General features: G+C 40.4%; 48 protein-coding genes (1 of these 48 running past the window's edge). 14 read left to right on the forward strand and 34 right to left on the reverse strand.

All coding sequences use genetic code 11. The annotated features are described in order from the left end of the window. From BM291_RS19885 to BM291_RS19895, 3 genes are all read right to left on the reverse strand, one after another. Positions 1-232, reverse strand: a 232-nt coding sequence (locus tag BM291_RS19885; protein WP_139229152.1) for a hypothetical protein, incomplete at its 3' end; no start/stop codon positions are given. Positions 233-336: 104 nt separating this feature from the next. Next, positions 337-783, reverse strand: coding sequence for an IS200/IS605 family transposase (gene tnpA, locus BM291_RS19890; RefSeq protein ID WP_092901071.1), 447 nt, complete (start codon positions 781-783; stop codon positions 337-339). 573 nt (positions 784-1,356) lie between these two features. Continuing rightward, positions 1,357-1,662: a DUF4286 family protein gene (locus tag BM291_RS19895; RefSeq protein ID WP_092901074.1), complete on the reverse strand. Its 306-nt coding sequence runs from the start codon at positions 1,660-1,662 to the stop codon at positions 1,357-1,359. 117 nt (positions 1,663-1,779) lie between these two features. Here BM291_RS19895 and BM291_RS19900 point away from each other — a divergent pair, with 117 nt between their 5' ends. From BM291_RS19900 to BM291_RS19950, 11 genes are all read left to right on the forward strand, one after another. After that, positions 1,780-2,442, forward strand: coding sequence for a carotenoid biosynthesis protein (locus BM291_RS19900; RefSeq protein WP_245786926.1), 663 nt, complete (start codon positions 1,780-1,782; stop codon positions 2,440-2,442). Positions 2,443-2,691: 249 nt separating this feature from the next. Further along, positions 2,692-3,138 (forward strand): sterol desaturase family protein, encoded by a 447-nt coding sequence (locus BM291_RS19905; RefSeq protein ID WP_092901080.1) that lies wholly within the window; start codon positions 2,692-2,694, stop codon positions 3,136-3,138. After that, positions 3,135-4,025 (forward strand): MerR family transcriptional regulator, encoded by an 891-nt coding sequence (locus BM291_RS19910; protein WP_092901083.1) that lies wholly within the window; start codon positions 3,135-3,137, stop codon positions 4,023-4,025. The genes BM291_RS19905 and BM291_RS19910 overlap by 4 nt, the downstream gene beginning before the upstream one ends. Before the next feature lie 199 nt (positions 4,026-4,224). Beyond that, a complete protein-coding gene (locus tag BM291_RS19915; protein WP_092901086.1) occupies positions 4,225-4,737 on the forward strand; it encodes an RNA polymerase sigma factor in 513 nt (170 codons plus the stop codon). Between the two features lie 4 nt (positions 4,738-4,741). Beyond that, on the forward strand, positions 4,742-6,223 hold the full coding sequence (locus BM291_RS19920) for a phytoene desaturase family protein (protein WP_092901090.1): 1,482 nt from the start codon (positions 4,742-4,744) through the stop codon (positions 6,221-6,223). An 18-nt stretch (positions 6,224-6,241) separates the two neighbouring features. Beyond that, entirely contained in the window at positions 6,242-7,084 is an 843-nt protein-coding gene (locus BM291_RS19925) for a phytoene/squalene synthase family protein (RefSeq protein WP_092901093.1), read from the forward strand. A gap of 2 nt (positions 7,085-7,086) precedes the next feature. Next, positions 7,087-7,797, forward strand: coding sequence for a lycopene cyclase domain-containing protein (locus BM291_RS19930; RefSeq protein WP_092901096.1), 711 nt, complete (start codon positions 7,087-7,089; stop codon positions 7,795-7,797). Positions 7,798-7,800: 3 nt separating this feature from the next. Then, positions 7,801-8,646, forward strand: a complete 846-nt coding sequence (locus BM291_RS19935) for a 4-hydroxy-3-methylbut-2-enyl diphosphate reductase (RefSeq protein ID WP_092901099.1) — start codon at positions 7,801-7,803, stop codon at positions 8,644-8,646. Between the two features lie 23 nt (positions 8,647-8,669). Beyond that, entirely contained in the window at positions 8,670-9,377 is a 708-nt protein-coding gene (locus BM291_RS19940; protein ID WP_092901102.1) for a fatty acid desaturase, read from the forward strand. A 177-nt stretch (positions 9,378-9,554) separates the two neighbouring features. Continuing rightward, positions 9,555-10,382, forward strand: coding sequence for a KilA-N domain-containing protein (locus BM291_RS19945; RefSeq protein WP_092901105.1), 828 nt, complete (start codon positions 9,555-9,557; stop codon positions 10,380-10,382). A gap of 110 nt (positions 10,383-10,492) precedes the next feature. Beyond that, the gene (locus BM291_RS19950; RefSeq protein WP_092901108.1) at positions 10,493-12,895 is read left to right on the forward strand and encodes a TonB-dependent receptor; all 2,403 of its coding nucleotides are present in this window, start codon (positions 10,493-10,495) and stop codon (positions 12,893-12,895) included. A gap of 2 nt (positions 12,896-12,897) precedes the next feature. Here BM291_RS19950 and BM291_RS19955 read toward each other — a convergent pair whose 3' ends face one another. Next, complete coding sequence (locus tag BM291_RS19955; protein ID WP_092901111.1) at positions 12,898-13,350, reverse strand: DUF1905 domain-containing protein; 453 nt, start codon at positions 13,348-13,350, stop codon at positions 12,898-12,900. Between the two features lie 34 nt (positions 13,351-13,384). Then, the gene (locus BM291_RS19960; RefSeq protein ID WP_092901113.1) at positions 13,385-13,840 is read right to left on the reverse strand and encodes an outer membrane insertion C- signal; all 456 of its coding nucleotides are present in this window, start codon (positions 13,838-13,840) and stop codon (positions 13,385-13,387) included. Between the two features lie 461 nt (positions 13,841-14,301). Between BM291_RS19960 and BM291_RS19965 the strand changes: the two genes are divergently transcribed. Beyond that, positions 14,302-15,339 (forward strand): zinc-binding metallopeptidase family protein, encoded by a 1,038-nt coding sequence (locus tag BM291_RS19965; RefSeq protein ID WP_092901116.1) that lies wholly within the window; start codon positions 14,302-14,304, stop codon positions 15,337-15,339. On the opposite strand, the gene BM291_RS22105 is transcribed toward BM291_RS19965, so the two are convergent. Together BM291_RS22105 and BM291_RS19975 are read right to left on the reverse strand one after the other, a co-directional pair. Continuing rightward, on the reverse strand, positions 15,324-15,545 hold the full coding sequence (locus BM291_RS22105; protein ID WP_092901119.1) for a hypothetical protein: 222 nt from the start codon (positions 15,543-15,545) through the stop codon (positions 15,324-15,326). The genes BM291_RS19965 and BM291_RS22105 overlap by 16 nt on opposite strands. Before the next feature lie 215 nt (positions 15,546-15,760). Then, on the reverse strand, positions 15,761-16,063 hold the full coding sequence (locus BM291_RS19975; RefSeq protein WP_092901122.1) for a DUF1330 domain-containing protein: 303 nt from the start codon (positions 16,061-16,063) through the stop codon (positions 15,761-15,763). A gap of 173 nt (positions 16,064-16,236) precedes the next feature. Here BM291_RS19975 and BM291_RS19980 point away from each other — a divergent pair, with 173 nt between their 5' ends. Next, complete coding sequence (locus tag BM291_RS19980; protein WP_092901125.1) at positions 16,237-16,530, forward strand: Dabb family protein; 294 nt, start codon at positions 16,237-16,239, stop codon at positions 16,528-16,530. Positions 16,531-16,551: 21 nt separating this feature from the next. Here BM291_RS19980 and BM291_RS19985 read toward each other — a convergent pair whose 3' ends face one another. Genes BM291_RS19985 through BM291_RS19995 form a run of 3 tightly spaced genes read right to left on the reverse strand, consistent with a single transcriptional unit; the run spans position 16,552 to position 20,161 of the window. Continuing rightward, positions 16,552-16,971: a DoxX family protein gene (locus BM291_RS19985; protein WP_092901128.1), complete on the reverse strand. Its 420-nt coding sequence runs from the start codon at positions 16,969-16,971 to the stop codon at positions 16,552-16,554. A 49-nt stretch (positions 16,972-17,020) separates the two neighbouring features. Beyond that, positions 17,021-18,172 carry a YncE family protein gene (locus BM291_RS19990; protein WP_092901131.1) on the reverse strand — a complete coding sequence of 384 codons (1,152 nt, stop codon included), beginning with the start codon at positions 18,170-18,172 and terminating at the stop codon, positions 17,021-17,023. A 6-nt stretch (positions 18,173-18,178) separates the two neighbouring features. Beyond that, positions 18,179-20,161: an LVIVD repeat-containing protein gene (locus BM291_RS19995; protein ID WP_092901134.1), complete on the reverse strand. Its 1,983-nt coding sequence runs from the start codon at positions 20,159-20,161 to the stop codon at positions 18,179-18,181. 183 nt (positions 20,162-20,344) lie between these two features. On the opposite strand from BM291_RS19995, the gene rlmF reads away from it, so the two are divergent. After that, a complete protein-coding gene (rlmF, locus tag BM291_RS20000) occupies positions 20,345-21,295 on the forward strand; it encodes a 23S rRNA (adenine(1618)-N(6))-methyltransferase RlmF (RefSeq protein ID WP_092901137.1) in 951 nt (316 codons plus the stop codon). A gap of 81 nt (positions 21,296-21,376) precedes the next feature. Here the strand turns inward: rlmF and creD are convergent, their stop codons facing one another. The 24 genes from creD to BM291_RS20120 all read right to left on the reverse strand — a co-directional run. After that, a complete protein-coding gene (creD, locus tag BM291_RS20005; RefSeq protein ID WP_092901140.1) occupies positions 21,377-22,726 on the reverse strand; it encodes a cell envelope integrity protein CreD in 1,350 nt (449 codons plus the stop codon). Between the two features lie 59 nt (positions 22,727-22,785). After that, positions 22,786-23,082 carry a winged helix-turn-helix domain-containing protein gene (locus BM291_RS20010; protein ID WP_092901143.1) on the reverse strand — a complete coding sequence of 99 codons (297 nt, stop codon included), beginning with the start codon at positions 23,080-23,082 and terminating at the stop codon, positions 22,786-22,788. Further along, positions 23,079-23,696 carry a hypothetical protein gene (locus tag BM291_RS20015; protein ID WP_092901146.1) on the reverse strand — a complete coding sequence of 206 codons (618 nt, stop codon included), beginning with the start codon at positions 23,694-23,696 and terminating at the stop codon, positions 23,079-23,081. The genes BM291_RS20010 and BM291_RS20015 overlap by 4 nt, the downstream gene beginning before the upstream one ends. 111 nt (positions 23,697-23,807) lie before the next feature. Then, complete coding sequence (locus BM291_RS20020) at positions 23,808-24,221, reverse strand: OsmC family protein (RefSeq protein WP_092901149.1); 414 nt, start codon at positions 24,219-24,221, stop codon at positions 23,808-23,810. Positions 24,222-24,366: 145 nt separating this feature from the next. Beyond that, positions 24,367-25,473: a DUF1972 domain-containing protein gene (locus BM291_RS20025; RefSeq protein ID WP_245786927.1), complete on the reverse strand. Its 1,107-nt coding sequence runs from the start codon at positions 25,471-25,473 to the stop codon at positions 24,367-24,369. Further along, positions 25,470-26,618 (reverse strand): glycosyltransferase family 4 protein, encoded by a 1,149-nt coding sequence (locus BM291_RS20030; RefSeq protein WP_245786928.1) that lies wholly within the window; start codon positions 26,616-26,618, stop codon positions 25,470-25,472. The genes BM291_RS20025 and BM291_RS20030 overlap by 4 nt, the downstream gene beginning before the upstream one ends. A 15-nt stretch (positions 26,619-26,633) precedes the next feature. After that, positions 26,634-27,752, reverse strand: coding sequence for a glycosyltransferase family 4 protein (locus BM291_RS20035; RefSeq protein WP_092901155.1), 1,119 nt, complete (start codon positions 27,750-27,752; stop codon positions 26,634-26,636). Positions 27,753-27,771: 19 nt separating this feature from the next. Next, the gene (locus tag BM291_RS20040; protein ID WP_092901158.1) at positions 27,772-29,172 is read right to left on the reverse strand and encodes a hypothetical protein; all 1,401 of its coding nucleotides are present in this window, start codon (positions 29,170-29,172) and stop codon (positions 27,772-27,774) included. A 125-nt stretch (positions 29,173-29,297) separates the two neighbouring features. Then, positions 29,298-30,077, reverse strand: a complete 780-nt coding sequence (locus BM291_RS20045) for a 2OG-Fe(II) oxygenase (protein WP_092901161.1) — start codon at positions 30,075-30,077, stop codon at positions 29,298-29,300. Further along, positions 30,070-31,002, reverse strand: coding sequence for a glycosyltransferase family 2 protein (locus BM291_RS20050; RefSeq protein ID WP_092901164.1), 933 nt, complete (start codon positions 31,000-31,002; stop codon positions 30,070-30,072). The genes BM291_RS20045 and BM291_RS20050 overlap by 8 nt, the downstream gene beginning before the upstream one ends. Before the next feature lie 101 nt (positions 31,003-31,103). Further along, positions 31,104-32,399 (reverse strand): oligosaccharide flippase family protein, encoded by a 1,296-nt coding sequence (locus tag BM291_RS20055; RefSeq protein ID WP_092901167.1) that lies wholly within the window; start codon positions 32,397-32,399, stop codon positions 31,104-31,106. A 13-nt stretch (positions 32,400-32,412) separates the two neighbouring features. Further along, a complete protein-coding gene (locus BM291_RS20060) occupies positions 32,413-33,480 on the reverse strand; it encodes a GumC domain-containing protein (RefSeq protein WP_092901170.1) in 1,068 nt (355 codons plus the stop codon). Next, complete coding sequence (locus tag BM291_RS20065; protein ID WP_092901173.1) at positions 33,480-36,059, reverse strand: SLBB domain-containing protein; 2,580 nt, start codon at positions 36,057-36,059, stop codon at positions 33,480-33,482. The genes BM291_RS20060 and BM291_RS20065 overlap by 1 nt, the downstream gene beginning before the upstream one ends. Before the next feature lie 119 nt (positions 36,060-36,178). Further along, positions 36,179-37,183 carry a radical SAM/SPASM domain-containing protein gene (locus tag BM291_RS20070; RefSeq protein ID WP_092901176.1) on the reverse strand — a complete coding sequence of 335 codons (1,005 nt, stop codon included), beginning with the start codon at positions 37,181-37,183 and terminating at the stop codon, positions 36,179-36,181. Between the two features lie 45 nt (positions 37,184-37,228). Further along, positions 37,229-38,269, reverse strand: a complete 1,041-nt coding sequence (locus tag BM291_RS20075) for an adenylate/guanylate cyclase domain-containing protein (RefSeq protein WP_092901179.1) — start codon at positions 38,267-38,269, stop codon at positions 37,229-37,231. Between the two features lie 14 nt (positions 38,270-38,283). Then, positions 38,284-38,664, reverse strand: coding sequence for a response regulator (locus tag BM291_RS20080; RefSeq protein ID WP_092901184.1), 381 nt, complete (start codon positions 38,662-38,664; stop codon positions 38,284-38,286). Further along, entirely contained in the window at positions 38,661-39,578 is a 918-nt protein-coding gene (locus BM291_RS20085) for a sensor histidine kinase (protein ID WP_092901187.1), read from the reverse strand. Before BM291_RS20085 ends, BM291_RS20080 begins: the two co-directional genes overlap by 4 nt. 1 nt (position 39,579) lies before the next feature. After that, entirely contained in the window at positions 39,580-43,278 is a 3,699-nt protein-coding gene (locus tag BM291_RS20090; protein ID WP_092901190.1) for a sensor histidine kinase, read from the reverse strand. Between the two features lie 2 nt (positions 43,279-43,280). Next, a complete protein-coding gene (locus BM291_RS20095; protein WP_092901193.1) occupies positions 43,281-47,051 on the reverse strand; it encodes a two-component regulator propeller domain-containing protein in 3,771 nt (1,256 codons plus the stop codon). A 340-nt stretch (positions 47,052-47,391) separates the two neighbouring features. Next, positions 47,392-48,777 (reverse strand): sensor histidine kinase, encoded by a 1,386-nt coding sequence (locus BM291_RS20100; RefSeq protein WP_092901195.1) that lies wholly within the window; start codon positions 48,775-48,777, stop codon positions 47,392-47,394. Positions 48,778-48,899: 122 nt separating this feature from the next. Beyond that, positions 48,900-49,970: a DUF3500 domain-containing protein gene (locus tag BM291_RS20105; RefSeq protein WP_092901198.1), complete on the reverse strand. Its 1,071-nt coding sequence runs from the start codon at positions 49,968-49,970 to the stop codon at positions 48,900-48,902. Between the two features lie 138 nt (positions 49,971-50,108). Further along, complete coding sequence (locus tag BM291_RS20110) at positions 50,109-50,411, reverse strand: EthD family reductase (protein WP_092901201.1); 303 nt, start codon at positions 50,409-50,411, stop codon at positions 50,109-50,111. A 34-nt stretch (positions 50,412-50,445) separates the two neighbouring features. Beyond that, positions 50,446-52,605 (reverse strand): tetratricopeptide repeat-containing sensor histidine kinase, encoded by a 2,160-nt coding sequence (locus tag BM291_RS20115; protein WP_092901204.1) that lies wholly within the window; start codon positions 52,603-52,605, stop codon positions 50,446-50,448. A 197-nt stretch (positions 52,606-52,802) separates the two neighbouring features. Further along, a protein-coding gene (locus tag BM291_RS20120; protein WP_245786929.1) for a S8 family serine peptidase crosses the window boundary here: on the reverse strand, positions 52,803-57,671 show its 3' portion. 1,311 nt of this gene lie beyond the right edge of the window; only the last 4,869 of its 6,180 coding nucleotides appear in the window; the start codon falls outside the window, past its right edge — the gene reads right to left on this strand; it ends in the stop codon at positions 52,803-52,805.

Raw genomic sequence — 57,671 nt, forward strand, 5'->3', positions numbered from 1 at the left:
GTAAAGAAGTTGGATAAAAAGATTTAACAGGACCTAGTTCCCTGTCATCGGAAATATAGCCAAGTTTTCTCATCCAGTCCAAAAGCTGACCATGCTCCTTATCTTGACCAGTATATTTTTCCCACAACTCATTTTTAAGATACTTACCAGTCAAAAATTCTTTGATCATGGCTTCCCGTTCTTCCCAACTCAAAGAACCACCTGTTCTTATCTTCTTTTGCTGTCTTTTCATAGTTTACGTTTTGTGTAAACCTATTCTAGGACAAGTCACTCGGCGAAGCCGGGGGTACGCGATAGTGAGTGGTATGGCAGCCCCGAATGGGGCGAAACTGATGCTTATTTCAAAAAGTACCTTTCATCTATCTCAATCCCATTCTCTATCAACAGCCTTCGGTACTCTTCTTCAAAGGTTTCTGTTGTGTGGTGCTCCTTCTGTATTTTGATGTAGTTTATTAACCTGTCTTTGTCATGAACTGAACTGGTGAAACATCCGTACCCATCTGCCCAACCAGTAAACTTTGAGTGATTCTTTGATTGTTTAATCCACGCACTTGAATAGGCTTTTAAATCCTGCATAAAATCTGCAACTGCAATCGTAGGATGAATGTCAACCAGTAAATGGATATGATTTTCTATTCCATTAATTTGATAGAGTTTTGACTTTTTGTTTTTAACTATTCCCCATAAATAATTGTAAACATCCTTTGCGTCTGCATCCAAAGTTGGCTTGCTACTTTTTGTGTGAAAAATGACGTGGTAAAACATCTGTCGGTATGAAGTCATGATCTAAAAAGTTTGTGTTAAGGAAGTTAGAGATTTCCTGTAATAGTTTCGCCCTATTTGGGGCTTAAAAAATCAACATGCCTGTTACCCCGCACTGCGTACGGGGTTATGAATCGTAACGCTCCTGCGGAGCTATACTTAGTAGTAGAAAGATTGTTTTGCAACCAATTGACTCTGATGGTGAAGTGCTTTTTATTCCGAGTTCCTATCAGCGTTTTTGCCTTGTATATTCTCACCTAAAAATATACTTCTATAAGCGCTCGCAGTCTAATTGCTATTTTCAGTTTAAGAGATCCGAAGGATTGAAACCATTCATAACCCTCGGCGAAGCCGGGGGTACGCGATAGTGAGAGGTATGGCAGCCCCGAATGGGGCGAAACTAAAACTAAATAGTATAGCTCCTTGGAGCTACCAAAGTTTTATAATTTCTCTTATCCTGTACTTCGTACAGGGTTATGAATGATCACACTCCTTTGGAGCTTCCTAAAAAAATTTGGAATTAAGCAATCAAGTCTGCCCAATCAGATGGCTTCTATCCTCTTCCGTCTCCGGTCTTCTATCTTCCCGATTTCCCTAATCCACCGACTCCATCAATGTTCGGAAAGGAATTGCCTTCTCTCCATAACGAGCTTGGGTTTCATAGCGAAGCGCAGTTGCGAATCGGCTTTCATACTCGATTAGCTTCTTCGTGTTTTCTGCAAAGAACTGCACGGAGTAATTCGTCACGTTGTCATCCGGGCTATTGAGAAGCCTGAAAAATTTATGCTCCACAAATAATCCCGTAGCGAAAATATCAGGAATGTGAGTGCTCTTCATCCATTGGACAAAATCCTCTTCGATCTCATTGGAAACGGTGAAAGTGATGTTGTAAAGAATCATATCGGGGGATTTTGGCTGGAATTTCGTTTTTTTGCAAACAGATTTGCAATTTCAAAGTTAGGAATCCCAACGCTAATAATAGAATTTACTCAAACCAAAGCTTCCCAAATTATGCATATGATAGCCCAAGCTCCCCCAGAGGCGCAGAATAAGCGATTAATTATTGCGAAAATCGCAGTGGTTGTATTGTATGCAGTGGGTGTCGTTGGATTGAGTTTGCCTGAGTATAGAGAGTTATTTCTGAAGCTTACTCCTGCACAACTCTTGCTCACATTGGTAATTCTATTAGGATACCATAAAGGTTGGTCCGATGCTTTTCCGATTTTTGCCACCGCGGCATTTTGGATAGGATTTGGCGCTGAGATCATAGGAATTCACACAGGATATCTGTTTGGTGACTATGTATATGGTACCACCTTGGGACCAAAGCTCTGGGACGTTCCGATTGTGATTGGAGTGAACTGGTTTATTCTGGTTTATCTGACCGGGACAGTTTTCCATAAGGCAACGGACAATGATTATTACGCTGCATTACTCGGAGCTACTGCAATGACTGTCATAGACTACATCATGGAGCCTGTGGCCGTAGCCTTGGACTTTTGGTATTGGAAGTTTGAAATTATCCCTGCTGGAAATTATTTCGCATGGTTTGGAGTGGCCTTTTTGATTCACTTGATTTACAGAAAGGCTAATTTCGATAGGGAAAATCCACTTGCAGCTTGGATGCTTGTGGCTATGATACTCTTCTTTACAATTCTGAATTTCACACTTGAGCTTTGAACAATTTTGAGTATTTCGCTCTTTCAGAGGTTTACTAATTGAATTTCGATTTAAGCCAGTTCTTCAGGCTGGGCTTTGGTATCTTAGGCTTTCAGCCCTTTGATTCTAAATGAAATGATTTTAAAAACAAACTTGCAGTTTCTTAAGGATTAATTAAAATACAAATTTGTGGCCCCCGCGTTCACTGTGGTACTCAACAGAATTGCATATTACTAAAACAAAAAAAGACCCTCTGAGGTTGTTACACTGATGATTGAAGCGATTGCCTTTAGCATAGTAGGATTTGTCTTGATGGAATTGTCCGGTTGGGCGATTCACAAGTATTTGATGCATGGGCCTTTGTGGAATATTCATAAAACACATCATGAGCATTCTGAATCCTTTTTCGAGCTGAATGACCTGTTTTCTTTACTATTTGGAAGTATTGCTATACTTCTAATATTCCTGGGAATTGGGGAATTGGACTATAGATTTTGGATGGGAATAGGGATTAGCGCCTATGGTATGTTGTATTTCTTTCTTCATGACGTACTTATTCATCGCAGAGTGAAATGGCTGGATAAACCCAGAACTGGTTTTCTGAAAGGAATCTTCAAAGCACATCAAGCGCATCATCATAGTAGAGAAAAGGACGGAGCAGTTTCATTTGGACTGTTTTGGGTTCCAAAAAAATATTTTAAGGACACAGAAAAGTGAGCAACTACTCAATAAAAGATCTGGAGCAACTGTCTGGGATCAAAGCGCATACGCTGAGGATCTGGGAGCAGCGGTATAATCTACTCAATCCTAAGAGGACGGATACAAACATCCGCTATTACGATGATGTAGACCTGAAATTGATCTTAAATGTGGCTATGCTGAATACCAATGGTATTAAAATCAGCAAAATCGCAGCAATGAGCAGCAATGATATTTCTCAGGAAATCATCCGACTCACAGACCAGTCTATGGATCATACCGATCAGATCCAGGCGCTTACCATCTGTATGATTGAGATGGATGAAGACAGATTTGAGAAGGTGCTATCTACCAATATATTGAAGTTGGGTTTCGAAGAAACTGTACTTGACGTGATATATCCATTCCTTTCCAAGATCGGTGTGCTCTGGCAAACAGGAGCTATCAATCCTGCTCAGGAACATTTTATCTCGAACCTGATCCGTCAAAAATTGATTGTCGCCATCGATGGGCAAATGGGAAAGAGCCAAGGGAAAACATTCATGCTTTTCCTCCCTGAGGGTGAGCTACACGAACTTTCCTTACTTTTCAGCTCCTACCTGATTAAAAAGCATGGACATAAGGTTATCTACTTAGGACAAAGCACACCGCAAATAGACTTGATTTCTGTCTATAAAATTCAGCAACCCGATTATTTGCTCACGATAATCACCTCTTCTCCCACAGGAGATAAAGTTCAAGATTATGTGAATATGCTGGGGAAGGAATTTTCAAAGTCCGAGATTTTCATTTCGGGTCTTCAAGCTTTGGAGCAATCTCTTACTATCCCGTCTAACATCCGATTGCTTACTTATGCGAAGGAGATAAAGCAGGTTCTGCTTCAAATGGATCACGAGACTGTTTAGGCAAAACATAATTTTATTAAACAAAAGTATTCTTCAGGAATACTTTTTTTATGTCCTAAAATGGCTAAAAAACCATCTTTAAGCCATTTTTGATAAAGTGGAAGATTATTTTGTTTAAACATATTGGAAAATAATTAAACACTTTCTTGTTATTTTGTTTAACGCATTGTAAGTTTGTTTAAACAAAAACCACAAGGCCATGACTTCAATCGAATTCAGTTACTCTTTAAATCAGCTTTCAGGCGTATTAAAGCCGTTTGCGTTGAAATTGACCAGAGATCTCGATGATGCAAATGATTTGCTTCAGGATACTATGGTAAAAGCATTTACTAATCAGGACAAATTTGCCGAAGGCACTAATCTAAAAGCCTGGCTGTATACGATCATGAAGAATACCTTCATCACCAACTATCAGAAAATGGTGAGACGTGCGACTTTTGTAGATACCACAGAGAACCTTCACTTCATCAACTCCAGCGCTAGCCTAATAGAAAACTCAGCTTATGGGGATTTTGCAATTGATGATATTTACCGAGCAATTGACAAGTTGGACGATATCTTCAGCACTCCATTCTTACTATATTATAGAGGGTTCAAATATCATGAAATCGCTGACAGACTGAGCATACCGATTGGAACTGTGAAAAATAGAATTCATATTGCTCGTAAGCACCTAAAAGAGGACTTGATGGTGTATAAACACGTAAATTAAGGAGATGAAGCAAAAACATGCGGTGGTCATAGGTTCTGGATTTGCTGGCCTTTCTGCCGCTACACATCTTGCTGCCAACAACTTTTCGGTAACACTTCTGGAGAAAAATGATTCTCCTGGAGGGAGAGCCAGAAAATTTGAAAGTCAGGGATTCACTTTCGATATGGGTCCTAGCTGGTATTGGATGCCAGATGTATTTGAGGATTACTTTTCGCATTTTGACAAAAAACCCTCAGATTATTACGATCTAATTAGACTTGATCCATCCTATTCGGTGATTTATGGTCAAGATGATATATTAGAGATCCCAGCAAATCTCGATGAGTTTAAAGCCATGCTGGAGCAAATTGAACCTGGAGCTGCTGCGCAATTGGATATATTTTTGGCGCAAGCCAAGTATAAATATCAGGTAGGAATTCATGATCTGGTCAAAAGACCAAGTCGATCCCTTATGGAGTTTGCCTCCTTGGCCCTTATGAAGGATGTGATGCGAATGGATATTTTCCAGTCCATGGCGACTCACGTAAGGAAGTTCTTCAAATCTGAAAAAATCATTCGCTTAATGGAATTCCCGGTGCTTTTCCTAGGGGAAACGGCAGAGAACATTCCGGCACTTTATAGCCTGATGAACTATGCAGACATCGCATTGGGTACCTGGTATCCAAAGGGAGGAATGCATGAGATAATCAAAGGAATGGTGCAGCTGGCAGAGGAAACCGGCGTAAAAATCCGCTACAATGCTGAGGTAGAAGAAATTGAAATTGAGCAAGGAGAAGCTAAAAGAGTAAGACTCACGACTGGAGAAAAAATCGAAGCTGATGTAGTCATCGCTGGTGCAGATTATCATCACGTGGACAGGCATTTGGTCAATCCTAAATACAGTAACTACAGCGAGAAATACTGGGACAAGAGAGTTCTAGCACCTTCCAGTTTGCTATTTTACTTAGGAGTCGATAAAAAATTAGAAAATCTTCGCCATCACAATTTATACTTCGATGAGCCATTAGGTCCGCACGCAGATGCAATCTATACCAATCCAAGATGGCCAGAAGCTCCGTTATTCTATGCATGTGTTCCTTCGGTAACTGATACAACAGTTGCGCCTGAAGGAATGGAAAATCTGTTTTTACTGATTCCCTTGGCACCTGACTTGGAAGATTCGGAAGAAGTAAGAGAGAAATTTTATGGAATGATCATGGATAGATTGGAGAAAATCACGGGACAGGAAATACGTTCACATGTTACTTTCAAGCGGTCCTATGCCCATTCAGACTTCAAAGCTGATTACCATGCCTACAAAGGCAATGCATATGGATTGGCGAATACATTAAAGCAAACAGCGTTACTAAAACCTTCGCTGAAAAACAAAAAGGTCAGTAATCTGTTCTACACAGGTCAGCTTACTGTCCCTGGACCGGGCGTACCACCCTCTCTAATCTCCGGCTATGTGGTTGCTAAAGAGGTGATTCGGGAAAATACCTATTAATTAAGTATATTGAATATCATGGATGCAAAGGAGTTATTTAATCAAACGAGTCTGGAATGTGGCAAACTGATTACACAGCGCTACAGTACTAGCTTTACCCTAGGGATTCAAACGCTGGACAAAAAATTCCATGCTCCGATTTATGCTATTTATGGTTTTGTACGCTATGCCGATGAGATTGTTGACACTTTCCATGAACATGACAAAGCCAAGTTGCTGGCAGAATTCAGAGAGGCTTCATACACGTCTATTGAAACTGGACTTTCTTTAAATCCAGTGTTACATGGTTTTCAATTGATCGTAAATAAATACCAAATTGATCTGGACCTGATCGAGTCATTCTTCAAAAGCATGGCGATGGACCTGGATTTCAGTACATACAACGACGACAGATACCTAGAATACATTTATGGTTCGGCAGAAGTAGTAGGCTTGATGTGTCTCAAAGTTTTTGTTGAAGGCGATGAGGCCATGTATCTACGGCTGAAGCGGCCTGCACAAATGCTAGGATCCGCCTTCCAAAAAGTGAATTTCTTGCGTGATATTAAAAGTGACTTTGAAGAGCGAGGAAGAGTTTATTTCCCAGGAGTTTCTTTTGAGATGTTTGACAAAATAGCAAAAGGCATCATCGAAGAGGATATACAGAAAGATTTTGATGAGGCTTTGATTGGTATCGGTCAACTACCCGATGGAGCAAAATTAGGAGTGAAAGTAGCCTACTTGTATTACCAAAAGCTATTTGATAAGATCAAGAAATTATCTGCCGAGACCATCACCCAGGAGAGAATAAGAATTCCTAATTCACAAAAATTTACCTTACTCGTTGGAACATATTTTGGCAGTAAACTGGGACTGAGCTGACAATGGAAAAATACCTGTACCTGACCGTCAATCTATTTGCAATTTCCTTTCCACTCATCCGATCCTTTGAGCCAAAAATCAGGTTTGCCAGCAAATGGACCGCCCTGTTTCCTGCTCTGATCATAACGGCCATCTTCTTCTTGGTATGGGATCATTGGTTCACCGTGATAGGTATATGGGAATTCAATCCAAGATATCTACTCGGAATATTCATTTTCCAACTTCCAATAGAGGAATGGCTGTTCTTCTTTACCGTTCCATTTGCCTGTATTTTCATTTATGAAGTATTGATCTACTTTTTCCCGCGGGACATTTTTAAGCCCTTGGGAAAGCCTTTTGTAATTTTGATGATTCCCATTTTGTTGGTTTTGGCCATTCTGAACCTCGACAAAATGTACACTTCAGTCAATTTCTTCGTAGGTGCCATTGCACTGGGACTTCACTGGTTGATTTTCAAAGACAAATACATGGGGAGGTTTCTCTTTGCCTACTTAGTTCATCTGATTCCCTTTATCATTTGCAATGGTATCTTGACAGGAGGAATCACTCCTGAGCCGGTGGTGATCTATAATAATGCTGAAAATCTTGGCATCCGAATATGGACAGTTCCTATAGAAGACACGATATATTCCATGACCTTACTTCTGATGAATGTGTCATTATTTGAATTCTTCAGATCTCGAAAAACAATTCAATCTTCTAAAAGTTATTAGGCTATGAAGAACCTCCAAGTACATATCGACTCGCATTCTGGCTTCTGCTTTGGAGTAGTGTATGCTATAGAAATGGCAGAAGATATATTAAATGAAGAAGGTGTTTTATACTGTCTTGGCGATATTGTTCATAACGATGAAGAAGTAAAGCGACTGAAAAACAAGGGATTGATAATCATTGATCATGAGAAGCTGAAGACACTTAAAAATGAAAAAGTGCTGATTCGCGCACATGGAGAACCGCCTACGACCTACCGACTGGCTATTGAAAACAATCTAGTACTAATAGACGCCAGCTGTCCTGTAGTGCTAAAACTCCAACACAGAATCAAGAACTCCTTCGACAAAGGAGATTCTATTTATATCTATGGCAAGCATGCCCATGCAGAGGTGATTGGCCTGCTAGGTCAAACAAATAATGAGGCAGTAGTATTTCAGGATATTTCTGAATTGGACTTGGATACAATGCCTAAAAACATCACCCTCTATAGCCAAACGACAAAAAGCACCGACAAATTCTACGAGATCAACTCCCTTCTTAAAGAAAATGGAATCTCAGTAAATACCAACGACACGATATGCAGACAGGTGTCTAATCGTGACAGAGAACTAAGAGATTTCGCTACCAAGTTTGATAAAATCATCTTTGTCAGTGGTACCAAATCTTCTAATGGAAAGGTGCTATTCAATGTCTGCAAAGACACTAATCCAAATACTTTTTTCGTGTCAAATACTGAGGAAATTGAAGCTGATTGGTTTACAGAAAATGATCGTATTGGAATCTGCGGAGCTACTTCCACGCCTATGTGGCTGATGGAAGAAGTGAAGGAAAGGATTCTGACTTTTTGATAAAACATTCCCAAATTGCTGGTATGAAGTCTGAGTTCACACGTGCGTCTATTGATCCAAAAGGGGTAGTAATCGCCATAACCATTGTAGGTCTGTGGTTTGTGAGCCTAGTTCTACTATTAAATTATCAGATTTCATGGTCCAATCCGCTGGTATATTTGGGTATTTTGATCCAAATGCATTTATACACTGGCCTATTTATCACAGCTCACGATGCCATGCACGGCTTAGTTTCTTCGAACAAAAAACTAAATAACATTATTGGCTGGATGACGGCACTGCTTTTCTCATACAATTTCTACAACAGACTCTTTCCAAAGCACCACGAGCATCATCGTTTTGTGGCGACATCTCAAGATCCGGATTACCATGATTCGGACAATTTCTTCGTGTGGTACTTCAGCTTTATCAAGCAATATGTTACCATTTGGCAAATTATCCTCATGGCTGTCACATTCAATATTTTAAAGCTCTTTCTACCTGTGGATAACTTAATTCTGTTTTGGATGTTACCCGCTGTTTTATCCACATTTCAGCTTTTTTTCTTTGGCACTTATCTGCCTCATAAAGGAGTGAATAAAAACAAGCATCACTCTACAACTCAGGCTAAAAATCACTTATGGGCATTTATCACCTGTTATTTCTTTGGCTATCATTACGAGCATCATGATTCTCCAGGGACACCTTGGTGGAGACTTTGGCGAGTGAAAGAAACTCAAACATTCAAATAGCGTCAATTTCTTTAGCAATTACCAGCTCTTTAGCTGTAGCTGAGAAAGATTCTCTTTACAACTATAATACAGAATACCATAAAAAAATAATTGAACCATTTCGTATAGCTCTAAACCAACTATATCAATTAAATTTTAGCAACTAAATTTTTTGAAATTATATTTTACAGGAATAAAATGGCAAAATCAAACCCAAAAATAGTAGTTCAAGAAACTGAAATATCCTTTATCAACAAGGAAATCGGAGAGTATATCTCGCTAACCGACATCGCAAAATATAGAAATCCACTTGAGCCTTTTTCGATTATAAACAATTGGATGCGAAGCCGAAGCACGATTGAGTTTTTGGGTCTTTGGGAAAAATTGAACAACACCACTTTTAAACCTATCGAATTCGAGAGGTTTAGAAGTGAAGCAGGAAGCAACTACTTTGTTTTATCTCCTCAAAGATGGATTCAAAGCACTAATGCAACAGGAATTACATCCAAATCTGGAAGATACGGAGGAACTTTTGCACATACTGACATTGCTTTTGAGTTTGCTTCTTGGATTTCTTCTGAATTCAAATTGTACTTGATTACCGAATTTAAACGTCTGAAACAAGATGAAAATTATAGATTAAACCTTGAATGGAATTTGCAACGTACTATCTCCAAAATCAATTATAGAATTCATACTGATTCGATTAAGGAAAATCTAATACCGCAAGAAATCACGAAATATCAAGCAAGTTTTGTTTACGCAAATGAAGCAGACTTACTAAATGTGGCACTTTTTGGAATTACAGCAAAAGGATGGAGGGAAACTAATCCCGACCAAAAAGGAAATATCAGAGACTTTGCAACCTTAGAACAATTAGTTGTATTGAGTAATATGGAAGGCATTAATGCTTTACTTATCCAACAAGGATTATCGCAAAGTGATAGATTAATCCAACTCAACACAGTTGCTATAACTCAAATGAAATCACTTATAGAAAGTAAAGCCATAAAAAAACTAAAATAAAACTAGATATTCTAACGAACCGCCAACAAGGTATTACCAAAAGCTGCGCAGTTCGAAGATTGAATATTTGCACTAAAATCTCCTCCTTCAGTAATATCAATAACGCATCAATGAGGTCAATTATACTTCTTTTCGGTTTTCTGTTTATTTCAAGCTTGGCTTTTTCACAAGGCGTAATCCGCGGGAAAATCACTAATCCAGTGAATAATCAGCCCGTAGCTTTCGCCAATGTGCTTATACTAAACACAGAGTTGGGCGCCATTTCGGACGAAAATGGTCTGTATGAAATCACTGAAGTTCCCACAGGATTATACAATGTTCGCGCAAGTTTTGTAGGTTTCAAGAACAAGACTGCCTTTGAAGTTCAGGTGACTTTAGCTAGACCTGTTCAGTTGGATTTTGAATTGGTAGAGGATGCTTCAGAGCTTTCTGAGGTGGTGGTCAGTGATGAGTTTTCTCGCTCTGAAGAAACTCCACTTTCTGTCCGAAAACTGAATTCCAATGAAATAGAGCGGTATCCTGGCGGAAACCGAGATATCTCACGTGTCATCCAAGCTCTGCCCGGAGTGGCGAGTACCCCAAGTTTTCGAAATGATATTTTGATCCGGGGAGGAGCCCCAAATGAAAACAAGTTCTTCATCGATGAAATAGAAGTGCCTGTCATCAATCACTTTGCTACCCAAGGTTCCTCGGGTGGTCCAGTGGGACTTTTGAATGTAAACTTGATCAAAAACGTGGACCTGATTGCTGGCGGATTTCCTGCCAATCGCATGGATGCTCTTAGCTCCTTTTTTGAATTTCAACTGAAAGAAGGTCGACGAGATAAAATGGCAACTCAAGTGACCGTAGGAGCTTCGGAATTGACTTTGTCTAATGAAGGTCCTATCGGAGAGAAAACCACTTATCTGCTTTCTGCACGGCGCTCGTACTTACAGGGTCTTTTCAAGTTAATTGGTTTGCCTTTTCTCCCAACCTTTAATGACTTTCAGCTGAAAACTACCACCAAGCTCAATGATAAAACTGAGCTAACTTTTATAGGAGTTGGGGCGATCGATAAATTCGTACTTAATCAAGATGTACCTGATGACGAGACAGAGGAAGATCGCGAAAACCGGCTTTATCTTCTGGATGTGCTTCCTGTGCAAAATCAGTGGAATTATGCCACTGGCGTGAAGTTGAAGCGATTTCGGGAGAATGGTTTTTGGACATTTGTGCTGAGCAGAAATATGCTGAATAATCACTCCGTGAAGTATGCTGGCAACGATGAGAGCTCACAGAACAACTTGCTTTTTGACTATTTATCCCAGGAATCTGAGAATAAATTCCGTGCTGAAAACAGCATTTTCAAAGGCGGGTTTACCGTGAAATATGGCGTCAATTATGAGTATTCCAGGTATTACATCAAGAATTTTGATAGATCTACCCTAGCGAATTCTGGTCAGATAATCGATGTGGAATCTACTTCAAATTTCAACCTATACGGAGGATTTGTGTCGGCAAGTAAATACTTCAATGACGAGCGTTTATTGATCACAGGAGGAATAAGGATGGATGGAGCCGACTTTGGTGCGACTGCCAAGAACCCATTGAATCAACTCAGTCCACGCATTTCCTTCTCCTATCAATTGAAGCCAAATCTCTTTGCGACAGCAAATGCTGGGGTTTATTATCAGAAACCATCATACACTGTTTTAGGATATAAAGACAGCGAAGGCCAGCTTATCAATCAGCTAAACGATGTACGATTTATCAGAAATTCTCAACTTATCGCAGGCATAGAATGGTTAGTTCCAGAGAAAAACCGTCGATTCACCGCAGAGGCTTTTTACAAAAAATACAGCAATTACCCCTCTTCTCTGCGCAACGGAATTTCCTTGGCAAATCTAGGTGCCGATTTTGGAGTAATAGGAAATGAACCTGTGGAATCCAACTCAGAGGGAAGAGCATATGGCCTGGAAATGTTGGCTCAACAACGCCTTTTCAATGACTTCTATGGCATCGCTGCCCTGACCTTAGTTCGTAGCGAATTCACTAATCCTAACACAGATGGATACATCGCCTCCTCTTGGGACAATCGATTTATCGTGAGTTTGACGGCAGGAAAGCGATTTGGAAATAACTGGGAAATCGGTGCTAGATGGAGATTTTTGGGCGGAACGCCTTACACTCCTTACGATTATGAAAAGTCAAGTCTGATCAACAATTGGGATTTGAGAAGTCAGCCGGCCTTAGATTACTCGCAAATAAATGCCGTCAGATTAAGCGGATTCCATCAGTTGGATTTGAGGTTGGATAAGAAATATTACTTCCAGAAATGGAATTTGAATTGGTACGTGGACATACAAAATGCCTATAATTTCAAAGCTGAACAGCCACCGCTATTGGTTCCAGTACGAGACGGGCAAGGAAATATACTGGTAGACTCCAGCGACCCAAGTCGATATCAGCTGAAGTATATCAGCAACCCAGCAGGATCCCTTTTACCAACTGTAGGTTTGATTGTGGAATTCTAAGCCTAATGCAAGGAATCAAGCAACTTGATAATCCGATCAGATATAACGTCGATTTTATCGCTGCTATAAATATATTCTATCCAGTGCTTCTGCTCTGATTGGTCTAGCTTATCAAAAAGCTCAAACTTCCCAGGATCATCTTTGAGGCAAGCTATAAGTTCCTGAGGAAGTTGATCTGGAACATCTACTCTATAAAGACGCATAACGACTAGTTCACCCTCTTCCTTTCCGATTTTTGTACGGATTGGTTTGGCTATGGGGAGAAAAATATAGCCATTTCCCATAGGCATAAGATGTTTTCCTTCGAAAAGAAAATCGTCTATAGAACCAGATATTTTCATCATCCCAAAAGCTTTGGACGTTGATATAATTTCCTTCGGAAACTTGACGAAAGTCCATCCACCTTTTCCTGGAAACCGCTCTAATAGAAATTTTCCTTCGATTAAAAGTTGCATAAAAAAAAGCAGGCTTTATGCCTGCTTAAGCTATTTAATTTACTTGGTGAAAGCGCCAACGGATATTCAAACCAAATTGATCAGCAAAGAAATTCGTATTTTCAATTAGACGAAAATTAGGTCGCCAATCAGCTCCAATTACAATAGGCACCTCATCGAATGCGTATTCAATACCAGCCTCTCCGGCCACACCCAAACCAAATGGATTTCCAATAAACAAAGATGGTCCAAAGCCTAGGTAATAGTTGAATTCACTGGTTCCTACTGGTCGATAGATCGGATTCCAAAGTGCGTCTATACCCACTCCGTTTCCTCCAAAACTAACATCTGCATGGACTCTGCTGAATTCGCCAAGCGCGAAAACTCCATCTACGGCAACGTTATTACCATTGAAGTTACCAAAACGAAGACCCAATTCTTGAGCATTGGCCTGATAGAAACTTGCTGTCACTAAAAAGAGAACTAGTCCTAAGAGTTTAATCTTTTTCATAAAAAGGTGGTTTAGAAATTATATATAAGCTACTTAATAATTTGCCTGTCGCAAAAAGTCATGTGAACAGTTTCCGCAAGGATTAAGCCAACAGCAGAAAATATTCAATAGAATCAGAGCTGCTTAAAGCAAGTTACACTTACAAATATAGCTTGGTTAATGATCCTAGCACAAGCAAAAAAGTCATATTAAAATCTGTAACTCGTTTTTCCCTCTCCTTTCTTACAAACAATGTATAAGATTCATATTCGGGAAACTGTGTCTCAGGCTGTGACAAATACTACTCCTTAGCCTCCAAATTATCTTTTTCCTGTTTTCATTAGACAGATATCAGGCACGAACAAGGATGCGATTTAGGCAGGTATTTTCTTCCCCCACCACAAGAGCTAACACAAAAGCAGTGACTGGCCTGAAATATGAGTTAAACTTCTAGCTATCTTTAATCAACTAGCCGACATAACATGAAAATTTTTGAATGTGGAAATTGCTCCCACCCATTGTATTTCGAAAACGAAAGCTGCGAAAAGTGTGGGCATCTCTCTGGCTACTTTGGTGACAATTTCATGATGCTGACTTTTGATCCAACAACGTCAAATTTAATAGCCGATCGGGATGGGAATACATTCAAATACTGTGAAAATAAGGGATTTGGGGTATGTAATTGGCTTATTCCGGCAGCCAATGAAAATCATTTTTGTAACGCCTGTGAATTGAATAGGACTATACCAGACCTATCTGACAATGAAAACTTCCCCAAATGGCAGAAGCTTGAAGTGGCAAAACACCGGTTAGTTTATCAGTTGGAAAGACTAAAACTGCCTATCCCAAGTAAGGAAACGAATGATTCTGAAGGTCTGTGTTTTGATTTTATTTCAAAAGGAAGAAGAGATAAAATCATGACTGGACATGCGAATGGCGTGATCACGATATTACTTTCAGAAGCTGACTCTGTTCATCGTGAGCAGATGAGAAAGCAACTTTCCGAACCATATCGCACGCTGATTGGTCATTTCAGACATGAAGTAGGTCACTATTTTTGGGATAGACTGGTTGCTACTAATCAGTCCGTGCTGAATGATTTTCGAAATCTATTTGGAGATGAAAGAGCGGATTACGGCGACTCATTGAAAAGTTATTACCAAACTGGAGCTCCACAAAACTGGCAGGACAACTTTATCAGCCAATATGCGACTTCACATCCTTGGGAAGACTGGGCGGAAACTTGGGCGCATTACCTTCATATTATGGATATGTCCGAAACCTCCTATTTTTTCGGGATGTCTGTAAATCCTCTACTTAATGATAAAAGTTTAAGCGGATCCATTGCATTTGATCCCTATGAAATCAAGGAGTTTGGTAGCATTTTCAACGATTGGATGCCTTTATCGTTTGCAATCAATAGTCTAAATCGCTCCATGGGCATCCCAGATGCTTATCCATTTGTAGTTAGTCCTTCAGTAGTGAGGAAGATGACTTTTATCCATCAACTGCTTTTCTGAGTTTGAAGTAGCGAACTGTCATTCTTCACTCCAAAGCCTGTCAGGGCATATTGCTCGCCCAAGTCTTCTAATTTGACCTTGGAATAATCATGAAACCAGTCAGAAATTGGCGTACCATCTGGCCACAGATCCTGGGTTGTTTCTTGGGAAAAAGCAGGATGAATTATTAAAATAGCGAATAGAAGTGCCGTTAATAAGTTTTTCATGTGTTAATAAGTGATTTCCGAAGTACAGTCTTTCAGGCAAACAGACATGATTTTATCAGAGTATATGGAGCATTGTTTGACTTTGTACTAAAGCTCTAAACAGAGTTACCTTTCCATCAAGCTAGCATACAAGATATAAAAAAGTCAAGGAAAAGAGCATCGGGTGCTATCCTGTCTTGGAGTGAAAAACCTTAGTCCCAGAAACTTAGAAAAGCTTATAACTTGCTTCCTTGGATCAAGATTGCAGTTTTGATGGATTGCTCTTTCAGATGCAGGAATTTCTTTCGCTCCTCATCAAGTTTGAAGTTTTCAAAATCATCCTGAGTAGCAAACTCAACCAAATGAACCTCATAAGGTTGCTCAATGCTAATTTCTATAAAACATTCTGCACTAGGCCGGATTCTCAAAAGCAGTCTACCATTGTACTTGGCGATAGTGGGGATCGCGATGTCTTCAAACTCGTGAAAGACACTTTCTTGACCTTTGATGACGTATATTAATTGAGTGATATATAACATTTGACTTTTAGACTAGTGCGGTTTGATAGGCTTGAGAAATTTTACGGTTTTATTAATAACAGATTAGCTCCAATTTTAAATAATTTTCGCCAAATAACAGAACCTATTTTACTTGGAAGAAATCAAGAAACTAATAGCAATCCTCGATCTCAACACTACAAAAAACTACCACCATGATCACACACAGCGTATTCTTCAGACTGAAATTCCCTAAAGGTTCCTCAGAGGAAGCCACTTTTTTATCTGCCGCAGCGAAATTATCTACTCTACCTGCAGTGAAAAATTTTGCAAGCTTGAAGCAAACCAGTTCAAAAAATGACTTTGACTATGGGCTAACGATGGAGTTCGAAAATCAGCAAGAATATAATGGATACAATATTCACCCAGACCACGTCAGTTTTGTAAACACTTACTGGGAAGCTTATGTGGAGAAATTTTTGGAGATCGATTATGAAGTGATTGGATGAAGGAAAAGAGACGAAAGTATTTTATCCTTTTTTAGAGAAAAGCACTTTTAATGCCCCTGTGGACCACAAAGCCCAAATGATTAAAACTGGCTGAAAAAACAAACGGATTAGACGCTTTTGATCTGTGTCCAGACCAAAAGCATCCGTACCATTAATGTACTGAGCGATATTTCCAGGGAAAATCAAAACATAAAAAATAGCAAGAGCTATCCCAAACTTCACCTTATGTCTTGCCAAGAAAACCATCCCGAAACCCAGCACAAATTCTACTATTCCAGACAGTATGACTACTAGGTCTTTGCCCAAAGGAATCCAATCTGGCACCTGCGCTTGAAATTCCTGTCGCTGCAAAGTCAAATGACCTATGGCCGCCCAGATCATAAAAGCTCCCAGGATAATTCTAAAAACAGTTTGAACAGTGGATGTTTTGGGATTGAGCATAGAGCATTCAATAAAAGCTTATTTTTAGTTTCCTTTTAGCAATTTACGCTTACTCCATCTTCCAGAAGATAATTCCCCCAGCTTGTTTGCCCATATCTACGGAGGCTACCTTCTTTGCCTTTTGTATGTCAATCACGTCCAAAGTGCCCGGTTCTCCGCCTATTCCTTCTACTGAAATAAAGGCATATTTGCTATCAGAAGAGATCGAAACTCCGTGAGTCACCTTGCGTGTATTCTTCACTCGTGGCAGTTCCTCCCCTTTTTCAAGATCCCAAATGCCCGTTTCACCACTTCCTTTGTAAGTAGCAACGAGGTATTTTCCATCAGGAGAAACATCACAATTGTAAGGGGCTTTACCGGTCTTAAATCGGTTGGTGATTTCCCACTTCTCCAAATCCACTTCTAAAATCTCATCAGACCCATTTCCAGCTACATACACTTTCCCATTGGTAGGATGTGGAATAGCCCAGGTAGGTTTGACTGCACTATGATACATAGGCGCAGCTTCAGTCGTCATCGCATGCCCCATTTTAGAATGATCCATTTTGCTATGGTCCATTCCGCCCATGGCTGGCTCTTCTTCCATTTTCCCATCCAAATTCAACTTTCGAGTCACTTTCATTTTGGTGGTAGAAATCTCGAAAAGTTCTCCTGACATCATACCTACAGAATAGTGATACATGCCATCTGCGGATATTCTAGAACCGTGAGGCATTACCCCTGTTTCGATACGGTCTATTTCTATCATTTCCTCTGGATCGACCACTGATACCGTACTTGGAACCATGTCTCCATGCAAGTCAAAGTTTACACAATACAAAAGCCCGGTGGCTTTAGACACTTGAAGAGAAGCTGGGAAAAGCCCCAATTTAACCGTCCCCACCACTTCATTTGTTTCTGTAGAATACTTGTACAAAGTGCCATAAGGATTGCCATGCGCTAGCGACAAGTACCAATACTTACCATCAGGGCTGATATTGATCCCATGCGGTCCTTCGATTTCCGCTGGCCAAATTCCTACTTGAATTGTCTTTTCTATGGTGGCATTTTCCCCATCGAATTTGATCAGGGCTACTTCGTCCTCCGACTCTGCAGTGACATACACGTAGTAATCCTGCGCATTAGCAGCAAAACTAAACGTAATGCACAGGAGCAAAAGGAGCGATTTATAAAGGTTCTTCTTGAAAATAGTTTGAGTCATACACTTTTACTTAGCCTCTTCCAGTTTAGTATTATTCGGTACCACGGGTGCCAATTTGGCCGACCAAAGTCCACTATTCCAATCTGAATAAAAGATATGGCCTTTGTGCGGCTGAGCTCCCCAAGTGAATGGAGCATTAGCTACGAAACCATCTGGATCCTCAGGAACAATCCAGGCAATTTCACGCCCCTGACGGTTCAGATCGCCCAACAATTCTCCACTTATATCCACTACTCGAACTCCTCCATTGTAGAAGGCTGCATATAGAATATCATCCTCAATCCAGAAATTATGTGAACCCGCAAAAGGAACTTGGAACCAAGCAACTTCTTTTGGGTTTTTGAGATCAGTGAAATCAATCACGTGTAAAAATCCAGCAGCTCTACCTGGCTTACGTCCATCTGGATCTAGTCCATAAGGAAACTCTTCGTCGCCTAGAATCACATAGAATTTGCCGCTTTTTTCATCCTTGTATGGAAAAGCAGCATGGTTTGATCCACTAGGGTAAGCATAACTAGCAAACTGCACAGGATTGGCAGGTGTGCCTCCAGCAATGCCATTTCCTACATCAACTAACTGTACGCCGTCCGACCAGTTCGAAGAATAGGCAATTCCGTCATGGATCCACACATCGTGAATAGCATGTCCTGGAGTATCTAATTCAAACTCTCCAACAATTCTTGGATTAGCAGGATCTTCAATATTTATGGAATAATATTTTCTGCCTGCACTTAGTGCATAGACATGATTTTTATAGATAAACACGTTATGGACTCCCCCGGTAAGATTTTCGGAGAATTCAGAGATCACTTTCGCATCTCTAGGGTTGCTGACATCAATGATAACTAAGCCATTTTTTCGATTAGAAGCTCCTTCTCTGGAAATCACGGCTACTCTGCCATCCTCAGACACTTTCACGTCATTGACAGTTCGGGCATCTACTTTCACCGAATCTATCAATTCTATGCCTGCAGGATCAGTCACATCCCAGAAATAAGCTGTGCCATCTGCTCCCCAAGTTCCGGTCACCGCGTAGTCTTTTCCATCCACTCCTTCCCATACCCACAGATCAGAAGTGTGTTTGTTATTCACCGAACCTTGGCCTACCAAGTCAATTTTTCTGGCAATATTTCTACTGTTTGCCTGAACAGTAACTGATGCCGCTGCTGGGCCACAAGTAGCATTCAAAACATACAGGCCTGGTGCATCTGCTGCGAATTTCCCCTCCTTGGTAATTATGCCTGAAGGTGCTGCCGAGACATCAAAAGATTCGCCAGTAAATGAATAGTTGATAGGGGCATCCTTTATTTCGTTACCGTTTTTATCCAAAGCAACAGCAGTCAAGGTAAATACATCACCGGATCGACCTTCCACCATATCAGACTTAAGCAAGATCTTAGCGATTGGATTCTCGATCACATTTATATCTAGGGTCTCTGTGACTCCCTCTATTTTAGCAGTTATTTTGGCTTTCCCTTTTTCCTTGATGATCAATTTGTCAAATGGAGCTATTGCCACTACATCTTCATTCGAAGAAGTCAATTCAACAATCCTTTCCGGTCTTTCGAAACCAGCTTTGTCTGTCACAGTCAGCTTCAGAGGTAAATTGACCCCTGCATAAATATTTTTAGGAATTACTCCAAAATCAACCTTAGCAATTGCCGCAGCTTCAACCGTCACAGTAATATTCGATCTTAATTGTGGAGCGCCAGGGCTGATCACAATTACCTCGTATTCTCCATGACGAATAGCCGTAGCTACTCCAGTGCTATCCACTACTGATAATGCACTGCCATTTGTAGAATAGAAAATATAATCACGGTCTGCAATCTTTTTTCCTGAGGCATCAACTACGGAAGCATCAAGCTGAACAGTTTGACCGATTTTCATGGAAACTTTCTCAGATTTGACCTTTAGAGATATGTCTTGTGCTTGTAGAAAACCTACAGATAGCGATAAGACGAAAACGAAGATTAAAAACTTTTTCATAGGTTGGATATTATATGGATTCTGAATTTAAGGAATCCTGACTGCCAAACCATATATTATTGGGCAAATTGTGTCATTTAAATATGCTCGGAGAGATAGCATTCAATTGAAAATTTTGCGGGTAGTTTTATAACCTACTAACCTGCCCACCCATTTACGTTTTGATTTCATTAAGTTTGTACGATGAGCAACAAGGCCATAAAAAGTGAACTCCATCCCCGTAATGCTCATCGAGAGCGCTATGATTTCCCAAGTCTGATCAGCACTCAGCCTGAGTTAGGGAAGTTTGTGTCGGAAAATAAGTACGGTGATCTCAGCATTGATTTCGCAGATCCAAAAGCCGTCAAGGAACTCAATAGAGCATTGCTCAAGCATTTTTATCAGGTAGCCGATTGGGATATTCCTAAGGGATATCTTTGCCCGCCTATCCCGGGGAGAGCTGATTTGCTTCACCACTTGGCTGATTTACTTTCGCAAAGCAATTCAGGCAGGCTTCCACAAGGAAACAAAATCAAGGTTCTAGATATAGGCACGGGAGCCAATTGTATTTATCCGCTTTTGGGTAATTCCATATATGACTGGGAGTTTATTGGATCCGAGATCGATGAAAAAGCTTTGGATTCTGCTCAGAAAAACCTCTATGAGAACCCTAAATTTAGAGGAAAAATAAGCCTACGACTTCAGGAAAACCCGAAAGAAATACTACCGGGAATCATCAAATCAAGTGATGTATTTGATCTAGTGATTTGCAACCCTCCATTTCACGAATCCCAAGCTGCCGCAGAAGCTGCAAGTACTAGAAAGGTCAAAAATCTTAAAGGTAAAGTAGGTAAGAAAGTCACTTTGAACTTTGGTGGACAAAGTAATGAGCTCTGGTGTGAAGGGGGAGAACTAGCATTTATCCAGAAAATGATCCGTGAAAGCGTCACTTTCAAATTCAATTGTTTTTGGTTTTCCACAATTGTCTCAAAGGAAGAGCATCTAAAGGAAATTATTTTAGCCTTGAAAAAAGTAAGGGTAGCTGATCGCCAAATCATACAAATGACCCATGGCAACAAAAAAAGCAGATTCGTTGCGTGGACTTTTCTCAATCCCGAACAGCAGGAAAACTGGAAACAAATGAAATGGAAATAAAAAAATAGCCCTCACTGAGGGCTATTTTCTTGATCCAAAATTCACTTTTCATTCAATCATCCATCCTTTTTACCCAAATTATCAAGTACTAGGAACCGGCTCTTTTGAATCAAAACTGATCGCATACCAATTCACTTTTCGCGTAAAATACATGGTCAAAGCCAAAATCACTGTCAAACCTAAACTGCCAATCAAAAGAGCATAATCGGAAGCTTGAAGGACGATATATAAGAAGCCATACAATCCAGCCATCACCAGCGTAAGGATAAGCGAATACTTTCTAGCGGAGAAAATAGCAAGTGAGTAAAAACCAATGATGCTCAATGTCACGCAGACCGAGATCAAATAGGCCAGATCAAAGGATAGATGCTCAGTAATGGAAATCAGCAAGACATAAAACATGCATACCGCAAGACCTACCAAGATATACTGGAATGGGTGAATCTTATGTTTGGTCATGATTTCTACTAAGAAGAAAATCAAAAATGTCAATGAAATTATCAACGCAGCATATTTTGCAGATCGCATAGATTGCTGATAGTTATCTATAGATGACTTAAGCTCCACTCCAAAAGCTGACTGGGTCAGGTTCTCTGAAAACTGATTTTCCCAAAATACCTGTGGGTAGTTTCTATTCAATTCCAATATCTTCCAATCCGCTGTAAACCCAGCTTCTGAAACATCGCGGTTCTCAGGCAGCACATTTCCTCCAAAACTTGGATGATTCCAGCTCGAGTTTAATGCAACCTCGGTGAGCTTCCCTACAGGCACAAAATGCAAGGACTCACTTCCCAGCGCATTGATATGAAGCTTAAAGGTGGAACGTTCCGACAGTTTCTCCTGCAAATCTGGAAGTGATACCGATACCCCCGAAGCAATAAGCTGAGGCACATTTGTTCCAGAAGTAGCCATAAGCGACTGACCATTCCAGTTAATTTTTATTTCATCCTTGATACCTTTCAGATCACTGACACCTATGCTTAGGAAAGCTCTATCAAGTTTTGGCTTCTCATTTTCGTCCAGAGCCGAAAGCGCAGAGAGATCAAAATTACCTTCCAAATCTAACTTAGTCTGGTAAACTGTCACTTGGTAAATCCCCCGATGGAGTTTCTCTGGATCGACGGTACCGTTTATTTTCAATTGCTCAGGTAGTATATGAATCAGTCGAGTGGAAAGCTGGATTCCATCCTTGGTAGTGGTAGACTTTTCCACAGGAATAGACAACACAGGCCCCCTAATCTCCTGTCTATTTGCCCACTTAGAACTTACTTCGTCTATAGTGGCACTGCTTTGTTGTTCCCGCTCAGAGATAAGATCCTGCACCATAAAACTGGGGATCATCAAAACAAGGATCAGGGCGAGAATGACCATTAACTTGATCGTAATTGAGTTGGCAATGGAATTTGAAATTCCTTCGAGTTGATTTTTCATATTTTAGTGGTTAAAAGTACTTTGTATTTCAAAGTTGATTTAGAAATTTTTTTAGCTATCTATTTTTGTTTCAATAATTCCTCGATGGCTGATATATGATCAGAGAAAGCCTTCTGTCCTGCAGTGGTAGCGCTATACAGCGTATGCGGTTTTCTATCCTGAAATTCCTTTCTCACAGAAATATATTCCACCTTTTCCAATGCCTTCAAATGGGACGCAAGATTACCATCCGTCACCGATAGAAGTTCCTTAAGTGAATTAAAATCGACTTCGTCATTGACTAGAAGAACAGACATGACACCCAGCCGTACTTTATTCTCGAAAGCCTTATCAAACTTGTCCAGAAAATACTTCACGACTTCGCATTTAATTCCATTTTCACTCCATATATGATATGAGCTACACCAAATCCTATAGCCCAAAACACCAAACCATACCCCACCATCACGGCTGCTAACAATCCCAGTACAATCTCAGTAATGGCAAGTTGCTTCACTTCCTTCCGCGTATAATGACTCACATTTAGTAACGCCATACCATAAAATACCAAAGTCAAGGGAGCAATAATCCCCAAATATCCACGCAAAAGTAAGATAACTGATAGAATGCCACCAGTGATCAGCGGAATAGACAAATCTGTCACCACCCTCTTTGTTTGCTTATCCCACACAGGCTTCTGTTGCTTTTTGGATTTTTGCATGGTGAAATAAATACCACCTACAATCGCCACAAATAGCGTAATCAGACCCAAACACAATAATTTCAACTCGAAGCTTCTCTCACCTATCTCCGTGTAATTGGAAATAGTGACACCGGAACTTCCCAATAAATAGTATGCACAAGAAGCAGAAATCAAGGCTACTAACCCTGCGAATACCCCAGCCCACCCGCTTAACGAAATGAATTTTGTCGATCGATCCATCAGGGTTCTAATTTCCTGGAGGTCTTCTATGTATTTTTCCTTGTTCATAAAAAGTACTTTGTATTTCAAAGTAAAAGTAAGATCAAAAATCGTAAATGCAATAGGGCACAAAAAAAACAGGCAAAAAATGCCTGTTTTTTTCTTCTATATAGCTGAATGTTAAGAATTCAATGTGCTCTCAACGCTTATTTCCATATTCAAAGCTCTTGAGATCGGACAATTCTTCTCCGCGTCTTTCACTAACTCGTCGAATTTTTCTTGTGAAATACCGTCAACTTTTGCCTTCAAAACCAGGTGGGACTTCTTTAGTGTTCCTTCTTCAAAGGTGATATTCGCAGTCACATCAAGTTCAGTGGCAGTATATTCCGCTTCCTGCAAGTTGAAACTCAACTTCATCGCGAAACAACCCGCGTGAGCAGCAGCGACTAATTCCTCAGGATTAGTACCTACACCGCTTTCAAAACGAGAACTGAAAGAGTATTGAGTCTTATCTAATACAGTGCTTGGCGTGGTCAAATGTCCTTTGCCATCTTTACCTGTTCCTTGCCATACGGCGGTTGCTTTTCTGATCATATTTAAAAGATTTTAGGGTTAAAAGTTATATGTAAAGAAAGGAGATAAATACTAAAAAAGTTCTCCCGTAGATCATATTCTCTCCCTGATATTGCTTCGCAAAGCAGGATTTCATACGCAGGCCAAACTATGAAGCGAGCAAAACCTAGCTCCTTTTAGCTAATCCCTTAAAGACCTCTAAATACTGATCCGTCACATGATCCCAGTTATACTTTTGGGTTAGACCGGATCTGGCAGAGTCTCTAAGCGCAAGCATTGCATTCTCATCAGCTTCTGAACTCTCCACTATACACTTAACTGAATCTAGACCTTTCATGAAATACCATCCATGCTTTCCATTTTGAAGCATTTCCTGATTAAACGGCGTATCCAAAGCTAAAATAGCACAACCATATCCCAAAGCTTTCAACATGGCAGGATTAGTACCTCCAAACTCATGTCCGTGAAAATATGCGTAGCAATGGGAATATAGTGCAGCCAACTCATTTGGATCTCTTACATAACCCGTGAAAAGCAAACGCTCATCGGATATGTTCTTCAAGCGATTTGCCCATTCATCCTGATAAGGCACATCACCGACGATGACCAAGGTTCTTTTAGAATTTGATTTCAAAAAACCTTCCACTATCAAGTCTGCATTGTTGTCGGGAATCAAACGACCAACAATCAGGAAATATTCCTTTGACTTCAAATTCCACTTGGCGATAGGTTCTTCTTCAACTGATTCACGAGGATTTGCTCCATAGGCAATGACTTTAGAGTCTGCATTAAACAGTTCTAAGTAAACTCTGCGCATTTCTTCCGAATCATTGATCAGCTGATCATAGAATTTTGTCGCCAACTTAGATGCCCAAAAGAAATACTTCCCCCCTAGACCTTTCCACTTAGGACGAAGCCACTCCAACCCATCCACATTGATCGCTGTAGGCTTTCGGAAAATGGTTGAGATCAGTCCAAATGGACCATTCCCACTGTTCACTACCAAGATCACATCCACATCTGAAAAACATGCATGAACCATAGAGAAAAAAGTATGTGAAAGCTGCGTGAAGCTCTTGGACTCAATCGCCGGCATATAGATGCATTCTATTCCATTGACAAATCTCGGACGCTCAGCAAATAGTGCTCGGTGATTGTAGACTCTTACCTCAACGCCTTTCTTAACAAGTCGCTCACCGAGTTCTTTAATCATCGTATCATAGCCGCCGTATACGTACGGATAGCCCTTGGCTCCCATGATGGCAACTTTCATTTTCTTTTCAGTTGGCTCCATAGATGGTTCTTGAGTTTACTTTTGAAAGCTTCCAAACTGTATGATTCCAGTACTCTCACACGTCCAGCCTCCCCCATTTTCAGACGCAACTGTTCATTAAGAATAAGTTTCCCTATGGCCTCAACTCCGCTCTTCACATCGGCTATAGGAATTAGATAGCCCGTTTCGCCTTCAATCACCATTTCCTCAACTCCACCCGATTTTGTGGCCAAAATAGGCTTTCCTGCTGCCATTGCCTCCAATACAACTGTTGGGAATGAATCAGGCAAAATAGATGGCAAAACAAAAATATCTGTGGCTGATAAAATTGTAGGGATATCAGTTCGTAACCCCAGGTTTGTGACGTTACACTTCAGTTTATTAACACTTATTTCTGATTCTATCTCCGCCAGAATTTCTTCATACCCTGGATATGGATCTCCTACCAGAACAAAGTGGCATTGTGGATAAGTCTTAAGAATTTCCTGAGCAATCTCTAGAAAAAATAGCTGCCCTTTACCCGGATTGATACGACCAATCATAGTAATAATAAGCTTATCTGCAGGCAAATTAAGCTTAGATTTAGCATTAGGATACTCCAAAAGGAAATCACCATATGGAATCCCGTTGTGGATAACTTCAGGCTTAGCAACCTTCAATCTATGACTCCAGTGATTCTTCACAGCATTGGATACCACTATAGGAGAAGCTGTTGATCCATCGAGTAACTTGCCAAGCAATTTGATAAGAGGGGCTGGACCTAGTAAGATCTCATGAATATGCCATATATGAGGAAGTTGATTATTCTTAGCCCAATATGCCCCGATGATTACGGCCAGTGTATTAGAATAAATCAAATCAAACTTAAACTCAGCATGAAGTTTATCCAGAAACCGATAGGCTTTGCGGCTTTTGCTCAACCTATTAACCAATCCCAATGGAGACACATACTTTCTTCTAAGAATTCCCAAATTCTGAATTCTAACTTCTATCCCTTCTTTCAAAAAATAATCATGCAACGGTCCGGGGCCAGATAAAACGACCACTGGAGTAATGCCTTCGTTTTGGTACACTCTTACCACTTCAATCAGAATCCTGGATGAGCCATATAAGTCTGACGAACTATTGAGAAAGAGTACGTTCAATGTAATTCTGGGTGATTATTTTGAAAGGATTAATTTTTGAAAATCAGCAATGAATTTCTTCGCTGAAAAGTCTTTTGCTCGTTCTAAGCCTCTTTCAATAAGCGACATTCTTAAGCTATCTTCAGATGCCAAAAGTATCATTTTTTCTGCCAAATCCTGCGTATCGCCAGTTTTAGAGACCAATCCAGCACCGGCAGAAACTTCGACCAACGCAGGCTGATCGGAATGAATCACAGGAATTCCAAAACCCATAGCTTCAACGATCGGAATTCCGAAGCCCTCATTTTCTGAAGGAAAAACATAGGCAAAAGCACCTTCATACAAGGCTCTAACCTGTGCATCACTAACATATCCCGGCAACAGTACTTTACCTTCTAACTTAAGCTCAGTTATAAGTTTTTCCACAATAGGCAAGTCATTCATCTGAGCACTTTGTCCTGCTCCTCCTGCAAGTAACAGTTTAAAATCAGAGTTGGTTTTTTCTAAAAATGATGCAAATGCCCGAACCAGCAAAGGCAAGTTTTTACGTTTGTCAAAAGTACCAATGTGAACAAAGTATTGATATTTATCCACGCCCAATTTCTCTATGAAAGCAGAATCAACCTCAGTAGTCATATTTTTAGGTACTTGATAAATCACCGAGATGGGAGACTTATTTCCCAAATGGGAAAGTATAGCATCACGGGAATAATTGGTCGTAGTGATAATCTCCGTGTTTTGCTTCAATCCCTTTCTGATCAAACTCAGAAAATAGGTTCTCCACCAAGTCGGATAATTCTGCGGCATTTGCCAAAAGAATGCATCATGAATTACTGTCAATCTACGACAGGATAAAGAAGCTACGGGAGAAACGAAGTCAGGACAAATCAACACATCGGCTTGATGTTTCTTTACCATGTCAGGAAGCTGAAATTCCTTCCATCGAAAGTAATCTAAATGATAATTGAGACGCTGAATTTTAGATTGTACTCCTTTAAAGGTTTGATCTGCGCTTTGCTCCTTAGGATCATGCGAAAAAACCCACTCTATCTCAGGATGTGGATAAGTCAACACAGCTTGCGCCAACTCCATCATATAAGTTTTGATCCCAGTGGTGGCAACATTCAGGTACTGTAGATCGAGGAGAACTTTCAATTTATTGTTTTTAGGATTGTCAATCTGTCTTAATCGATTGAATATTTATTCTACTATACTCATTTACGGAATAGCCAACCATCCACCAAGTAAGCCAGGCAACATAGGTGTACATTTCAGCATTGGCAGTGAAAAGTGGCAATAGTAGCCCAACTTTTACGGCAGCTGCTACGAAGGCTATTCGAGCAGCCATCAAATTTTGAGTTCGATAAAATACTCTCAAACTCAAAATCACTCCAGAAGCCAATGTTAGAATATACAAAATCATGCCAAGCCAGCCGAGTTGTACTCCATAAATAAGAAACTGATTTTCACCACCTACCCTGAGTTCCTCAGATACACTTCCGGAATTTCCACTCATAGCTAAGCCTATTCCAAGGGGATTCCCTACCATTGAATCAAGAGCTAACACCCATTCCACCACGTGGCCGACACTAGACGTGCTTTCAAAAGTGAGGGTGTCTAGCACAAAGAAATAGAAATCATCACTGGCGAAGAATAGCACATACACGACAAAGGCCAACAAACTTAGAAAGCCTGCTGCGATCAATTTGTACAAGCCGAATACGAGTGCTAAAAAGAAAATCATCACAAAAAATGCAACGAATGCTGCTCTAGAGGCTGAAAACATTAAGCTTCCTAAGGAGCAAATCATGACTACCACGTACAACCAATTCCCTTCCTTTTTACTGGTCAGAAACCAGATTAGGCCGGCTGAAAAACCCATCAATACCGAACTAGCCATCTCTAAAGGATCGGAGAAAAAGCTAGCTAAGCGTTTGGTCACAGCGGGCGTCTCGAATGTCCATGTCAACCCAAAATTGCCTGTTGTATCAATATCGTTGATCACATGATTGTATAAAGCATACCCTGTGAACTGCTGCAAATGAGCATCCAATACAAAACTTTCTAATACATTCACTAAGAAGGCAGCAATTGCTATCCCGAAAACAATCTGAAAGACCCGTTTGATTTCAATGCCGTCGAATGTGGTATTTCTCCCCAGAAAATACACCAAGCCCGGTATCAACATGCTTTTGAAATACAGCGCCTTATTCAGAAAAGAAGACTCACCAAGTGGCAAGAAGAGATACAAGGCCGCCAAGCCCAAGAAACCCATCATTAACCAATCAGTAGATTGCAGACGGATAGGATATTCAAAGATTTTTCGCTGGTAAAACACAAAAACTGCTACCGCAATAAGTACAGTCAATTCCTTTATTATCTGAAAAAAACCAAGCAGTAAGGGGGAAGCTGTAGCTAAAAAGACAACACTAAGTGTGGTGATGTAAAATGGCAAAAAAAGAGCTAAGAAATAGATAAAATAGCTCCATTTGCCTTTAAAAACCATCGCCTGCACCGTCCACAGAAATCCTGTGGAAACGGCCAATGCAATGAGTATGAAAAAAATCAAAGGCATCGGTTTACCATAGTTATGCTGTCAGGTTCAAAAATAATAGACTCACTTAAAATGTATGTAATGACTAAAAGCAAAGTAAACAGCTTTTACACATTGCACAAACACACAACAAACTGAATCTAAAATCAACCTTTTGTAATGTACTGGTCTTTGTAAAGCTGGTTGTCAGCTCTTTTTCGAATCAATTCTTCTATCTCAGGATTTGAGATTTGATCTTCGGTAGGAGCATATAGTGCCCGCTGCCTGTTCTCAGAATTTGCAGGTGGATCGCATAGATAATAGATCGCAAGAGACTTTCGGATATTTGTCCCATCGGTACTTACCTCTCTACTCAGTCCATGCCATGACTGATAAGTAGTGTCAAAAATCACCGCTCTGTTGAACTTCACCTCAACTTCCTTCTCCAACTTATGTGGACGATGGCTCTCATTATCATTGCTCCAAAGGCCAAAGTGTCCGCCAAATTCTGGTTTCCAGTCTTGTGAAAGGTATAAAATTAGATTTATTCTACGCTGAAGACCAAGCTTGGGATGAATATTATAATCCAAATGCGGATTGAGCTTTCCTCCATCAGGATGCATATGCCAGCCTCCACCATGAAGCCCAAAATCCGGATACAATTTGATACCCAACATTGCTCCCAATTGACTTACAAAAGTCTCAGAGCATAAGTATTCAAAAAATTTATAGGTATGTTCTGGAAACTTGTTCCAATCATTGAGCGCAGATTTCTTCTCCAAAGGATTGGAATACGTAAATAAGCTACTGTCATCAATCACCGGAAATTCCTCAGAAAGGGATTTTGCGAATTTTGAATCAACAAAATCATCAATAACTATATGTGGAAAAGGTGCAGCTGAGTGAAACTCTTCGACTCTATTTTTTATCTCCTCAATCTTAATCATGATAGGTTTTTATTAGGCCATCCGCGAAGCCTTTCCAGGCCATACGTAATTTTTGGAGCCTCCATCTTCCTATAAAATAGACGGAATAAAGAAGCATTTTTCCAAATTGAACAGCCACGGCCAAAGGTATAAAAATATTTTCAGTGTGATGTTTGATGAATATCATTTGATTTCTCTGTGCCAAATAATGTACCATAGGATTCAAGAAGCCTTCTTTTCCTTTAGTTTTTGATTTGGACGAATTGCCTACGGAATGATAAATCCTCGATTCTGATTCAAACCAAAGCTTGTAACCTTTTTCCCGAACCCTCATCGAGAGATCTACATCTTCAAAGGAGCCAAAAAAGAAGAACTCCTTTAAAAGACCCGTTTCCCGAAGCACTTTCGTTTTTATCAGAGTAGCACAGCCAGTAGTCCATGCCGTCTCCTCAGAAATAACCTCACTGAGATCAGTACTTCCTTCCTTTTTAGTGAGTGAAAGCCCTAAGGACGGAATGAGCTTGCCTCCCGCATTCCAAATGACGTTTCTGCGTTCTCCATTATAAAAAATCAATGGTTGAGCTATCCCAAATTCAGGTTTATCATGTATGGAGAAAACCAGTTTATCAAGAAAATCCGGCTCAACTTCCGTATCATTATTCAGCTCCATGATGTAATCGAAGTTTTGCTCCAAAGCATAACGGAACCCAACATTATTCCCTCCGGAAAAGCCCAAGTTTTCATCAGTAAATATGAAATGAGCAAAATCACCAAATTCCTTTTGAAGTTGCTCTCCAGAACCATCACCGGAATGATTGTCAATGATAATACTTTTGAAATTAGGGTAATTACAACCCTGAAGCGAGATTAGGCACTTTTTGGAATCTTCATAATTTTTCCAATTGATCAAAACTATTGCTACGGACGGAAAAGATGAAGAACTCATTCAGGAAAATTTGTGGATAAAATGCAACTATGCAAGGGTGCGCAATTCAATTAGCGCTCAAATATACGGCTCAATCAAAAAGTAAAGTCGGATTTACGGAATCAATTTTTGGTAAAAAGCTCAAGAACTAATTTTCTATTGTAGCGCCAATTGAAATAGCAGGAAATCAAAAAGGATACTACTTCGGTTGAAAGCAATGCAAAAGCTAGGCCCACTTCCCCATAATAAGCAGTCGCCAAAACTGAGGCAACTAGCATATAAGCACACATAAGCCAAGATGTTCTAAACATCAGCTGCTTCTGATCATTGATAAGAAAGACTATAATATTCCAAATATTCAGGGAAGCTAATAAGGGAATGAATGCCAAAATCTCCAAAATTTCTACAGACTTGGGTAACGAGGCTCTAGACAAAACTGCAATAATGAATTCAGAACCCAAGAAGGTACCTATGGACAAGAAACCGCTTGTACATAAAGAAAGAAGCAACACTTTGGTAGAAAACTTCAAAAATGCTGCCCTGTCTTTGACAAACAATTTGGCTGCGTTTGGATATACAGCTTGTACTATAAGTGAAGGCAGCATCCTCATCACCATGATTACGCGCTCCGCTAAGCTATACATGCCTAGCGTCTCAGCAGCCGTAAAGAAACTTAGGACTATTAATCCTCCATTGACAGCAATATGGCTCCCTAGATTTGAGAAAAAGAGCAACACATTTGAAGTAAGACTTTTCCATATCGCCAAAAACTCAGGTCTATAAAACTTGATCCCCAAAAAGGTTCGAATATATACCAGAAGGAAAAGGTTTACCCCCATACCAAAAAACCCCATCGAGAAATTGACCCACTTACTTTGTTCAGGATTGTGGATAAACAGTACAATTCCCATCAAAAAAAGCAGTTTGGAAAAGATGTTAGCGATGCTCACCAGCTTCATTTTCTCCATACCCTGGAAAAACCAAAGAGGAAGTGTAGCTTCAGAAAACAAGAGCATCAGTGAAAACACCAAGATGATCTGATATTCCTGAAAGAGATTAAATCCAAAAACTCCAATGATTATAACTAGGCTGGCGATTGCTGCCAATAGGATCTTAGCCGAAAATATATTGGACACTATATGTGATAGTGCCAGCTTATTTTGTTGGTTGACCGCAACTTCCCGTGGCGCACTGAGATTGTATCCAAATCCCACCAAGATATTTAGCAGGACGATTACGGAAAGGGAGAGATTTACCAAACCGAACTGATCCACGCCAATCCCCTGAATCAACAGCGGCATGGATATAATTGTAATCAGGACATTCGAAGATTGAATGATCGCCAGAAACAGGAAATTCTGGATAGATTTATTCCTTATGAAAGTTCCGAAGGGAAGTAGACCGAGTTTTTCTAGCATGGCAGCTTATGAGTTAGCTTTCCTGCACGTGTTTCTGGTACAATCGGCGGAAGTAGAATACAAAAAGTGTCAATAAACCGACGATGATGCAGCCCAACACCATTCCCTTGACCAATCGAATCTCAGATCGCTTTAATGGGAATCTAGGTGAATCTATAATCTGAATCAAAGGTGAATTATTGCGATGATTGACTTTAGCTATTTCGAGGTTCTTTACGATTTCCTCATATACAGCACCTGTCGCTTGCACATCGATCTGTCGTTTTTTGGTCTCTATCGTGCCTGTAGAAAGAAGTGGGTTGGCATTGGGAACCCGATCTGTCGCCATCGCATAGGCACCAATACTTTCATCCAGGATTTTTCTCACTGAATCTGCCTGAGATTGGAGTATAGATAGATTTTCACCCGTCTTTTTAGTCTTCGTCTCTAGGTAAAATGTGTTTACATTTTGCACCAAACGCTCGTTGAATACTTTCGCGTACCCCTCGTCTTTGGATGAAATAGAAACCTGTATGATACTCAACTTTCGATCTGGCTTAGCAACACTGAGCTGATTTTCCCGGATTAGTTTAGCTACTTCCTTGACCACAGAATCCTGCGAAACGGTGAATTGCTCCCTAGGAACAGAGAAATCCATGGATGGAATATCCACTCTGGAAGCCCACTTCTTATCCAACTCTTCAAAAGTAACAAAACGATCAATCAGCAATTCATTGTCATCAAACTTACTCAGCAAAGTCTCGTCAAGCATTCGATCAGAGCGATACAGCTCCATAATATTATCTCCTTGAAATAAACCACTCGTACTCCCAAGTGAACCTAAATTCACTCCCACAAGCGATGCAAGGCCAGACATTTGACCCATTCCTCCTGCATCACCTTCTTCTAGGACAAAAGAAGTCTCAGCATGAAAAACAGGTTTTTTGAATATGGAAACTAACGCACCTAAGGCAATTCCTATAATCCCTGAAAGAAGCAGGATTTTCCATTTAGAAAGAAAAAAAGCGATCCATTCACTGATATTTTGGAAGACTTCCTTGAGCGTAAACTGATTGTCAGAAAAGTGTTGTGATCCCGCCATTACCAGTTGATTTGTGAAATGACTAATCCAAGAGTGGCTAGACCAGTAGTTATACCCACTACTTCACCCAATCTCAATGGTACTCTTGGCCCTTTAGTAGGCACAATTACTTCCGCTCCAGGCTCTACCGGTGGATAATTTCGGATTCCAAAAAATCCCTTAGTTCTCTTTACAGCACCATTGGCATAGACCACGTAGGTTTGTTTGCGGTTTGCTCTGCGCTCAAAACCTCCAGCTCCATTGATGTAATGTTTCAAGCTTCTATTAGACTCGTGTCTCAAGGTGGTAGGATAGACTACATCTCCACGCATTCTGACTGTTTGAAGCAATTTCGGTACAGAGAGAATATCACCTTCCTCCAAAAGCAAGTCATTCTCTGATCCAGGATTTTGGATGATCTTTTCGAGATCTATTGCTACTGCTTCAGTTTCCTTCAGTTTCACTGCAAACCCTGGAGTTTCTGCTGCAATCTGGTCTAAAGATTCTCTTTTGGTTATAGCTAGTTGATTGTCTACAGGAGATTCACTTGTTGGAAGATCTTTGAATAATCGCTGCATCAATTCCTCTTGTGCCTCCGAGTTACTTGGATCTTCAGCCAATCTCATTCTGAGACCTTCCAGATTTCTTTGACGACGGATCTGCTCGGATTCTGTATTGAAAAACTCTGTTCGACGGATTAAGGTAGCTCCCTTAGCGTATGCAAATTGATTCAAACCACCAGCACGTCTTACCAAATCAGAGATTCGCTCCCCACTGCTTTGAATCGCAAAAATGCCTGGTGAATTCACCTGACCCTCCACCGCGCTTAATTTCTGCATGGTGAAATTGGCCCGCTTCCTCACGATGACCTGGTCAAAAGGCATCAGAGAAGTAGAATTAGGATTAAAACCTAAATCCGGATGGACCTGCGCTGGAATGATATCTGATAAGGTACCCAAATCAGAATCTTCCAGTCTTCGGGCTATTTCTATGTCTTGGGAATTGGCAGACTCCTGAAAACCTCCAGCCATGACGATGAGTTCTTCCACCTTCATAGACTCCGAATAAGGATAAACTCCCGGTCTCTTCACTTCCCCGAGAACCTGTACATATTGCTCGTTTCGAATGTCATAAATACTGGCGATTCTCACCACATCTTCTCGCTGAAGTGGAACATCAGCAATCGTCCCATCTAAGATCCCTCTGAGGTTCACTTGAATCATCTCAGTACTGAGATCTGCTTTAGTTCTCAACACACTCGCTTGCGCAGTGTATGCGTCACCGCGTAAGCCCTCCGCATTTTTCACCAATTGGGATAGCGTGAGACCTTCGGTCAAAGCAAATGTCCCTTCACGGTACACAGCTCCTTTGATTTGCACGCGATTGGAATATCGATCTAAAATCCTCTGAACAGTAATCTCATCCCCACCTTTCAGGATGAACATATCAAATTGATTTTGGTATACATCAGACACCGATCGCTGATTTCCAGTGATTCTGGAGATAGCTACACGGTCCTTGAATGCTTCATCTGTAAAACCTCCAGCATATTGCAAGAGATCAGAAAAATTATCATCATCGCCCACCTCAAAGGTCATCGGACGCTTTACTTCTCCTTTTACCTTCACATGAGAAAGGAATGTAGGCACCAAAATGACATCCTGATCCTGAAGCTGCCGATCTAGATCGGCCGTCCCTTTGATCAGCAAATCATACACATCTATTTCAGCGATCTGCTTGTTATTCCTGATCAATTTTATCTTTCTCATGGAGCCTTTTTCACTCGGCCCACCCGCAGCATATAGCGCGTTGAATACAGTGGAAAAAGCACTCAAAGTAAATGTCCCTGGCAATCGAACTTCACCCAAAATATTCACTTTTATCGTTCTCACATTTCCCAGAGTAACCTGTAGAAATGTATTGGGATTACTTCCTGTGAGCCCTGGATAGTATCTAGAAACCCGGTTTTTGATAATACCAGTAGCTTCTTCTATAGATTTGCCCGAAACTGAAACAGGCCCAATATTGTCTAGAATAACAAAACCATCGGGGTTGACAGTCGCTTCATAATACTGCTCTGACTGACCATAAATATCCACAAAAACAACGTCTCCTGGCCCTAATATATAATTCTTAGGAGTAGCCTGATTGAGGCTAGGTTCGAAGCTGAGTTTTCTACTTTGCTGATAGAAAAGAGACTGCCCAAAAATGTTCTTCCCAGAGGAAGTCGTCCCCAAATCTACTTGGGGCTGATATATTCCTTGGGTAATTTGATCAAAATCTACTTGTTGGCGAGGGTCACGTTTTGAAGCATTCGTCTTGCGAGCAGAACTATTCGTGTCTAAATCCTGAATTCGGTTTTTTAGCTTGACCACCTCTGAGGATGGCATGCCACGTAGTTGAGCCATCTGCAAAAATTCCTCTGTGGAAAGCCCTGCTTCTGAAGCTCTTTTAAGCAATTCCTGGACTTGGCTGTCACTCATTTCGTCCACATTGATTTGAGTCAAGTCGGTGGTTTCCTGTGCGAAAGTCTGAGGAATAGCCAATCCAAAGAAGGCTAGAATTACAAAAAAATAAGAGAATCGTTTTATTGAAATCATAGAGAAAAGGTAGTCCCGGGTGAATCAAGAACAAATATGGAGATTAAAAATCCATGAATTTCTTAATTCTACCAAATATAGTTCCAAAAACCTGAGTTCTCTCCTCCTTGTCTAGATACTCACTCCGTGCAATTCCTGCATATTTCGATCTGAGTCCGATCGCTTAGCAGCTGCTTTCTGAAGTTTTGGTAGGGAAGGGATGACCAGATAGACGCGAGCGATTGGGCTTTCAATTCACCCATAACGTACTCCGCATCCTTGTCAAAGCAGCAGGGGACAACTTTTCCATCCCAAGTAGAAACAGCTCCTTGCCACATCCGCCAGCACTTATTCTCTAGCTTCTTCTTAAGCTTCCACTTTCCATTTCCCTCTGGCACGTACCTGGAATATCCGAGATCAGAAGGAATTAACTCTGAACCATTCTCAAAGTCATAGATCTGTGTGGTTTTCAACTGCAGCTCATCCACCTGCATTTCTTTCGCCCATTGCTTCAATTCTGGCAGTTGGTGTTCGTTTTGTCCTGTGACCAAAAACTGTAGTACCACACGAGGAAAGTTTTGTCCTGACTTATTCCGTTCTGCCAAAAGTAATTTGATACCCTCCTGCACTTTCTCCAGCGTTCCGCCCACACGATATTTTTCATAAATATCCTGCGTGATCCCATCCATGGACACAATCAATTGTTTCAGGCCACTTTGAAGAACTTCTTTGACTTGCTTTTCCTGTAGGTAATGTGCGTTGGTAGAAGTGGAAGTAAAAACACCTTTGGAATCTGCATAAGAGACCATTTCCAAAAAGCGTGGATTCAAAAAAGGCTCACCCTGAAAATATAGATGAAGCCAAGTGAGATGGCCTTGAACCTGATCGATTGTTTTCTTGAAAAGTGCTTCTTGAAGCATTCCCGTAGGACGGGAAAAGTCCCGCAATCCTGATGGACATTCTGGGCATCTCAGATTACAGCTTGTGGTGGGTTCTATAGAAAGCGTAGTTGGTTTGCCCCAAAGAATTGGTCTTCCCAACCTCCTTGAGAGCTGAAATGAACTTGCTAACAAGGCATAATTGAGGATTTTCTGAAAAGTCAGAAGACGAAAGAATGCTATAGCCGTGACCAGATTATTTTTCACGAGGTCAAGTAAGGGATACTAAAACGAAGAAGCAATCTGCTCGGTCTAATTTACAACTTCCAATACCGATACAGGCTTGGCTTTGTTCTTTAGGGCGATTTCACCCAATTTCTGAAAATTGAATAAATCCGATATTCCTTCAGCGCATTTTTCCAAAATCAGTATTTGCCCTGGGCTAGCTGCATTCTGAAGTCTAGAAGCGACGTTCACCGCATCTCCAATCACTGTATAATCAAGCCTTTTCAAGGATCGGGACCCTATATTTCCTGACACCATTTCGCCGGAATTCATTCCTATAGAGACTTTGGGGCTGAACTTCGATTTTTCGGAGTACATAGGCAGTTCATTTATCTTATCCCGGATCGCTATACATGCTCTCACAGCGCGTTCGACGTGATCAGGTCCTTTGAAAACCGCCATCACAGCATCCCCTATGAATTTATCCACAGCTCCCTTTTGTTCGATAATTTCGCGTACCATCAGATCGAAGTATTCGTTAAGCAACGGCACTACGACATTAGGCTCTTCATTTTCTGAAATCTTGGTAAAGCCACATAAGTCCACAAAAGCCACTGTCGCCTCCACCGTTTCGTTCTCCATCAAAGAGGTTTCAGATTCTTTACCTACCATGAAATTGAGCACTGTCTCGTCCACATACATCTTCAGAATATTATTTTCCCTCATAGCAGTGAGGGTTGACTTAATCTGATTGATATGCTGAAGTGTCTTCTCTATAGTGATCTCCAAATCCTGAAAATCAACCGGCTTGGTGATAAAGTCAAATGCGCCCCGATTCATAGCCGTACGGATATTTTCCAAATCTCCATAGGCAGAAATAATCACCGCCTTAAGTAAAGGGTTTTGCTCCTTTATTTTGGATAATAAGGTCAATCCATCCATTTCTGGCATATTGATATCACTCAGAATCATGTCGATATCGGGTTGCTCGTGTAGAATATCCAAAGCCTCACGCCCATTCAGCGCAAATACAAATGAATATTCACCAGCTCGAATCTTACGTCTGAATTTCTGTGTGATAAGGACTTCCAAATCTGCCTCATCGTCCACTACAAGTATCTTAGCCATAGCTCAAAGATCTATTATTGATTAATTACTCGTCCGATTTCTTTTCTAAGCGAATCAAAATCTATAGGCTTGGTAAAAAACTCCTTTGCCCCAGATTCCATCGCTTTCTTAAAATTTTCTGTATCACCATACGCTGAGATCATACTCACGTTAATGGCTGGAAATTGACTTTTGACTCTGTCTAATAACTCTAGCCCTGTCATTCCTGGCATATTGATATCCGAAAATACATAAACAACTTCTGGTGGATGCTCGCTATCAAGTAATTTGAGCGCCTCATCGCCGGAAAAGGCAAAAGCTAGTTCTAAAAGACCACTCCTGACCTCTTTCCTGAATTTCTGGCGAAAAAGTAATTCTACATCTCGCTCGTCATCGACGATTAATATTTTTGTCATTGTGTTGATGATATGGATGGTAACGTAATTTCAAATCTGGTAAATTCTCCCTCTGTCGAAGAAATGGCTAAAGTGCCTTTGTGTGCTTTCACTATATCATGGGTTATGGACAAGCCAAGCCCTGTCCCTTCTTTCGCTTTTTTGGTCGTGAAGAAAGGTTCTAAAATTCTATTTAAAATTGGTTCAGGTATACCTGCCCCATTATCTTCTATTTCAGTAGTTACTAAGTTCATTTCTTTCCTAGTTCGAATTTTAAGTACTGGTTGAAAGGTCTGATCTTCACCCTTCTCCATCAGTGTATTGAACTTGCTACGCATGGCGTCAAAGGCATTATTACATAGGTTCACAATCACTCTACTAAAATCCTCTGCAATAATGGAAACCGGTCCTATTTCAGGGTCCAAATCCCACTCAAAACTCACATTTATCGGATTCTTTCCAGCTCGCATTCCATGAAATGCCAAATTCACAAACTCCTGAAGCAAACTATTTAGGTTAGTAGGCACAAATTCTCCTTGCCCACCTCTGGAATGCATCAACATGGATTTTACTATTCCATCAGCTCTTTTCCCGTGTTGAAGGATTTTCTCAAGGTTAGCCTTGATGTCCTGAAGCAGATCTTCGATCCCTACACGTGTGGCATTACGCTCAAGACTCTGGATTTCTTCTACAATCTCATCCACATACTCAATACTCAACTCAGAAAAATTGTTGATAAAATTGATTGGGTTTTTAATCTCATGAGCAATCCCGGCAGACAACTGTCCAAGGCTAGCTAGCTTCTCTTGCAAAAGTAATTGCTCCTGAAGTTCTTGATAATCTTTTATTGATTTCTCAAGTTCCAGTGTTCTTGTAGCTAGCAAGCGTTTTAGCTCTATATTTTTCTCAATCCAACCTTCTTGAACCTTATCCATATTATTGGGTATCTATCGGTAATCGAATACAAAACTCAGTTCCTTCCCCCTCAGTGCTTTCTACTAGAATTTCACCTCCGTGCGCTTTTACAATATCGTAACTTATTGATAAACCCAAACCTGTTCCTTGTCCTGTAGGCTTGGTAGTGAAAAATGGCTGGAAGATCTTTTCCAAAACTGACTTAGAAATTCCACTCCCATTGTCTCTGACTTTGATCTCCACCCAATTAGCTATCCTCTTAGTACTTAGCTCGACTAAAGGCTCATAGCCCTCTTGGCTTTCACTCTTTCTATCAGATACAGCGTAAAAAGCATTATTGATTAAATTAAGTAAAACTCTCCCCAATTCCTGCGCTACAAGATCAATTTTCCCTACTGTAGGATCAAAATCCGTATTCATTGAGGAATTGAAGGTCTTATCCTTTGCTCGCAGACCATGGTATGCCAGCCGCAGGTATTCATCTGTAAGCATATTGATGTCTGTCAATGCGCGATTACCTCCACTGATTCTACTGTGCTGAAGCATTGCCTTGACTATGGCGTCGGCACGCTTGCCGTGTTGATTTATTTTCTCAAGATTCTGCTGAATATCTACGCTAATAGCTTTGGCTTCCTCTAGGTCACCCTTTTCCAATTCTTCCCGCATTTCATCTATAAGTTCACTGCTTAATTCAGAGAAATTATTCACAAAATTCAATGGGTTTTGGATCTCATGGGCGATTCCTGCTGTCAACTCACCAAGAGAAGCCATTTTCTCAGATTGAACCAACTGACTCTGCGCATTCTTCAACTCATCTATGCTCTTCTTAAGCTGCGCAGTTCTGTGCGAAACCCGTTCTTCCAAAATACGATTTTCCTTCTGAAGATACTTGGATCGCACTTGGACTATCAGATAAATAAAGCCAGCCAATAATGACGCAAAAATCACATAAGCTACCCACGTCTGCCACCATGGTGGTGAGATGGTAAATTTAATAGAGGCAGGCTCACTCCATATTCCGTTAAATCCCCGAGTCGCCACTTTAAACGTATAATCGCCCGGTAATAGGTTATAGTAATTCTGGGTGGTACTTCTAGCGCTGACTTCAGACCAAGTATTGTCTTCTCCCTGCAAAATATACCTATAGACTATTTTATCCCTTCCCAAAATGTCTGGATTCATAAAGGAAAAATTCATGGAATTCTGGTCATAAGGAAGTACTAAACCCACAGGCATTTTACTCACCAAATTCACACTATCCCAGAAGATTTGATTTTGCACCAAATAGCTACTGTCATTGGGAATATCTTTTATGGTAAAAAACTCTGTATGATCCGTATTCCAAATAGAATCTTCATTTGTGAATTGACTTTTGATAAAATTAGTCCCCAGAAAATCAGGATTTTGATCCATGATATTGATTTTGGTCATGACGACTACCGGTCGTAGCGTATCTATCTTTGGGACTTGCGAGTTCACAGACATAATTGGAGCAGCGCCCCACCATACATTTCCTGTAGAGGTATAAACTGCAGTGGCTTGGTTATAATCATTGAAAGGAAACCCTTCTCTTTTTCCATAATTATAAAAGTGCCAAATAGATTCTGCCTGATCCTCTCGAGGACGCTTAACAACCACTATTCCATTATCTGACCCTATATGAAAATCGCCTTCTACTTCCACCATATCATACATTACAGGTGGGTTCAGACCTTGCGCGGGAGTTAGATTGGTAATGGTATTTTCTGTCAAATCAAAAATTGAGAATCCTGCATCTCCGCCTATTACAATTTCATCCTTGTGAGTTTTGATCATGATAGAGGTATAATCACTCGTCAATCCAGAGCGCTCACTGAGGTAGCTTACCTGTCCGGATTCTGGGTCATAAATATCTACACCTATATCATTGCCAAACCAGATACGGCCATCCTTGTCCTCCTCTATCAGCCATACTCGACTGGATGCCAGACCCGAAAACTCATCTGTTTTTGCAAACGACGTGAGGTCAGAGTTAAACTTCAATACTCCATCCACTGAGCCCAAATAAATATTTCCTTTGGAATCCCGGATTGCCTTCCAGAAAATTCTTGCGATGCTTGGATCTAGTTTATATACTGAAGCAATATTTTCACTCAAATTAATGAGCGTAAAACCACCTAAACTTCCCAGCAAGAGCTCATCGTGAGATATTCTAGAGATGGATCGATGGTTATTTCTATTTGCATCGCCAGGAAAGTTTAGTAGATAAATTCTCTCCTTCTCTGGATCATAAATATTTATGCCCTCATAAGTTGCCATCCAGACCATGCCATTCGGACCTTCTTCGATTCCCCAAACTTCATCGTTTACTAAACCACTATTGGCGTTGAAATGCTGAGAAAGCATTCCTTCAGGATCAATCAAAAGTGCGCCTATATTCTCTGTTCCAATCCAAATATTACCCTTAGCATCCGTCATGGTAGCAGATGGGAACCCACTGGACACGAATTTTGTACCAGTAGCAATTTTCTTGATCGTTTGAAGTTCTGGATTATACAGCGTAACGGTGTCATTATCTGTGATCCAAACTCTATTATGCAAATCAAAAGTTACAGATAACGACTTGCCATAATAGCCTTGCTCTGCACCTAAAGAAATGAGGGTATTATCAGCCAAAGAAACTGCTAGGGGCTTTCCCTCATATGATGAAGCCCAAACCTCACCTTTTGAGTTTTCGCTAAACTCATAGAAAAAGGTATTTGGTTCTATCCCAGCCTTGGCCGAAACAAATCTTAAAGAAGTTCGCTGAGCATTAAGAACTCCAATTTTACCCCTCATGCCAAACCACAGGTTTTTGTCTTTATCTAAGTGTACTCCTGCTGCTGTAATTCTTTGGTCAGACTGGAATTGCAATGAATGGAGCATCCTAGTAGAAGGATTCAGAAAATGTATCCCCGTATTAAGATTACCTAACCAATACAAGCCGGACTCATCCTCTTCTATTCTAGCAAACTGAGAGCCTACCTGATAGTTAGTTAGGATACTATGATTGATATCAAGTACATAAACACCTGACAGCAGAGATAATATCAGGAGGCTACCATCATTTCCAATCTCCAAATCAACAATGTTGTCTATTAGCCCATCTGGATTTCGAGGTAGAATGCTATAGTTTTCAAATTGATCCCCTGTAAACTTCGAAAGCCCTCGTTCAGTAGATATCCATACCATACCGTTAAGGTCAGTAACCATTGCAAAGACTTTGTTGCCTACCAATCCTTCCGTCTGCCCTATTCTCAAAATCCCTGAATTGGACAAGTCTGATTTGGATAAAAATGCCAATTTAGTGATCTGAGGTTCTGGCAAGAGCTGCTTTTTGATTGGAACAACAGTTCCTGAAATGGTATCAAGATTAAGTTGTATCTCATCTTCTTCCCAAACAATAGGGATAGCCTTGACAGGAGATTTCAACAGTTTAAAATCCTGAATAGAAAAAGGTTTAGAAGGTAGCTTCGCAAAATCAATGGGATAGTTCACCCCCTTCGGGATCTCATCCGAAGGTATGGTATCCCATTCTAAGGGTTTTCCTGCTGGAATTTTAAGTGGTTTAACTTCTGGAAGTTGATACCCAGAAGCATTCTCAGGAAATGAAACCTCATAATTCTGCTGGCATGAGGTGACAAGCACGATCAAGAATAGGAGGATAAAATATATTGATAAAGGATGAAAGCTTTGCTTCATAGTTAGCTAAGATTGGAAGGAATTAATAGGTCTATGGTGAAAGTCGTTCCTTCTCCTTCTATGGACTCTACGCGGATATCACCATCATGAGCTTTGATGATATCGTAGCTTAAGGATAATCCAAGACCCGTACCCTGCCCTGTTGGTTTGGTTGTGAAAAATGGCTGAAAAACCTTATCTACTATAGCTTGTGGAATCCCTTTGCCATTATCAGTTACTTTTATTTGAATTCCTTTTTTGTCTTTATTAGTCTCAATCAATGATGTTTTCACAATGACATTAGGCTTGAAACTATCTCCTGCTTCCTTCTTCTTTTCATTGACTGCATAGAAAGCATTATTAAATAGATTCAAGAGTACCCTGCCCATATCCTGACCCAACACTGGTATTATTGGAATGGTAGCGTCAAAGTCCATTTCAAAATCTGAATTAAAGGAGCTGTCTTTGGCGCGTAATCCGTGGTATGACAATCTCAAATATTCATCTGCAAGTGCATTGAGGTCTGTAGGTTCTTTTGTTCCTTTTCCACTCCTACTATGCTGTAACATTCCTTTTACAATTGCTCCAGCACGCTTTCCATGTTTGGTGATTTTCTCAAGATTACTCTCGATATCTTCTAAGATATCATTCTCTAGCTCAACATCGCGCTCGTCTTCTGGCCTAGCTCTTTCCTCCTTGATCTCTTTTACCAATTCATTGGTTACCTCAGAGAAGTTATTCACAAAATTCAGCGGATTTTGAATCTCATGAGCGATTCCTGCCATCAATTCCCCCAAAGAGGCCATTTTTTCAGAATGCAGTAATTGAGCCTGCGTGTCTTTTAGATTTTCATGTGTAGATGCCAGTTCAGTGTAGGCAACTTCAATGTCCTTGGCATGCTGAAGTTCCCGCTCTTTGGTCTTTTCTTTTTCAGCTTTGATCACTCGGTTCCGTTGATAGATTGTGATCGGATAGATTAAGGATATAAACAATAATCCATAAATCAAGTAGGCCCACCAGGTTCTGTACAAAGGAGGTAAGACCTCAAAACTATAACTTGTTGGTTCTGTCCATTGTCCAGCCACATCTTCAGTCGGTCCAGTGAAGCGAGCTTTTACCTTAAAAGTATATGTACCTTCCTGAATATTACCAAAGTTGGCAGTAGTTTTCTTGAGCACTGGACTCCATTTCTCATCATACCCTTCCAATATATATTGGTACTCTATAAGAAATGGTCTAGCGAGTTCATCAGTCCCGAAATCTATGTTGATGTCGTTATTCCTATAGGGAAGGACAAGATTCTGTGGCAAAGAGTAAAAACTAGAAATACTGTCGAACTTGATGCCTTTAAATTTATCCTTCAAGTCTGCTCTCTCCAAGTCAGTCAACACATTACCATATACCATCAATTCCTCTGTGGTACGGGGAAAGGTATTAGTGCTCGCGCCTCGGCCTAACTCATAATCCTTGCTCAAGCTATGCCAGGAAATGACCTCTTCACTAAGTCTAAGTTCCTTAATCAACACTGCCGGTTGGGCATGATTCCTCTTTAATGCCTTATAATCAAAGCGGACTAATGCCGTTTTATTGTTTCCCGTTCCAGCCCAAAGAATTCCATTTTGATCCACGTACATTCCATTTTGTCCATCGGAAAGATCCTTTACCGGAAAACCAGTATTGGAATTAAAAATCTCAATATTTCTAAGTGAATCTAGTGGCTGCCCCTCTTTTGGCCCATCAAAGATTGCAATGCCAAGGTTGGTGCCCACGGCCATTTTTCCCTCAGGTAATTCTGCGATTTGGAGAATGACATTATCCGGAAGCCCTTGAGAAGTAGTGAATGTCTGAAATAAAGAAACTGAATCTTCCAGCATTGCTTTGTAGTCTTCCAGATCAGTCACCTTTTCGATCTGTTGAATTTTTTCAGAGCTCAGAATGCTCAGCCCATTTTCAGTACCGACCCATAGATTTCCCTGTTGATCCTTCACAAGGCGGATAACCGCATCATCTGCAAGACCTTGCTCGGAAGAGAAATTAGTGAAGCTATTCCCATCAAACCTGCTTAAACCCCCATCAGCTGCACTGAACCATAACTTTTTGAAATCATCTTCTACTATGCCTAAAATCACGTCACCTACTAAACCTTGATGAGAAGTATAGGTGGTAAAACCATCCCCATCAAACATACTCACTCCGCCACCGTCAGTACCAAACCAGAGATTTCCTCGATAGTCTTCTGTGATATTATATACTTCATTCGCCGCCAATCCCTGTGTCGTTGTATAGCTTGTAAAGCCTTCACCATCATACATACTGACTCCGCCCCCGCCAGTACCGAACCATAGCTGATCTTTTTGATCCCGAAAACTGCTACTTACGATTTCACTGGCCAGACCCTGAGCTGAAGTATAGGTCGTGAATTTTTGCCCATCAAATTGGCTAACTCCACCGCCGGCAGTTCCAAACCACAAATGACCGTCTTTATCCTCTACAGTGCTCAGAACTATGATATTCCCTAGGCCTTGAGATGCTGTAAAATTGGTGAAACTTTCTCCGTCAAACCGACTTACTCCGCCCCCATCGGTACAAAACCAAAGTTTGCCATTCGCGTCAATCACGATATCTAAAATACTATTGCTGGCAAGGCCCTGTTCGCGGGTATAAGTAGTCATCTTAGTTCCATCATACCTACTTGCACCAAGTTCTGTAGCGAACCAGAGTACTCCATCGCTAGTTTCGACAATCGTCCTTATCACCATACTGGCAAGTCCGTCTTCTTTTCTGAGAGTTTTGAAAACATTGCCATCATACCTACTGACTCCACCACCTATCGTCCCAAACCAAATAATACCAGAATGATCAACTTTTATACTTCTGATTCTATTAGAAGGTAGCCCTTCAGATATCGTGTAATTAATGAAAGACTGTCCGTCGTATTTGCTAGCCCCCCCTCCATTTGTTCCAAACCATAAGTTGCCTGCCTGATCTTGTGCAATACTGATCACTACGTCATCAGCTAATCCATCAGCGGAAGTAAAAGTTGTAAAGTTCTTGCCGTCAAATTTGCTGACACCTCCACCGTAGGTACCAAACCAAATATTACCTTCTGCGTCTTCAAAAATGCTAAACACCGCATCATCTCCTAAGCCATTTTCTGTTGTATAGCTAGTAAAAACACTCCCATCATACCTGCTGACTCCGCCACTGGCAGTACCAAACCATAATAAACCTTTGCTATCTTCTAATATCGCTCGGACTGTATTTCCGGCCAACCCTTGTGAAGTAGTAAAATTGGTAAATAGAATCCCGTCAAATCTGCTGACACCACCTCCATTGGTACCAAACCAAAGGTGACCTCTACGATCCAACATGGCACTATTAACCGCATCCAATGCCAGTCCATTGTCGGTAGTGAAGTTTTTGAATTGAGAAAGACCACCATCACCTTGTATATAGGGCACCCCAGAAGTATTACTGATTATTTGATCATTTTCATCGGTCAGGTAGGGCAAATGCTGTGAAGTGGGAGGCTCTAAATTAATCATCGTTAAAGTGCCAGACTCATTAATATGCGCATAAGACCCTATAGATTGGTTAGGGACTTTAATGGTAATCGGCTTAGGTACATCCGAAAGATTGATCCGAATCGGCTGAAGAGTATCTGATAGATCACTTAGAGAAAACTGATGGGGTAATGATAAAGCGGTAGTTGCAGGTGCAGGTTTGCTGTCCTGCCTATGAGCACAGGAAAAAAGAAATAACACGCTTCCCACAAAAAAGAGAAAGTTTTTCATTGCAAAAACTCAAGTTGGTTTGAATCTGTAGACCCAGATATTCAAAAAAGATTTTCAAAAGGTAAATATATTTTAAACCATATAAAACGCTTTTCAAAAAACAATTTTTGTACTTTTTCAATAAATACGCAAATACTTTCCAATTTCAAAAAGCGCCTGATTTTAGCTCAATTCTAATTATTCACAACTATTGAGATTTGAAAAGTCCAATTTTGAGTAGAAAAATAAGAAGCTTTAGTTTTTAAAAAAACACGCTCTAACATGGGTTTATTCATGAACATGAACATAAAAAATGGAGTATCTATTTGACAGCCTCAGTCACAGCATATCCCGAAACTCACTAATAATTTGGAATAAAAATATAGAATTCAGTCCACGAATCTTCACCCTTCTCTTTATCTCCCACTTGACTACTCACAGTCAATTCGCCACCATGTACTTTCACTATATCATAACTCAAAGAAAGCCCTAATCCAGTACCAAGACCAGTAGGTTTAGTAGTAAAAAATGGCTGGAAAATTTTTTCTTTTACTCCATCAGGCATACCAGTCCCATTGTCTTTCACTCTGATCTCTATCCCCCTGTTTGTCCTCTTAGAAGACAACCAAACTGTAGGCTTATAGCTACTGGAAAGGCTGACATCACCGAAGTCATCCACTTGCTTTTTCCGTTCGGAAACTGCATAAAATGCATTATTCACCAAATTCAGTATTACTCTTCCGATCTCTTGAGAAACTACTTCTACCATACCAACTGCCTCGTCCAAGTCAGTTTCCATGCTGGCGTTAAATGACTTGTCTTTTGCTCTCAGTCCATGATAGGATAGTCGAAGGTATTCATCCGCGAGTTCATTGATATCAGTTAGTTCTTTTACTCCAGAGCTACTACGACTGTGCTGAAGCATGCCTTTCACGATGGCATCAGCTCGTTTACCATGATGAATTATTTTCTCTTCATTGGCCATTATATCACCAACAATCAACCTGATTTCGTCTAGATCTCCCTTAACTAATTCGTCTTTTAATTCGTCTAGAAGTTCCTTATTTAATTCAGAAAAATTTGTGACAAAATTCAAAGGATTTTGAATCTCGTGAGCAATACCCGCTGTAAGCTCTCCAAGTGAGGCCATTTTTTCAGATTGAATAAGCTGGGACTGCATTGCTTTGAGCTCATGCAGTGTTTTCTCCAGCGATTCTTTTTGGGCTGTGAGTTCCGCCGTGCGTTCAGCCACCTGGATCTCAAGTGCATCTTTACGCTTTTGTGAATTCTTAAATTCAATTTCCTTCTGTATGGCCTTTATCCTCTCTGTCTCTAAGGCTTTGCGTTGCTTTCTACTTATAATAAACTGAGCCACCAGCCAGATCCATGCAAATGCGCCTGCGGTACCAAATAAGCTTTCCCAACTATGATAAAACTCCGGTGCAACTAGCCTGGTAAGGTCCTGAAAAATATGTACAAACACCACAGGAAAAAATGCATATACAAAAGGCTTAAGCGGCGCAAATACTTGTCGATTATATGCTGCATACACCACATATAAATTAATACAATGAGCCACCCAGCGCATCACTCCATCCGTTCTTTCAAATACAATTTGGATAGCCAAAAAACAGCAGGCTGCAATTAAGCTTTTTAGAAATAATCCTTGCCATTCAGGAAAATGCTCTTTGGTTTGGGCATGCGTTTGAAGAAATCTAAAGGCAATGATCAGTAGTATAAAATCCATTTAAACAGGGCTTGCATTAAAAATAAAAAACTAAGCAATAGGCAAAATAAGAATAATTTCAGGAGATCACACTTCTATCCCATACAGAGATTAATTTCTGGGAGTACTCACTATTCCCAATTTCATTGGTGATGATGGGCCAGCCGGTGTTTCTTGAGGATATCCTCGCCGAAGTCATTTCCATTCTCTCTCCAAATCGTATGAATGTGGTTGGCATTATCAAGAAAGCCTACATTGTCGTATTCGATGATGAAGTCCGGACTATGAATCATGTAATAATGAGCTTTCATAGGCTCGTAGCTCCCGATCCAATTAAAATAAACTTCATCCATACCGCGTGCATGAAGAATTGCCAAGTATTCCTCCGCTTTTGGATGGTCTAGGTTATTGACATACTCCTCTATCAGGTAATGAAGAATTTTCTGTTGCTCAGGATTCAATTCTGATCCTTTTATACCTCTATACTCATTTATCCATTGATCTCTACTTGGACTGGTGAGGATATCTCCGGGTACTTTTTCACTTAACGTTGCCTTAGCTTTTTGGGCATCATCTAGTGTATTAACTAACCAAAATCCATAATCCTCCTCTTTACTCAAAGGCCGCAAACCTGCGTATTGGGTCACTTCCACTACTGCTGGATCAGAACCAAGGAAAACTGGTGTCATCGAAAATTCGTCTCCTGAAACTGTCAAATTGATAGAAAGATGATGTCCTTCGAGTTTCAAACCCCAACTATCATCAACACTGGGATCACCGAGAATCGCAACGACATAATTCCCATAATCCCAATCCAGTGTACGGATCATCTTGATGGTTTTTTCATTCATCTGCTCTCTCTGATAAGCGATCTCCATGATTTCATGCAAAATATCATCGACTTGCATAATGGTGAAGACTTTCAGATATCCTTGAGAACTGAAAATCGTACTGAGCACCCGATGGAATTTTATCTTGCTCTCCTCCGATAGATCCCCAAACTTCACCCCACTTCTTGGAGCTAGTCCGATAGGAAGATTCGTCCATTTTGTGCGTAAACTGTCTGCAAAGTCAAATTGAATAGTGGCCTTTTGATCACTTGGCAATGTCTGTACAAAAGCTGTAGTCACTTTAGCCAAGTCTCCGGCAGTTTGAGCAAGCAAAAAGTGACATGATATAAAAGCAAGGAAAACCAGGAAAATAGATTTAGACATAGGGAGCGTATTTTGGGTAGTAAAGGGAAATCATAAAATCAGTGTCAAACCGATCGGGTATTAATCGGTTTGACACTGATTATTTTGAAAATAGATTCTTGCTCTAGGTACTAAGGGCCTTATTTTTCCTTTGAAAGATTACCCTACCATTCCTACCATAATTTTGAACCCACCTGTGGCAAAATTCGGAAGATCTCCTGCAGTAGCTTGTCCTTCGTCCGAACCCATTGATTGTTGAAGTGACTCTGGATTTTCAAAATATAGTTCTGCAAGTCTGTAGTATGCTGGTTTTGACCCATCAGCTTCAGGAAGAAACTTGGTAACTTCAGCTTTAACTACACCTTGAATTTTACCTACAAGAGGCATGTGAGTAGATGCATAGTAACTTTCAAAAGCTGCTGGATCTTCTGGATGATTGTATAAAACGGTTAATTTGATCATGATTTTTATAGTTAAAATATGAGTTTATTTAATTTTATATAGGTAAGGTAATAGTAAATTCTGAGCCCAACCCTTCTGTACTATTCACTTCAATATGCCCACCATGAGCCTTGACGATATCATAACTCAAAGACAAGCCAAGCCCTGTCCCAGAACCAGCCGGTTTGGTAGTAAAGAATGGTTGAAAGATTTTATCTTTCACTGAGTCTGGGATTCCATTTCCATTGTCTTTTACAGAAATCTCGACTCTGTTTTCAATCCTTTTGCTGCTGATAATTACCATTGGTTTGAAGCCTTCCGCCCGATTGCTATCGGGAGCTGATTTGGCCTTCACGTCGACTGCATAGAATGCATTATTCACCAAGTTCAAAATCACCCTGCCGATATCCGAAGCCACTACACTTGCCTTTTGTAATTGTGGATCAAGGTCCAGTTTAAAATCGGAATTAAAGCTTTTTTTCTTGGCTCGAAGACCATGGTAGGAAAGACGGACAAACTCATCTAGCAAGGCGTTCAGGTCTGTAGGAGCTTTTTCTCCTTTGTTCGTCCTACTGTGCTCCAGCATTCCTTTGACAATCGCATCTGCTCGCTTTCCATGTGAGTTGATTTTAAAAAGGTTTGCTTTTAAGTCTTTGCCAATAGCTTTAGCCTCCTCTAAGTCTCCATTTTCCAATTCCTCGTTCATTTCCTCCACTAATTCTGCGCTTAATTCTGAAAAATTATTTACAAAATTCAGCGGATTCTGTATTTCATGAGCTATTCCAGCAGTCAGTTCTCCAAGAGAGGCCATTTTTTCGGACTGAATAAGTAGGGCCTGTGTGGATAAAAGTTTATCATATGCTGATTCTGCAATCTCCCTTTGAGATCGAATCTCTTCTTTTTGGAATTGAAGCAATCGATTTGCTTTTTGCTTCCCAAGGTTGTTTCTATAGAGGTAGATACTTATAATAACAAACATTATTAAAGCCACCAATGAAGCAATTATGATAATCTTTTGGTTAAATACAGCAGCATTTTTTAGTTCTGTATCCTTTTGCAAAATCTCAATTTCAGCTTCCTTTTTGTCTAATTGGAATTCGAATTGAAGCTGCTGAATCATTTTCTCTGTACTAGTTTTTGCAATATTTTCCTTTACAGATTTAACATTTAACTCATTTTCATAGGCAGCCCTATAGTCTCCTATTTGAGCATGGGATTCTGCCATATTTTGATAAATCTCTACCAACTCTTTCTTAGCATCAGTTTCTATTGCCAGGATTTCTGCTTTTTCTAAACTTCTTATTGCTCCTTCAAAATTCTGCTGTAATTTCTGTGTTTTGGCCATGCCTATTAGGCTCTGAGTCAATTCAAATTTTGCCTCAGACTTTTCGGAAATTTCTATTGCTCTATTATGAAATTCATAGGCTTTTGGGAAGTTTCCCAGAATTGAATTAATCTCTCCAAGTTGCGTCAGAGGAAATGTAGCATCTATAGTTCCATCGCAAAATGCCAAAGCTACTTCATGATAATAGGTTGCGGAATCGTATTTGGATTCCATAAAGTAAACTTCACCAATATTCATCGCTGTTATGGCCATACCTATTTCCATATCGATCTCTTCAAATACTTCAAGTGATTTTTTGAAATTAGTCAACGCCTCATTGATTGTATTTGGATTACTACTATAGACTGTCCCTATATTATTGAGAGAAGTACCAATTCTTAATTTATTGTCAAGCTGTTCAGAAATTTTTAGTGATTCAAAATGGAGTTCCAGTGCCTTGGTATTATTTCCCATTTTAAAATAAATAGAACCAAGATTGCTTAGAATATTGGCTTCACCGGTTTCATCCTGAATCTCTCTAAAAAACTTCAGCGCTTCCTGAAAACTTAAAATGGCTTCTTGAAAGTCTCCGAGTTGGGAATAGGCTCTTCCCTTGGCATTGTAACCATCGGCCAATCCCTTTTTATAATTTATTTCAGTCGAGAGTTGGATTCCCTTATCAATATATTGAATGGCCTCTGTTATTTCTGAGCCTAATAGTTCTAGCCCTAAATCTAAATACTGGTTGACTTTTAAGCTGTCATCCTTTGATTCTCTAATAGAGCTTAATAAGCTATCTGCCCGAGAAGTTTGTGCTTCACTTTCATTTAAAAGAGAAAAAGAAATCAGTAATAAAAAGAAGTACTTATTGATAGTCAAAAATCGATTCATATCACCTTTGTAAATGCTAATTGATAAGCCTTGTTCAGATTGGTAATACTCTACTTTTTACCCCTTTCGTTAAAAGGCTTCGCTTTTATTAAAAATAAACAAAACTCATATGATGAACTTGTTATGAATTTTAATTTAAGAAAAGAAACGTATGAAATACTATCCCATACGTTTCTAAAAAGGTATTTCTCAATTATTTAGGGCTCTTTAATCACATTGACCGATTTAATTCCTTTCACGGTATTGATGTGAATAATATATAGACCTATATGCATCTGTGAGAAGTCTAATTGAAGTCGACTTTCATTTTCATTCCAGATTTTTGGCATTTGCTGGACTCTTCCCATTGCGTCCAAAATAATTAATGAGAAATCTGATGGTTCTTCTATAACCAGACCTTTTAGGTTAAGATTTAGGACGTCTCTGACAGGATTAGGATAGGCTATAAATTCAGTTGATATCTCTTCTTCTTCTTGAAGATTGGACATTCCTTCAGATAAGACTATCTCCGTGTTCGTTTGGTCTAGCAAAGGAACCTGTCTGGCGTTTTCAAAATTTGAGACCATTGGGCGGATAGCTATAGCCTGTGATACCCAATTCTCACCTAATGAGGCAGTGGCACTTAAATCCCCTGTTGCTCCTGGTTCACTTTGTATAAAGTAGGCCATCATGTTAGAGGTTAATCCTTGCTGATCATTTGGATCATCGTAAACCTCAATGGTACCTGCTGGCGCTGTCCATGTTGCGTTTTTCTTATTTGAGTAGAATAGCATCACCATGCTGTTGCAATCAACAGTAGTAAGAGATGGTGCAGTAGCAATAAATCCTTGAGAACCAGATGCTCCGCTAAATGCTACAATTGGACCATCAGGATGTTCTACATCTGCTCCACTTATTCGTGTGATGCCCATCGTCCATTTTGGAGATTGATTAATTCTGAATTCATAATTCTCCGGCTCATTGTTATCCTTCACCACTTTGTAGAACGTAACCATTGCCACCTGATTTTCCTGGTTCACTCGCTGGATGCGAACCCAATTTTTATCAAGTGGGTTGACAGAAGGTGCTGCGCCTTTTTCAAACATCAATCCGACAATTAACAAATCTCCGACTTGCGTATTCGCTGGCTTTTTTATTCTTGCTGGATTACTTGTATTTCCTGCCCCCATTGCCGTTTCAAAACCTTCCATCACTGGAGCCTCATTGATACAGCCTACTATGAGTAATGCTTTAGATTCTGTACTGGCTGAATTGTAATTTTCATTTCCAATAAAGGTTGCTATTACCTGATAGGTACCCGGGAAAGTTGGAGCAAAAGAAGTAGGCCCATAACTTGTTTCACCAACTCCCAAATATTCTATCGTGATCAGTGTAGGGTCTAACAGATCCTCAACGCCCCCGATTCCGTAGGCAGAAGCAGTTGCCTCTATTGGACCTTCATTATATTCAAATCTTCCTCCCGTTACAGATACCGTAGGAGTTGCTTTCTCCACGGTCAGCAAACCTTTGGTGACGCTCTCAATGCTATAATTTGAAGGATCAACAAAAGTAATTGTAGGGTCAATCTCATAAATTCCAGCATCTATTAATCCATCAGTAATTACATATGGATTACTATCCTTAAGAAGAGAATAAGAGATGGAGCTAATTACAGATTCTTCGTTATCCTCGAGGGTCACTAGTACTCCTTCTGGATCACGGAAACTGGTGCTGATTTTAAACCCATCAAATTCAGTTTTGTATGCTGGAGCTGCTTCGCCATACTTAGTTAAATCTGGATCTGCAGAGGTAGCAGCAGTTAAAGGAGCTGGAGTAATAGTAAGATCTGCCGGCAGATAGGATACAGTAAAGTTTCGTGATTCATATGTTCCTGGAATAATGAAATGATTACCCACATCTGTTCCTGTGACCATATTCACAGAGAAGAATTCCAGGTTGAAATCATTATCATCTTCACCAATTTCTTCACCAAAATCATAATATTTTCCGATGACTTCATTTTCACCTTCTACCGCAAATTCTAGGTCATTTTCTCCAAAAATCACCAAGCTATTAGCTTCCTCTTCTTCTCCTTCACCTCCGGTGCTATTGATAATTGTCCTTGAATTGATAATGGTTCGCCCATTAATCATAGTCCGTGCATTGATGAGGACACGACCATTAATAAGGACTCTTCCGTTGATCATAGTCCGTGCATTGATCATGGTTCGTGCATTAATCATTGTCCTTGCATTTATGCTGACAGATTTCAGTTCCTGATTCAGTGGATCTTCCAGGTAATCAAGGAATGAAGAGCCAGGAACATCGAATGCAGAATTAATGATCGGTCTGCCATTAAGGATGGTTCTTGCATTGATGATGGATCTCGCATTGATGATAGTGCGACTACTTACCATAAAGCTTTTATTGATTAAGCTACTTTTGTTGATAATCACCCTACCGTTAAAAATACCCAGTGGGAGACTATTGTCACCTTCTCTTTTGGCCAATTCCAGATCCTGCATATACTGAGTAATAATGCTGTTCTTCAAACCCGGAACGTCATTTATTTTCACCACGCCTTCAGCTTCAATGAGATCCTCAGGAATAATGACTTCATAATTTATAGCATCACTGATGGACTCGCCGTATTCCAAGGCTAGTTCGCCAACCAAGTCAACAGGTTTGATGGTAATTGACAATGATTCCACAGTAATAATTCCCGGTCCATAATTCCCGAAGGCATCATTTGTTCCGTCGTAAAAAAGAGTCTCATCCTCTTGCAAAACACCTACATAATTGTAGAAATCCGAGAAAGTAACACTTGTTTGAGCGTGAGAAGCAGTAATTATATAAGTCCCAACCTCTGCCAAATCTCCACTGATCGGACTAGCTAGCGTAACAAGCTGTAAAGAAGGGTCTGGGTTTTCGGGATCAAGAGTTAGACCAACTTCTTCTAATGTAAGATCACTTAACTCCCAATTGCTATCCACTCTTTCATATACACTTGCAGAAAATGGCTCTATAACTTGAGCATACTTTTTAGTCACATCGTCTGCTCTGATGGCAATAGTCTTTTTAACTATACCAAAGAAATATTCCGGACCGGCAGTTCCTCCATCCAATTCGCTATCAGAAATAGCATTATTTACCACCGTGACACCTGGATTTCCTTCAAAAAGAGGCACTGTTACTTCCAAGTACCCAAATCCAAATTCATCAACTCCATAAATGGCAACTAGCTGTTCTTCTCTCAAATAAACATTCGAGCCCTCATAGAGATTAGTCCCTGTTATGATCAATTGAAATTCAACCTCTCCAGGATTTATACCTTCATCATAAACCAATTCTATGTTGTCTGGATTAGGAGCGGCTAGTGTGAGCAATGCTTTATCAGCCCTAACAAGTCCAGACCCAGATTTGAAATCATCTCCGGATTCATGCATGTCTTGGGCGGTAGTTTTAAGTACTCGGCGAATGTCTTCTGGTAAACTGGCACCTACTTCACCAACCCAATCTGTTGGTTTGGTTTCAGGATAATATTTAACTCGTGCTTGCTTCACTAAGGCAGCAATGGCGGCAGCATGGGGAGCTGCAGCTGAGGTGCCATAGAAGTTTGGAAAATCATCCGCTTCCAGATTGGGCGCACCAAAGTTTACGGTGGTATTCACCCCATTTGGTGCAGTAAAATCTGGCTTACTTCGGATTACGCCATTGGTTGTCGTTCCTCCTCGAGAAGAGAATGAGGCAACTGTGAACGGCGCAGTTCCGCTTGGAACCAATTCAGGATCAAATCCAAAAACAGAAGTGTTGGCATACAGCACGGCTCCCACAGTCATGGCGCCTTCTGCATTTGCATGGCCTACAATTGAGGATGCGTTGATTCCATTGGGATCATTTGGGTCAAGTTCACCTCTGTAAACAATATACTTGAACTTAATCCCCAAATTGGACTCCATGTCAAGACAACTTTCACATTCCCTAGCAATCAAAAGTTCAATGGTGGTTGGTTGCGATATGGTAAAAGAAAGAATTTCTATAGGGTCACCATTTGCATTGTTTCTGTTAAAACCATACAAAGGAACACCAAAGTCTTTTAGATAAATATCCAGATCATACAAGCTACCACCCTGGTCAATTGAATAGAGCGGATCATCCCATTGAAGAGCAATCATGTAAACCGCAGGACCATTTTTACCAGGAAAAACGTTTATTGATTGGGTTGTATTTCCATTGGTAAATTGATGAACTCGGCCACCACCCCATGTGCCACTATTCAAAGGCAATTGGATATTTTGGTCTATCGTAGGGGTAAATAAGCCCTCAAAACTATTGCTGCCAAAATTACCCGCGGAAGTGAAATAGGACACTCCATTAGCCGTAACTTCATTTACTGCTTTTGCCACTTTACCGTCGCTAAAAGTAGGCTCAGTCATATAGGATATATCGTCTACTAAAATATCACTTCCTGCTGCAGCCATATCCCTAATTCCTTGGGCAAAATCACTTGCAGTGAGAACTCCAGTCCTAAAACCAAGTTCTGCGCCTGGTGCGACATCATGAATAATCTGCATCATCGCACGACCTTCGTCAGTACCAGTCCCAAATCGACTTGGCATATCTCTTAAAAAATAGGTGCTAGCAGGTAAATCTCCATTGGAAATGTCGTTAGCCAGTGTATTGACTCCAGCATCTGTTCGGGTGGCATAACTATCTGAAAGAACTCCGATTTTTATACCAGTTCCGTCTATAGGTTGATCCCCTTCAAAGTGAGAATACCCAGCTCTTACTAAATTTGATCGCATAACACGGTCGCCTTGAGTGGTGGTAGCTCCTTTATTGGCGACAGGTGGAATAGCAGGCCGAACGTGATTTATGGTTTCAGGAAATTGATTTAATTCCAATAACTTTTCTATTGGGAAAAAGCCTGCAATAATCAAGGAATTTGGATCTTGCTTTAGTTCATCCTCTGTTGGAGTGACGAATCCTAAATTTTCAAGAATCACTTTGGCTTCACCAAACTTATCTCTCATGTATATTACTTCGATCAAAACTTCGTTTCCATCGATATAAAATACTTCGTTTGA

This window comes from Algoriphagus aquimarinus (genome assembly GCF_900112005.1).
GTDB lineage: Bacteria > Bacteroidota > Bacteroidia > Cytophagales > Cyclobacteriaceae > Algoriphagus > Algoriphagus aquimarinus.

Coding starts and splice junctions, on each gene's coding strand:
- BM291_RS19945 (WP_092901105.1), top strand. CDS start 9,555: ATGGCAAAATCAAACCCAAAAATAGTAGTTCAAGAAACTGAAATATCC.
- BM291_RS19990 (WP_092901131.1), bottom strand. CDS start 18,172: ATGACTCAAACTATTTTCAAGAAGAACCTTTATAAATCGCTCCTTTTG.
- BM291_RS20105 (WP_092901198.1), bottom strand. CDS start 49,970: ATGTCTAAATCTATTTTCCTGGTTTTCCTTGCTTTTATATCATGTCAC.
- BM291_RS19895 (WP_092901074.1), bottom strand. CDS start 1,662: ATGATTCTTTACAACATCACTTTCACCGTTTCCAATGAGATCGAAGAG.
- BM291_RS20095 (WP_092901193.1), bottom strand. CDS start 47,051: ATGAAAAACTTTCTCTTTTTTGTGGGAAGCGTGTTATTTCTTTTTTCC.
- BM291_RS19935 (WP_092901099.1), top strand. CDS start 7,801: ATGAAGAACCTCCAAGTACATATCGACTCGCATTCTGGCTTCTGCTTT.
- BM291_RS20075 (WP_092901179.1), bottom strand. CDS start 38,269: ATGGCTAAGATACTTGTAGTGGACGATGAGGCAGATTTGGAAGTCCTT.
- BM291_RS19920 (WP_092901090.1), top strand. CDS start 4,742: ATGAAGCAAAAACATGCGGTGGTCATAGGTTCTGGATTTGCTGGCCTT.
- BM291_RS20065 (WP_092901173.1), bottom strand. CDS start 36,059: ATGATTTCAATAAAACGATTCTCTTATTTTTTTGTAATTCTAGCCTTC.
- BM291_RS20080 (WP_092901184.1), bottom strand. CDS start 38,664: ATGACAAAAATATTAATCGTCGATGACGAGCGAGATGTAGAATTACTT.
- rlmF (WP_092901137.1), top strand. CDS start 20,345: ATGAGCAACAAGGCCATAAAAAGTGAACTCCATCCCCGTAATGCTCAT.
- BM291_RS20100 (WP_092901195.1), bottom strand. CDS start 48,777: ATGGATTTTATACTACTGATCATTGCCTTTAGATTTCTTCAAACGCAT.
- BM291_RS20050 (WP_092901164.1), bottom strand. CDS start 31,002: ATGAGTTCTTCATCTTTTCCGTCCGTAGCAATAGTTTTGATCAATTGG.
- BM291_RS22105 (WP_092901119.1), bottom strand. CDS start 15,545: ATGAAAAACTTATTAACGGCACTTCTATTCGCTATTTTAATAATTCAT.
- BM291_RS20115 (WP_092901204.1), bottom strand. CDS start 52,605: ATGAATCGATTTTTGACTATCAATAAGTACTTCTTTTTATTACTGATT.
- creD (WP_092901140.1), bottom strand. CDS start 22,726: ATGAAAAATCAACTCGAAGGAATTTCAAATTCCATTGCCAACTCAATT.
- BM291_RS19900 (WP_245786926.1), top strand. CDS start 1,780: ATGATAGCCCAAGCTCCCCCAGAGGCGCAGAATAAGCGATTAATTATT.
- BM291_RS20045 (WP_092901161.1), bottom strand. CDS start 30,077: ATGATTAAGATTGAGGAGATAAAAAATAGAGTCGAAGAGTTTCACTCA.
- BM291_RS19925 (WP_092901093.1), top strand. CDS start 6,242: ATGGATGCAAAGGAGTTATTTAATCAAACGAGTCTGGAATGTGGCAAA.
- BM291_RS19950 (WP_092901108.1), top strand. CDS start 10,493: ATGAGGTCAATTATACTTCTTTTCGGTTTTCTGTTTATTTCAAGCTTG.
- BM291_RS19965 (WP_092901116.1), top strand. CDS start 14,302: ATGAAAATTTTTGAATGTGGAAATTGCTCCCACCCATTGTATTTCGAA.
- BM291_RS19985 (WP_092901128.1), bottom strand. CDS start 16,971: ATGCTCAATCCCAAAACATCCACTGTTCAAACTGTTTTTAGAATTATC.
- BM291_RS19960 (WP_092901113.1), bottom strand. CDS start 13,840: ATGAAAAAGATTAAACTCTTAGGACTAGTTCTCTTTTTAGTGACAGCA.
- BM291_RS19975 (WP_092901122.1), bottom strand. CDS start 16,063: ATGTTATATATCACTCAATTAATATACGTCATCAAAGGTCAAGAAAGT.
- BM291_RS20040 (WP_092901158.1), bottom strand. CDS start 29,172: ATGCCTTTGATTTTTTTCATACTCATTGCATTGGCCGTTTCCACAGGA.
- BM291_RS19995 (WP_092901134.1), bottom strand. CDS start 20,161: ATGAAAAAGTTTTTAATCTTCGTTTTCGTCTTATCGCTATCTGTAGGT.
- BM291_RS19940 (WP_092901102.1), top strand. CDS start 8,670: ATGAAGTCTGAGTTCACACGTGCGTCTATTGATCCAAAAGGGGTAGTA.
- BM291_RS19905 (WP_092901080.1), top strand. CDS start 2,692: ATGATTGAAGCGATTGCCTTTAGCATAGTAGGATTTGTCTTGATGGAA.
- BM291_RS20020 (WP_092901149.1), bottom strand. CDS start 24,221: ATGATCAGAAAAGCAACCGCCGTATGGCAAGGAACAGGTAAAGATGGC.
- BM291_RS20110 (WP_092901201.1), bottom strand. CDS start 50,411: ATGATCAAATTAACCGTTTTATACAATCATCCAGAAGATCCAGCAGCT.
- BM291_RS20015 (WP_092901146.1), bottom strand. CDS start 23,696: ATGAACAAGGAAAAATACATAGAAGACCTCCAGGAAATTAGAACCCTG.
- BM291_RS20090 (WP_092901190.1), bottom strand. CDS start 43,278: ATGAAGCAAAGCTTTCATCCTTTATCAATATATTTTATCCTCCTATTC.
- BM291_RS20085 (WP_092901187.1), bottom strand. CDS start 39,578: ATGGATAAGGTTCAAGAAGGTTGGATTGAGAAAAATATAGAGCTAAAA.
- BM291_RS19915 (WP_092901086.1), top strand. CDS start 4,225: ATGACTTCAATCGAATTCAGTTACTCTTTAAATCAGCTTTCAGGCGTA.
- tnpA (WP_092901071.1), bottom strand. CDS start 783: ATGACTTCATACCGACAGATGTTTTACCACGTCATTTTTCACACAAAA.
- BM291_RS19955 (WP_092901111.1), bottom strand. CDS start 13,350: ATGCAACTTTTAATCGAAGGAAAATTTCTATTAGAGCGGTTTCCAGGA.
- BM291_RS19980 (WP_092901125.1), top strand. CDS start 16,237: ATGATCACACACAGCGTATTCTTCAGACTGAAATTCCCTAAAGGTTCC.
- BM291_RS20055 (WP_092901167.1), bottom strand. CDS start 32,399: ATGCTAGAAAAACTCGGTCTACTTCCCTTCGGAACTTTCATAAGGAAT.
- BM291_RS19930 (WP_092901096.1), top strand. CDS start 7,087: ATGGAAAAATACCTGTACCTGACCGTCAATCTATTTGCAATTTCCTTT.
- BM291_RS20060 (WP_092901170.1), bottom strand. CDS start 33,480: ATGGCGGGATCACAACACTTTTCTGACAATCAGTTTACGCTCAAGGAA.
- BM291_RS20025 (WP_245786927.1), bottom strand. CDS start 25,473: ATGAAAGTTGCCATCATGGGAGCCAAGGGCTATCCGTACGTATACGGC.